Here is a 57,671-nt window from a genome sequence, read left to right on the forward strand (position 1 = left end):
AAGAGACGTTGAGATACCGAGTGTAGATACGCCGGTGAGCTTCCGAAACAGGGATGTTTCGGCAGAGCCTAAAGGGACTTATTCACGGCGCCTCACAGGCGTATCGGCACATCCCTCGCCGGGCAGGCGTTAGATGGCGATAAAGGTATGACCTTCAGGCACACACCCCAATAACAATGAACCAAAAGAGAAAATGTAACCAGCCTTTATTCGAAGGCTAACAAGTTTTGGGGCAAAAGTGAGTTACGGAACTCCTGCAATGAAGCCACATTGAATAGAAAAAACAGGTGTAGCTGGGTCTGTGACCGTCTGTGACCATCTGTGACCGTCTGTGACCATCTGTGACCATCTGTGACCCTCTGTCACCGTCTGTGACATAGACATCACGGACGAGACTATGGGGATATACTCATGTCGTGTCACTGAAATCACTGCACATACCCACCTGGAGGCAGTAAACAATAATGAAGGTATTATCTTCAAGGACACCAGTAAATACCAAACTAACTAGAGGCTAAAACAGAAAATGTAATCACCCTTGATTCGAAGGCAGCCACTCGGCTAGAGCCAAAATAACAGGTCGTACTGATTTGAGAGTAACTTGACGCTCATGGCTATCGACATAGTGACCACTAACGGCTTAATAATTTTACTGCCTTTTGTCATCACCATGCGCGAACCTAAGGTTGCACCAAGAGCTTGGCCAATCAACATGATGCCGCCAAGTAACCAAAACACTTTACCGCCGAGCGCAAAGAAGATTAGTGAGGCGATATTAGTAGAAAAGTTAAGCACCTTAGCGTGTGCCGTAGCCTTTGCTAAGCCAAATCCTGCTAGGGATACAAATGCCAACGCAAAGAAGCTCCCCGTCCCAGGGCCAAAGAACCCATCATAGAAACCAACCCCTAATGCGGCAGTAAAACCAAAAACCGTTGGCGTAAGTATCTGGTGCTTATCCTCTTCACTAATTTTTTTAGAGAACAAAAAGTAGCCACCAATCAACAGCATCAAAAATGGCAATACGGATTCAAGTACCGAGGCATCAATCAGCTGCACACTGATTGTCCCCAACGCTGAGCCTATAAAAGCGCAAGCGATGGCCAGCTTCATTTGGCCTAACTTAACCATGCCTTTACGCACAAAATAAGCGCTGGCAAAAAAACTACCGCCGCAGGCCTGTAATTTGTTGGTCGCCAGTGCTGCTGTTGGTGGCAGCCCTGCCCACATCAATGCGGGAATGGTTAACAGCCCGCCACCACCAGCGATAGCATCGATACAGCCCGCCACCATAGCCACAACAAACAAAATAGCGATAAGTTCATAGGTTAATTCAAACGACATGTTAGTGATTGGCTTTAACGAAATTAAGAGTGGCGCTATTAAACGTGGTTTACACAGATAAAGCAAAGGAGTTATTGTCTTTGTTATGTGACAATTTCTCACACTAAAACCATGACACTTAAACAGCTTCCACCACTAAATACCCTTAAATATTTTGAATCTGCAGCGCGAAATTTAAGTTTTACCAAAGCTGCAACAGAACTTTATGTCACTCACGGCGCTGTCAGCAAACAGATAAAAGCCCTTGAGTCCTATTTAGGCACGTCGCTATTTGTGCGGCAACATCGGCAGCTGGCATTAACTGAAGCGGGACAGCGTTATCTGCTGCATATCAGCACCGCTTTGCACACGATTGACCAAGCAACAGATGAGATAACCCTGCGTGCCTCTCGGCATCAAGCGTTATCAGTCAACGTGTTACCCAGCCTAACGATTAACTGGCTGATCCCAAGACTCGAAGCCTTTAAACGACGAGCACCACAGCTGTATGTCGACCTGTCTATTGGCGACTTCCAGGTCGATTTTAGTCAGCAGCATTATGATATTGCCATCCGCAGTGCAACGAGCACACCAAAAGGGTGTAATGTGATTAAACTGATGGATGAAGATCTCTGCTTAGTTTGTGCGCCTCAGCTAGCCAGCCAATTAACTCAGCCGTCAGATATTAATAACATGACACTACTCAAGCACACGACACGCCCCGAATTGTGGCCTTATTGGGCAGAAAAAGTCGGCGTAACACTCACCACATCGAAGAAATTTGGTATGGAGCATTTTTACATGCTCAGTCAGGCGGCCGTGAGCGGAATGGGCGTAGCACTCATTCCACGCTTTTTTATTGAACAAGAACTCAATAACGGCAGCTTAGTGATCCCATTTTCAGCGGGTTTTACCAGCCCTTACGCCTACTATGTATTGACACCACAAGCGACGCATCTACCTGAAAAGTCAGCGGCGTTTATTGATTGGATATTAGAGATTCTCAAGCCTTATCGTAGCAGCTCATCAAGATGAATGGGCTAAAGCAAATAAAAGCCAATACCCCTTGCTGGAGCATTGGCGCTATTTAGGCCTAGATAAGTTTGTCGGCGACGTCAAAAGCCTCAAGGTAAGATTGGCCCGCATCGGCATCAAACTCAAAGTTAAGCACCTTCAAACAGGTGTCGAAGGTTTTTTCGCCAAACCATGTTTTATCAAACGCATGCAATGCACTGATAATGCCTGCTTGTCCACCGTCGCCCTGCAGTTTAATGGGTGTCAATGTGGCAATAAAGCTCGCGACTAAACCGTATAAATCTTTTTCAGCATCTCCTTCGGCAGCCCACATCTGTGGATCCGCATACCGACTAGCATAATGGCTAGTTGCGATATCCAGTCCAATGCCAAAGTTCACTAAAATCGCTTTATGTTTGTTGCAGATGATGTTCATTGGACAGATAGCACCATGATAGATCTCCATCTGATGCATATACTGTAGCGCTGATAACAGCTGTGTGAACCACATGACTGGCTGACCTAACTGGATCTCATTTAACTCCTGTAATGACTCGCCATATTCCCAAGCTCTGGCAATAAAGAGTTCATCACTTTGTGGCAGCTGACCAAAGGCCAACACTTTTTCAATATGCGGATGATAGACTTTAGATAGGCTACGGTAGAGATTGCTGAGCAGTAACCAGTCGGTGTCCACTTTGTCATAAATTGATAGACCACACTGATAATGTCCCTGTAGATGGCGAGCGCGCCAGAATTGACTGTGCTCGGTCGCTGCGATAAAGGTTTCTAGGCGGTAGTGATGATCAACAATCGCCCCAGTTTGTATCGCTATGCGCTCTGGCAAGGTGTCACAGACACCATTATCAATTAATGCTGAAATATCACAACGCAATGCATCAAGGTCCGTCGTCGCTCCCGTTGCTGCCAATCGATACCACTGATAAACACGCGGCTGTTTGGTTTGTTCTGCCAAGGTTAAGAAGCTAGCCGCATAAGCCAGAATATCTTCGCTAGTGTTCAGATTATCTTTAATGTCAATAAACTCAACGTCACCCTGATCTGAGATAAACACGCAATTGCTAGTCCACCCACCAACGGTATAGCCACGGCGGTGGATCTGTTGCAATCCCGACACTGAGCGGCGCAATATCTCCAGTAATTGATAAGTGCTGAGGTTTTCATGTTCAAGCACATTTAGCGGCACACCAAGGGGCATACGGATAGGAAGCACTAACTGCTCACCATCTTGTATTAAAGGCGCACAATGTGGAACGCCACTGCAACCCGACAGGGCCTGCAAACGCTTAAATTCGTCCCGCAGTCGCTGCTCAAAATGGCTCGACTCATCGCTGTTTTCAAACTGAGTCGGCACGAGTATTTTAAGCAGCCAAGGTGCAGTCCAGCCTCCGGGATTGTATTCAGACTGCCACACTTCTAGCCCAGACTGAATAAACAGGCATTTTAGCTTGATGAAATCTTGAATCTTACTGTTGCGCTGCTCAACCAATGCCACTTGCCCAATGGTCTTAAGCACCATCTCTTTCTGTTCATCCGTTACCAAATGTTTGTGCGGTGCAGTGAGCCCCCACTCTTTTGTTAACGCCTGGACGATTTGAGTTGGCGTATAGATACTTAACGAGCCTTGCTGCTTTTCAAGCTCAATCTCTTCGCCTTTGCGACCCGTCACAAATACCATGCCTTGGCACCACGGTGCATAAACGCCTACAGGTACCTTATGCTTGACATTACCCGCCAAAACGCGCGCGACATAGTTAGCTTTGGCTAAACTGTTATCAACTTGACGACCGTCTAGCGACCATGCATGTAGACCCGCATCGAGACGACCGATATAACCTTTTACATCGACCACATACACGCCCCACTCACCTATCACTAAGGCATCAACTTCCATGGCCTGGCCCGATTTAGTGGGAATTTCAACATTGGTCAATAAGATGTAATTCTCGGGCAGCTCGTCGGCTAGCATTGAAAATGCCCAACGCTCAGCATCATTAACTGGGGTACCAAAACTTATCTGCTTTGCCATTCTTTTCTCCCTTAGTGGCAATTGCTATACATCTGATAAATGCTGAATTTGAAGTATAAAAAAGCCACTAATACTAGTGGCCTTTTTTATTCAATATCGCATTAGTGTTTACAATCGTCGCTGCACTCGTGCTCATCATCGGCAAATTCGTCATCGCCCTCTTGATGTTGCATTACGCCCCATCCATCTGTGGCACCGCCAAACTCGGCGGCAAAGCTATTGAGCTCAACTTCTTGTTCAACAATGGCGTTGTAGTCAGGCACCATGTTGACACACACGATGAGTTCCCATTTGCCCACATCATCGTTGAGATGCAACTCCATCTCGCCTTCAAGCTCTGATTTGGTTAACTCTTCGGCCGCAGACTCAGCGTCTCGTTGATCATCAAAGACGAGGAAGAAATCAACATCAAGCGCTTTCGTTAAATCAATACCAGCATCGGCCATTGCCGCTAGCATTTTGCCATTGTCATCATCTGGAAATTGCATTGTAAACTCCAATATTTAGAAACTAGTCTGCCGCAACAATGGTCACGCTTTCGTCATTAAAGCTCACCACTTGCCCAGCGATCACTTTTTTACGTTTACGCGTTTCAACTTCACCGTCTACGGTCACCATACCTTCACTGATAACGAATTTCGCTTCGCCACCACCACCAGTCATGGATTGTACTTTTAATACTTTATAGAGCTCAATAAACTCTTCACCTGGCAACAATGCAAGGGTTTGTGATGCTGTAGTCACACTAGTGTACCTTTTCAAAATGAGATCGACGCGATTATAACACTGATACGCTAGAGTGCACGCTCATGGGTTAATAAGCCAAAACAACAATCATCAATCCAGCGGTCATCGATTCTGTAATTGTGACGTAACACCCCTTCAAGCTGAAAACCACATTTTTCTAGCACCCGAACCGATGCTCGATTTTCCGTGGCACACAAACCAATAAACTTATGCACTTGATGAGACAAGCTAGCCCAGTCAACCACTGCCGCTAAGCTCTCAGTCGCATAACCTTGACCTTGACCCGCCTGACTAAGCATATAGCCGACCTCAGCGTGCCCTAAATCGACGTTGCAGGCGTAAAGCCCGGTAAAGCCGATGATGTTACCTGTGTCTATCTCTTCGATAGTGAGGGTTAACCAATCACCAGAGTCAAATAACCACGGCAATAACCGCGCTTCAAACTTATCACTGATAGCCTGGATACTCTCCGGCCGTCTTACAAATTGATTAAGCTCAAGATCTTGGTGGATTGACAAGAAAACCTGCCAATCCGCCCGCTGCAATGATCGGATTTTTAACCTGTCGGTATAGAGTTCAAGCATTGCAGTGTCCAACATTAACCGCGGCTGGTCACTTCAAGTAAGTGATAACCAAACTGAGTTTTTACAGGACCTTGTACTTCATTAAGTGGCGCACTAAATACCACTTCGTCAAATTCACGTACCATCATACCTGGGCCAAAAGAACCTAGGTCACCACCTTGAGCACCAGATGGGCAAGAAGAGTTTGCCTTAGCGACTTCGCCAAAATCTGCACCTTCAAGGATCTGCTGCTTCAATTGTTCACACTGCTCTTCGCTGCTAACTAATAAGTGACGTGCTGTTGCTTGTACCATTTTGCGCTCCTAAACTTCCCGAAAATAGATAAAAATAAAACCCAGCAAGTATAAAACATTTGCTGGGTTTAAAAAGCGTTAAAACAAGGTTTTATCCCTTAAGCTTTCTGCGCTGCGATCCACTGATGGATTTTTCGCTCCATCACCGCCATAGGCAATGAACCAGAGGTTAATATTTGGTCATGGAACCCTTTCAGATCAAACTTATCACCAAGGGCCGCTTCCGCTTCTGCACGCAGTGATAAGATCTTCAACTGGCCCACTTTATACGACAAAGCCTGTCCCGGAATCGCCATATAACGTTCGACTTCAGCAACAATGTCAGATTCTGCCATTGGCGAATTATCTTTCATGTATTGAATCGCTTGTTCACGACTCCACCCTTTGGCATGCAGACCGGTGTCGACCACTAGACGCATGGCACGGAGCATTTCGTCTGACAGTTTACCGAAGTATTGATACGGGTCATTAAATAGGCCCATTTCGATTCCTAGATATTCAGCGTACAGCGCCCAACCCTCTTCAAATGCCGTATATCCACCAAAGCGCTGAAATTCTGGCACGCCAGTAAGCTCTTGCTTGATAGCAATTTGGAAGTGATGACCTGGTGCAGCCTCATGCAGAGACAAGGTGGTCATGCCCCACTTAGGTTGTGCTTTAAGGTTGTAGGTGTTGATATAAAACACCCCAGGACGTGACCCATCAACCGCTGGCGACTCGTAAGACGCGCCTGCAGCAGACTGCTCTCGGAAGCTTTCTACCGGCTTAACCACGTAATCTGCTTTAGGCATCACATTGAAGTATTTAGGTAACTCGGCATTAATCTTATCTTTCAAGGTCATATAACCATCAATAAGCCCCTGACGTTCGTCAAAGAAATACTGCGGCTCTGAAGAAAGTGATGCAAAAAAGGCGCTTAAATCACCTTCGAAGCCGACTTGCTGACGAACCTTGTCCATTTCAGCCAAAATACGTGCAACTTCAGACAAGCCCACCTGATGGATCTCATCCACAGGCATTGTTGTCGTCGTGTGCGAGTTGGCTAAATGCTGATACCACACTTTACCGTTAGGGAGCCCCCACCAACCGTCACTTGCTCGCGCCACGGGTAGATAGGTTTGTTCGAAATATTGCTTTAGTTGAGTCAGTGCTGGTAACAACTGCTCTGCAATCAATTTGCTGTAGGCGTCGGTAACCGCTTGTTTATCTGCATCACTAAAATCATCGGGTAGATTATTGATTGGAGCATAGAACAAGCTTTCCTGCGGCGATGTCACTAATTGTGCCTCAAGTTGAGGAATAATACGTTCAACCAAAACGCGCGGCAGTACAACCTTGCTTGCAATCCCTTCATCCATTCGAATTTGCGCTAGCTTAGTCCACTCAATAAAACCGGTTAAACGCGACAACCAATTATTGTAGTCTTCAACGGTATTGAACGGTTGGGCGCTTTCGCCACTACCGAGCTGAACCATGCTAATGACCGTGCTGTAAAACTGATTCATTGGCATAAAGTGTTCAGGGAAGGTCTCTGAGGTCAGCGCGACGTTTCTGTCATAAGTGAACATGTCATAGCTAAGCTGTAATGCTGCTGGTAGCGCTTGACGGTCAATCGCTTTTACAGCCTTTAGGTAGCGCGTATTTAGATCATGACGCTGCTTTAAATAATCTTCGGTCAGTGAGCCGCCGAACTGATCGTTATAATCGTTGACACCTACAAACGTGGCATAAATAGGTTCTAGCTTAAGGGTATCTTGAAAGTAGCGTTCAACTAGGGCTAGGTAAGCCTGTTCAGCAGTTTGCGTAACACCTGTTTCTACTGATGTTTTCGCGCTAGTTTGCGTTTCCGTGGAGTTTTGTGGTGCTTCACTACAACCCGCTAACGCTAGGCCTGCAGCGACAGATAGCGCGATAAAGGTTTTGTTCATTATTTTATATCCTTCATATTCTGTTCAATTGCTTGTTGTTTTCTATACTTATCAATAGGTGCATGAGAGGAACTAGCCAATGATCTATTCATTTCGTAACTCGGGGTTTAGAGACCCCGAAACTGGCGTCTATAACCAAACCTATTTTATGGAGGTCTTTAATCGCGAATGGCATCGGCATATCAGAGACAACCAGAGTTTAGCCCTATTGTATCTTTGCCCACACATACATGAAACAGTTAAGCAACCTCATTTACTTGAATTGTTTATGAAACAGGTGCAAGAAGCGATACTACGCACAACCGATATGGTTGCAAGACTCAATCAAGATAACTTCGCCCTTGGACTATTTAACATTGACGAAGTCGGCACCCAAACGGTTATCGCTCGCATAGAGCAAAAAATCGAGGAGTTTAATCTTGAGTATCGACGCAAGCATGCCAGCCATATCGACTATGAACTTGCCGCTTGTGTATGCCAACCAGTCAACGAGCTCAATATTGAAAACCTGTTTGAAGATGTAAAGCTACTCAGTAGCGAATTAGAGTTGCTTAAAGATAAGCATGTGCAAGTTCGCAGCCTTACCCTGCAATAACCACTCAAAATTCGGCATAAAAAAAGCCCCTATCAAGGGGCTTTTTTAGCAATTAAATTTAAAGTGCTACGTTATAAATACGTGCCTTTTCTTTAATATATGCTAGGTAGCTATTTGCAGTACGCTTAGTTTTCTCATCCTTGGCAGCTTTCAAGCAAGCGTTATACGCTGCTTTGTATTGCTTGGTACCAAGATAAGCGAGAGCCAACTCAAACTCAACTTCACCTTTACTCACGTCACCAGCAGCAAGCGCTTTCTTAAGCACAGGAATCGCATCCTTATGCTTTTCTTGCAAAGTAAGTAGACGTGCCTGCTTTAAGTAAAGCTTACCGTCATTATTGACTGCAGCTGCTTTACCGTAATAACTCGCCGCTTCCTTTAACTCTTTAGCGTTATGATAGAAACCACCAAGAATAGAGAGCGTTTTCTCGTCTTCTTTGATTAGGCCGCTTTTCATATGCTTTTCATAGATTTTTGCTGCACGATATGACGAACCATTTTGTGCTAATAGCTGAGATAAACGAGTAATGTTACCCGCCGTCTCTAAAAATCCATTCTTATAAGCTAAATCATAAGTTGCTAACGATTTATCATAGCTTTCTGTCATCAAATAGAACTGCGCTAACTGTACCCACAGGCGACCATCTTGTTGGAACAATGGCACCATAGTCTCGAGTACTTTAACGGCATTCTTATAATCTTTCTTATTGAAATAAGCGGTTAGCTTCATCTGGTACAAACCTTTGTCAGGTTTAGTACTAACAGAAAGACCTTTATCGACAACTTGCAGAACTTTATCCCACTCTTTAAGTTCAGAATAAGCAATACCGATACGACGATACACTTGTGCATCTTCTTTACAGGTAAACTTCATCCACTCATAGTAGTAAGGAATTGATTCTTTGAACTTTTTCTCTTGAATCAACAAGTCGGCGTATAAGCGCAAGGTTGCACCGTGATCGGTACCACCAAGAATATCAGCATCTACTGCAGTCTTAAGATACTTAATTGCAGTACCCATCTGATTCTTTTCAGCGTAAAAGTTACCCAACATACGGGCAATGTACGCTTTATCAAATGCATCACGGGGATCAGCTTCAAGCAAAATGGCGATAGCACCGTCAATATTGCCTTCTTGGTATGCTTCAAAAGATTTTTGTACTTTCTTTGCAGAGCTTTGCCCAACCGCTTTTGATTGGCGCTTGTCAATTGGACACTTTTCTGCAGCAGCGTACGCCATTGGCACAGTCACTAGACTACCACCGATAGTAAGCAAAAGAGCTGCTGCAAGAGTATTAACTTTTTGCATCATTATCTGCCTCCATCTAGTTTAAAGTCGAGTTGTACTGTCATGCCTGGTTGTTTAAGGGCTTTACCGTCAACAATCTTTGGCTTGTACTTCCACTTTTTAAGCGCACGTTTCGCTTCTTTATCGAAAACACGCTTTGGTTCTGCTTTGATAACTTGAACGTCTTCAACACCACCAAGTTCGTTAATCGTAAAGCTAAGTTGTACCCAACCTTCTTTACCATCACGAGCTGCAGCAATTGGATACTGAGGCTCAATACGAACGATAGGTGTTGCGTCACCATCACGTGTCATCATGTTACCAAGCTTGAAGCCAGTACTTGCTCCGCCAGCTACCACACCACTCATGTTAAACGACATGTTAGTGTCGATGTCAGATGAGCTATCTGGTGGCGGCGTATCAGGCAAAGGTGGCTGCTCAGGCGGTGTAGGTGGCTTAGGCTTTACCCTAGGCTTGTCCTGCACTTTTGTATCCTGTTTATCCATACTGATCTCAATTACTGGAGAATCAGTTGCAGTGTCGGCGCGCTTGGCGCCGCCACTGACCAAGAAGGCCATGAAAACAAACAGGGCAAAAGTAACAGCACCACCAACTAATAATGATACTATTCCTCTCAGCATATTAGTCTTTCCCCGCTGATACCGAAATCTTATTGATACCTGCTTTCTTCACGTTGTCCATAACCTTAACTACTAGGCCATGTTCAGCTTCTTTATCTGCTTCAATCAATACAGCCGCTTCAGGTGATTCAGCTAACATACGTTCTACGTTTGCCGTTACACGCTCGATGTCAACCTGACGGTTTTCCATCTTAATTACGCCTGTCTTGCTTACACCGATAAAGATGTTTGCAGACTTCTGAGTTGTCGCTTGAGAAGCTTCTGGCTTGTTATAGTCAAGACCAGATGGCTTAATGAACGACGTTGTTACGATAAAGAAGATCAACATGATAAACACGATGTCGAGCATCGGTGTCATATCAATTTGCGCTTCTTCTTCTATACTTGAATGCTTTTTACGTGCCATGTTCAATCTCTCTCTAGTGGTGTGGCAGGCTATCTTTTAGCTTTTCCATACTGATCTTCATCTTTGCGTCTAGGCGAGTACTAAAGAATACTCCCGATAACGCAGCGACCATTCCCGCCATTGTCGGCATGGTTGCCATTGAAATACCAGCTGCCATCATACGAGCGTTACTCGTCCCATGAACTGCCATCACATCGAATACCTGTATCATACCGGTTACGGTACCTAGTAGACCTATCATAGGACAGATTGCTACTAAGGTTTTGATAATCAGCATACGAGCATTCATATCTTGTTTCGCTTGGGATACCCAAGCTTCACGGATACGGTGTGCGTGCCAAGAGGTAGAGTCCTCTCTTTCACTCCATGCAGTGATAATGCCTTGATGCTCTTTTGGCGCAATTAAATTGAGATACCAAAAACGCTCAAGCATTAACACCCACATTAGGAATAGCACTGCCGCAACCAACCAAAGGACGTCGCCTCCGGAGGCCATGAAGCCCCTGACGGAATCCCAGATGTCCATCAGGTATAGCATCATTAGGCGTTCCTCTTCTCAGCGTGCGAAGCTACAATACCAGCACTTTGCTCTTCAAGGATTTGAACAACTGACTTGCTGCGTGCAATAACGATTGCATGCATCAGCATTAACGGTAGTGCAGCAACTAGACCCTGTACAGTCGTCATAAGTGCCATAGAGATACCACCAGCCATTAGCTTAGGATCACCCGTACCGAACAACTGAATGCTTTGGAATGTTGCAATCATACCTGTAACCGTACCCAGAAGACCCATCATAGGTGCGATAGCCGCAAGAACCTTGATAATTGAGATGCGTGTTTCAAGTGCTGGTGTTTCTTTCAGAATGGCTTCGTCAAGTTTCAGCTCTAACGTTTCAACATCTACATCTTTGTTGTCTTGATAGGCTTTTAATACACGGCCAAGTGGGTTGTCACCTGGGTTCTCAATATCTTTGCGCTGTGCGTTAACTTTAGCACCAACAACATATAGCGTGATAAGACGCTCGATAGAGATAAGTGCACCAAGAGCGAGTAGTGCGATAATGATGTAACCGATGGTTCCACCCGCTTCAATACGCTCTTCGATTGTAGCTTTTTGAGTGAATACGTTTAGTAGTACACCACGCGCAGGGTCAACAAACAGCTTATGAATACCTGACGTTTGGCCTTCGAAAGCCTTAACGCTAGATACTTGCTCGCCGCCAGGCTGCTGTGAAAGCTGCTGAATCAGGCCTAAATCTGCGTTGTATACAACGTATTGACCATCAGCAAGCAGGTTGTAAGCACCAACACGAGTTACTTTAGTGTTGTTTACGTTACCGTCGATACCCGTTACTGAAGCATCGAAAGTTACAACTTTACCAGACTCAGCCATTTCAAATAGCTGCTCTTCCCAGAACTTTTCTAGCTCTTCGATCTTTGGTAGCTCTTTACGAGCACCAAGTTCAGCGATAAACGCGTCACGACCAGGGAACTGAGCACTAACGTTTGAAGACACTAGCTTGCCAGCGAAATCACCCGCTTCACCTTTAACAACACCGAACATCTCACCCAAGTCACCTTGTGCAATTTTACGGTCTTCTTCTAACTGAGCAATTTTACGCTCGTTGTCAGCGAAAGCTTGTGAAAGGTCTTTGCCACGCTGTTCTTCAGCAGCAAGAGCAGATTTTTCACGCTTAAGTAGTGCTGCTTTGTCGCCACGTTCCGCTTGGAACTCAGCTTCACGCTTCTTGTTTACTTTAGCAGCGTTAGCACGGTCAGTTTGTACTTGCTTAAGTAGCTGATCGATGTTTTTAGGTGCGTCAGCCGCACTAACCATACCAGCTGTTAATGATAAACTTGCAGCAACGATTGCTGTAGAGATTAACTTTTTCATTATTGTGCAGCCTCCGCAGCAGGGATTGGTAACGCGAACATATCTGGAGCACCTTGGCCACGAGCTTGGCGAATTGCTTTAGTAATGTTACGTAGGTAGCTATCTTCTAGCTTGTCCCATGCTTTAGTCTCTGGATTAAACATCCATGCAGACTTTTGGTCTAGGCTTTGTGCGTAGAAGCCAACGCGACCGAAGTTGATGAAGTCAACAAGGATCTCTTTGCTATCTAATTGCAGCTTACCCGTTTCAACATTCAACTTAGAGCCATATTCACGCTCGATGTTATATGCATCTAAGATAAGACGGTATTTTTCAGCCAAAGTTACGTTAGCGGTATCTAGGGTTTCACGTAGACGTTTAACACGCGCTTCACGAGCATCTAGATTAAATGGTAGATCAAGTGCAATGAATTGCTCCAGTGCATCAACCATCTTGAACATAAGTGGCACAACGCCTTGACGAAGCTTGTCAACGCCGTTGATGTCATCTTGAATAAGTTTCATTGTTGCTTCTTGGTCTGCGACCAAACCAGCAACGTAATCATTGTATGACTTAGTTGACTCACGCGTGTCAGCAACTTGACCATATTCAAACGCCATATCTTGCGCTTGGTCGTAATACTTATCGACTTTCTTTTGAGATGCTGCTGCATCTGTGTGAATCTTAGTATCCGCTTTCTGTACTTCTGAAAGTGGATCTGCAACCACTAAGTTACTGCCTGCTAAGGCCAGCGCGCCTACGAGCGCTGTAGCGATTTTAGTTCTATTGCTTACCTTGGACATAGTTCCCAACCAATTTGAAGTGAAAAATAAAAGGTTTAACTTAATAGCAACACCGGGTTTCTGCTTATCTTGCAAGAATTCCTCAGCTATAAGTGTGCATTTCTCTTGTGATTGTTAGTTATTATCTTCCCTTTTCCACACCCCTCAGGGTGTAGACCCGCTGGCATCATTTCACAAAATGTTGACCTGTGTCAACATTTGGGGAGCGCTAAAACTAGTAGAAAAAGCGATTAGGAGTCGAAAATCGTATAAGAGGTGCTTTTTCAGACAAGTTGGTAATTACTTCACAACGAACCTTGTTATCAAATTAGAACGACTAAACCACTAAACCATTAATAAACAAAGACTTTAATCATTAACACAAAACACCACAAGATTTAACAAACGCGCAACCTAATTGTCATTAAAAACTTGTAGATGTCACTAATATGTAAACCGTTAACCACTTCGTCCTGTCTAAATTAGGCAAATGCAGGCCAATCATTAGGTGTTTAACATGACGACTCAGAATGCTTAATCAAGGTTATCTTCCAAGCCAATATCTTACCTTCGTCATCACAAATAGTGTCGATGCATTCTAGCGCTGCGCCTGATAATGACGCTAATATGTCTGCTACTTTTTGTTCAGAAAGTGCCGCGTTAACGAGTTCTCCGAGGCGCTCTTTCAACGAAGCTATTTGACCTGATGCAAACTCGATGTAAGTCAGCTTTTTGTCAACCGACCAGAATAGACCTTGCTGAAACAGTGTGGCAACGTAATTGAGTAACTCACAATCTTTTAAAGCCGCTTCATTGAGTTTTGCCAAAGTATTAATTTCCGTATTTAACTCTCCTCTTAAACGCTCGGCTTCAGGATCAATTTTGACACGTTTTAGATCATCACCATTGCTCATATTCCCCATTCTTTTAACGAGTGCTGTGATGATGCTAAATACATTATCCACGGCGCTATCATTAATTAATGCCAGAATGTCTCGATTTCGATTAATGATCATTGAACGGCTGTGATGAGTAACGACGCAAAACCTGCCACCGGTTTTCAATACTCTTAGCGCTTCAGGAATAGAGCGTGAAAGATCAGAGTATTCGATACCAAATTGAGACATGACCAAATCATATTGGCCCTTCTCGAATGGCAACTCGTTACCATTAATATTCGAGATCAGTGAGACAGTGACCTCATCATTCAGCTGTTGAGTTGATAAATCTGTAGCGATCTGTGCTAAATCAACACCATCAACATGCCCGCCTATTTGTTGGTCACTAAAAAACTGATTGATTAGCAGTGGCAGTGCACCATTTCCCGTAGCAACATCTAATACCTTAAAGTTTGGCTTTAACTTAGCGAACTCTGTATTCCATAGGGTACTCAATACGCCAGAATAGTTACCCTTAAAACTATCACCAAAAGAAGTTAAATGCCCTTGCTGCCAATACTCATCCCAATGCGAACTCATCACGCCACCATTTAGTTATTGTTTTGATGCTTGATAATACACCATAAAAAAAGGCCCTATAAAGGGCCTTTTTCTTACACTATTTCTATATCAACGTTTAACTAACTCTTAGAACTTAAGAGTGTAGCTCGCACGGTATTCACGACCGTAGTTGTTGTATAGGTCAGCATTTTCATACTTACCATCTGAAGATAGTACTGGATCTTCGTCAGTTAGGTTGTTAACACCTACCATGATAGAACCATATGAACCCGCATCATACGTGTAGCTTAAGTTATGGATTAACCAATCGTCTAACTTACCTTCATCCTTATCTTCATAAGTTGATGCAGTGTAGTTCACGTTCCAAGATACACGATGGTCACCCATTGAGTAAGTAGTTGTGAAGTTAGACTTGTAGTCAGGTTGACCGTTCCAGCCTGCAGTATTGATGGCTTCAGCACCACCTTCTACTTCCACGATGTAATCCAATACGAAGCTGTTCATCCAGTTCATAGAGAAATCACCGATACCTGTTTCGATGTTACCGTTTAGGCCAACGTCGATACCAGTAATCTGCATCTTGTCACCGTTACCGTAACCAGTACCGATTTCAAGAGCTTTACCTAGCGCGCCACCAGTTCCTGGAGCACGATCTACATAGAAAGTTTCTGTAGTTGCTAGCGTACCAGCAGCGATACCTTCCATCACGTTAGTGATTGAACGACGGCTGATCACGTTGTCGATGTTTAGGTCGAAGTAGTCAACCTTGATACCGAAGTTATCAACAACATCCCATGCCACACCTAGGTTAATGTACTCTGAAGTTTCAGGTCCTAGGTCACTGTTAGCACGAATATAGGTATCGTACTGCTTGCTTGAACAATCAGCTTCAGAAACACCATTAGACTCACAGTATGGGTAATCGGTACCGGTATCGGCACTGAATGTAGTCGCAGCATATAGCTGATCTAGTGCTGGAGCGCGGAACGCTTCAGAGTAAGACGCACGAACTACGATATTTTCAAGTGCTTGCCAGCGAACAGAAACCTTAGGCGCTACGTTTGTACCAAAGTCGCTGTAATCATCGAAACGAGCCGCTACGTTAACTTCTACAGAATCGATAATTGGTAATGCTGCTTCATAGAAAGCTGCCCATACTTGACGGTCACCACCAGCAGAGTTACCTGCGCTACCACCAACTAAACCAGCTTCTGATTGCGCATCATATACTGAAGCGAAATCTTGCTCGAAGTATTCCATACCGAAGTAATGAGCAACAGTACCACCTGGTAGTTCAAATGCATCGAAACCGATACCTGCATTGTACTGGTGGAAAGTGGCTGAATCTTGAGTAAGAGTCGTTGCTTTCATGTTGTTTACACCAGCTTCAGAACCAAGATCGATTCCGTTAGCTTCGTTGTAAGCAAGACCTGAATAGCTTAAGTAGTACTCACCGATAGACTTGTTATCAGCTTTGTTGTAGTGGTAGTAGAATTCCCACGTTGCATCATTCCATGCACTGATAGAACCGCGAAGACCAGTTAGGTAATCTTGGTTATAATCATCTACGCTACCATCACGTGTTCCGATACCAACCCAACGGAAGTAACCTTTAGTTTCTTCGCCGTATGGGTTATGTGGGTTGTCAGCGGCCATGTTATTCCAAGCAGCAGCTGGCGGCGCATAACGACCAAATGAGTTGTTCTGAGTAAACATGATGCGACCAAACCACTCAACATCTTCAGCGATTTCATAGTTTGCATCAACATAAACAGTGTTACGGTCAACAGATGCCTTGTTATAAGACACATTACCGTATGCATACATACAGTAAGTTGAACCTGGACCCCAATCAGAATCCGCAGCAACAGTCTTAAATACATTGTCACCGTATTCTGCAGCTAAGTCATCACACAATGGTGAAGCTTGTGCTGTAGAGAAGTCAGGTGCTGCAACCGTTGCACCGTAGATAGACCAGCCATCAGTCTCGTTATACGCTTGAATTGTACCGTCACCGTCTAGGTCACGCATCCAAGGTGCTGTAAATGCACGGTCGCCATCAGCAATACCTTTACGGTCCTGGTGGTCAAATGCAAAGGTAATGTTACCCTTATCCATTTCGTAACCAGCAACGACTGAGAACTCTTTACTTGTTAGTCCGCCGTCACGGTCACGTGAACCGCCACCAACGTTGAATTCGATACCTTGGAAGTTCTTTTTCATGATGATGTTAACAACACCAGCAATCGCGTCAGAACCGTAGGTAGAAGATGCACCGTCAGTTAGAATTTCAATACGCTCAACAGCCGCCATTGGGATAGCGTTAAGGTTCGCTGAAGCGCCACCTAGTGTTGGTGAGCCTGGGAAACGCTTACCATCAATAAGAACTAGAGTACGGCTTGAGCCAGCACCACGTAGATCGATAGTTGCTTGAGACTGTGCTGAGCTACCTGAACGCTCAGAGAATGAACCGAATGAGTTTAAGTTACTGTTACGTAGCGCATCAGCTACAGTAAAGTTACCTTCAACTTTCATGTCGTCTGCAGTGATCGTTGTTACAGGTGAAGCACCTTCTAGATCGCTACGCTTAATACGTGAACCAGTAACTTCAATACGTTCAACTTTTTCTGCAGACTCTTCATCTGCTGCGAATACTGCTGGAGCAGTAAAAGCAGTCATAGCTGCACCACTAACTAGTGCGAAACGCACTGAATTAGCTAATAAGCTGTTCTTATACATGTTGTTTCTCCCTGGACTTTATTTTTTATTTTTGTGTGAAAGTAAACACAAATCAACATCTGTTGTTACACTTGTGCACATTCGCAAACAAATAGAACCACATGTGAAACATTTAATCAACATTCGTCTCATTATTTTCACAGATTTATGGAATGAACGGTTAATTTGTAGGCTAACCTCTCATTTATGCATAAAAAATAGATCTCTTCCCGGCAGTTCTTCTTAAATAACCCACGTGTAAAAAGCGCCCATAAGACCTTAGCGGGAGAAAGGAAAAAGTCTAAAAAACAAGAAATAAGCTTACTTTACGCCCCCAAAATAGATAACCAGATGCTAAAGTAAATGGGGTGTGGAGTGGAATGCACTGAGAGCTTGTTAGAATTAAAAGAGTTTGATAGAGGCTGATATAAAGTGGAAAGACTGTTTAAGGTCACTGTGGTGGGGCGATTGCCAAAGACGTAAAACTCTATTTTTGTAAAGAATAGATTACAAAAACGCCAACATATCAATGTTGGCGTTTTATTTATCATAAATAAACGGTTAGAACCTTACGTTGACACCTGCATAGAAGTATCGACCCGTTACATCATAAGCTTCAGATGCGGTATTAATCCCCGTCCCTCCAGAGTTAGTGCCTTGAGGAAGAATTGGCGGCTCTTTATCGAATAGGTTTCTAACACCCACTGACGCTTCAAAATTCTCGCTAAAGTTATAGCGGGCATTGATGTCATGGTAAACCACTGCATCAATCTCATTGTACGTGGTGAGTGGCTCACCTGTGGTAAAGTTGAAGTTCTCTTCGTTGACAGAGTCAACCACTGAATGCCAGTAACGCATACGCCATGCAAGGTTGAAATCATCAATCAAGTAAGAGAGGTTTAAGTTAGCACGATGTTCTGGATAGAGCACTTCACCAACATAATCAACAGCATCACCATCTTCAATACCGGTTATTACGTACTCATTGGTGTAGTTCCAAATCAATTGTGCTCGGAAGCTACCCGGACCGAGATCAACGGTGTAGTTAATTTCTGTATCAAAGCCCGAGGTGTCGATATTGTTTTCATTAGACGTACCTGAATGCACCTCAATTAATGCGCCGTTCTGATCACGAATGGCTGCACCATTACAGTTCGCAGAGAAGTCACTCGATGCCACATCAAAACAACGATTCAATACTGTTGTTCTACTTGTGGTCGAGATGGCATCTTTTACTGCAATATCATAGTAATCAAGCGTGATAGAGAGATCGTCCATCACCTGCCAAATTACGCCGGCACTCCATGTATCTGCGGTTTCGGCTTTGACATCAGCATTACCACCAGTGGTACCACCTGTTCCTTGTGCTTCTGTCTGGGTGAGTTCAAACACACCTTGATCAGTAATCCTGTCATTAATCGACTGGATAGAACGACAGTTGTCAGCCACTTGTCCAGATGTGCTCGCATCAATGCCATTACAGGGATCTGCCACCGTCGCAAATGTTTCCCCTCTACCACCATATAAATCAGAAATATTTGGCGTGCGGATAGCCGTTGCAGCCGATGCTCTAAACTTTAATGTATCTAGTGGGGTAAATTCTATACCTGCATTCCACGTGACATCACCACCAGTAATAGAGTGGTCGGCATAACGCGCTGCTAAATCTAATTCTAATGAATCTAAGATGGGAAATATGGCTTCTGCGTAGATATCTTTCGAGTCCAATTTACCATTGGTTGGTTCCGACTTATTGGTCGATGACGCTCCCGTTTGTGCTAAATCACCAGGGCTGTATGAACCGCGCTCCTCACGATATTCTAGCCCAAATGCCATACCAACATTACCACCAGAAAGCTCCCAAGGCAGCTCGCCTGTCACGGTACTTCCAATCACAAACTGCTCTGCTTGCCCCGTTGCCTTAGCGGGGGCGCGTACATAGTCAACAGCGTCTTGAGACACAGTGCCTTCACCAAACAGGTTTAGCGGCACACAACCTTGCAAACGCGCATCTTCATTAACACAAACTAAGTTGCCATTGCCATCATCCATAACATCTAGCGCTAAAGCCGCACGCTCAATATTCATCTGGCCGCCATTTTCTTGGAACTGATCGGTACGACCCCAAGTTAAATACGTTTGGTTGGCCCATTCATCATTTATCTGCCAATCCACCCCAGTCGCGATACGAACCGTATCGCGCTCTAAATCGGTAGAACGCGCGCCAAACTCAACTAATCGTCTAACAAAGGTGGTTTCATTTAAGTTTGAAATACCATCTGCAGCGAGAGCATTGCGCAACGCATCAGGTACCAAAGGCGAATTGATGCTCATCCCTCCAGTACCGTTACGGTCCTGCAGCCAAATATCATTCACCACATCAAGTGGTGTCGGTTCAATAGTAGAGTCTTTGGTTTTAGTCGTGTTCCAGTTAATCTCAGTAAAGAATGACACATCGTCATTGATCTCTTGTGTTAAACCCGCTGCCGCATACTTGCGCTCTAACGGGGTAACTAGCTGGCGATATGATGCACGATTAAATCGACCATCAGCGGTAAATGGCGTGCCATCTGCGTTATAACCATTGACGCGTCCTTGAGGCGGGTATGATGAATAGAGGGCATCGATATACTCATTTCCATCATCATCTAAATAGACCGCCAAATCTTGGCTTGAGAAATCACGATCGGTCGCTTTGATGCCATCATCATCGTCATAACCTAATGAAACCCAAGCATTACCGCCTGACCAATCTTTACCTGATGTAATACTAATTGTCTTAGTCTTTCGATCGCCCTCTCCCGCGACACCAGCCTGCGCACTAATTTCCACGCCATCAAAATCACTACGTGTAATGATGTTTACCACACCAGCAACGGCATCCGAGCCATATACAGCTGACGAAGCGCTTTTCAAGATATCGATACGTTCTATCATTGATGTCGGAATTGCGTTCAAATCCACCGCATAACCCGTGGATGGGTCGACACCCGATACAAAGCGACGCCCATTAACCAATACCAAAGTACGCGACTGTCCTAAATTACGCAGCGCAGTCGTATTAAGACCTACAGTCGTGGTAGAAAATGCACTATTTGACTGATCCGATGCGGCGATTGATACCGGCGAAGAGTTGAGAATGTCTGCGACGTTAATCGCACCCGTTTGCGCAATATCTTCTCTAGTTAGTGTAGTAATAGGAACTGTCGTTTCCATATCGGTACGTTTAATTCGAGAACCTGTAACTTCAATTCTTTCTACCGTTTCATCATCGGCCGCCATTGCTTGTGGGGCGGCCAAAGTCATGGTTGTCGCTGCACCTAATAAAGCTAACTTTATTGAGGCACCTAAAAAGCTGCGATTCTGTTGCATGTCATTCTCCTAGACTTCAATGTCTTTTATATTTATGCAAAGCCATCTGGCTTAGTTGGAACAATTGGCATCGAATTAATTGCCAACATTCGCAACAGAAATAAACACAGGCGCAACAAGCAACCAACAAAAGTAACAAGCCTAATTTGAGGTATACCCATCAAACAGCTAAAAATTATCGAAAAATGGGCGTAAACCCATCCACAAAAATCTGTAAACCACTGTATAAAAAGGAAATAAACTAACATTTACAGGGTGACACAAAATGCAACACATACCGATTCTGCTTACAAATAGCAAAAAACAGTAACAGCGTGTTGTATTTATGTTAAAGGTGATATTTGAGAGCGAAAGGCACAAAAAAAGCGCTTCATCTATGAAGCGCTTTTTAGTCTATATTTTATCGATTTAAGCCTTACAAAGTGTAACGAATACCAATTGCTATACCATCTTCTTCTGAGATAGACATTCTCGCCTCTTGCTCTTTGTCTGCACTGCTAAAGTCACTAAAGTCTTTACGGCCTTCAATATAAAGCACTGTGTTGGCATCCCAAACATAGTGCAGACCCGCTACAACAAATTGACGCTTAAACACATCATTAGGGTCTACGTTATTTGGCTGAATAACATAGTCGCTACCAGCATCAAGAAGGTTGTAGGAGATAAATGGACGTAAGCCATTTTCAAACTTGTATGAGAACAATGACTCAATTCCGTATGAATCTTTGATCAAACGACCTAAGTTATCGGTATCGTGGTTTTCATTCTTGTTGAAGTTCGCTGCACCATAGAAGCCATCAGCGTCAAAGTTACCCCAAGTCACACCAGCACCGTAAATTAAGTCCACAGCGGTGATCTGTTCACCAGTATGGAAACTGACATCGAACTCTCCGCGGTTAACACCTGCGGTTACGACTAGTTTATCAGTAGCTTGATAAGTTACAGAACCACCATATGTGTAGCCATAATCGACTTCTTGTGACTCTTCGTTATTATTCCAACGTTCCTCGCAATCAGTGCTAAGTCCGGGAAGGTTTTCACAGGTATAGAAACTATTATTTTTTAGCTGCGCTTGCACAGCAAAGCTCACATCACCAAAGCCATTACGATATTGGACGATTTTGTCACCACGACCTACACCATTGATGGCACCATCTGCTTTGTTGTAAGTGTAAACACCTGCCGCGTTACCATCCCATACAAAGCCATAGTTGGTGTTGTACACGACGTCATACCATGCACCCCACTGCTTACCAATGGTCAAACTTCCGTAGGTATCATGGCTAAGGCCAACATAACCCAAACGGTTATTAAGGAAATCACCACTTTGAGATTCAAAATTACTTTCACTGCTGTAAACAATTTCACTGTTACCAAATGGGTTAACACCCCATTCAAGCTTGGTAAAGGCTTTCCAGCCGTCGGTCATTTCCCGAGTAAAACCGAAATTAATACGCGATGCGCCGTTAACGACTTCGGTTTCGCCTTGAGTGTTAATCACACGGGCGTCGATAAATCCGCCAATTTCAACAGCATTTTTATCATCTTTGTAGATTTCAATGGCTGATGCTGCAGGTACAAATATGACAGCCGCTAATGCTGTTGCTAGTAAACTCTTTTTCATGTGATCGCCTAACCTTGTGTTATGTTCAGTTTGCTCTATATTTTTTATTGTCACATTCCGTCGTTTTATTTCGTTCCAATTTCAAATTGAGACTAGCAAAAGATTAGCAAATCCTCAAAGACGAATATCACAAAAAGTGCAGTTATTTTCACCACATTAACCACTAAAACCTCTACGCATCATGACTTACACCATCTGTTAACATTTATTCAGAATAAGCTCAACGAAGCTTCATCTAAATTAACGTCATCTGTTTAGAGATAAGGTCACTGAAAGAAACATTGAAAACTGAAAGTACAGGATCAGAAATGGGTGCGATTTGTTTATCCAAGTAATATTGGTAATCAATTTTGCCGATACAAAACTGAATGGGTTCTGCCCCCGAGAGGGTGATTAGATACTCAATCTTACTGCCCCGTTTTCCGTATGCCGGCACGCCACTTCGCTCACAATATAAGCTCGCAGCTTTAACATGGGGCGAGGCTTTTTGGGTATAGTCAGCAATATCACGCCTGAGCCGTTTACTAAAAATAAGCAACTCGTCAAGTTCACCTGCTTGCAAACGCACAATGATATCTTGCAGGTACTCTTGTACGTCTTGTTTAGCGAATAACCGATAATAGAGCTGCTCTTGCACCTGCCTAGCCAATGGACTCCAGTCGCTTCTAACCTGCTCCATCCCTTTAAACACAACGCTTAACTCCCCCTTTGGATTAGTGTAAGCCCCCACATAGCGTTTTTTAGACCCCTCTGTAGATCCCCTCAATGTGGGCATAAAAAACTGCTCAAAATGACGTTCATATTCTAACTCTAAATAACAGGGAATATTGTACAGCTCTGCTAATCGCGCTTGCCACTTACCATTAATGGTAGCGACTAAGTTTTCTGCGAACTTATCAATCGATTCTATGCCACTGAGATCGGCCAAATGCACAAAAGTCGAATCGGTGTCACCATAGATTACGCGTAACCCAAGTTCTTCAATCCATTGACGCGTCTGTTTCATTATTTGATGGCCGCGCAACGTAATAGAACTGGCTAACCTTGCATCATGGAAAACACACCCACGTGAGCCAAGCACACCATAAAGTGAATTCATGATGATCTTAATCGCTTGAGAGAGGGGGGCGTTGTTCTCTAATTTTGCTAACTCTCGCTTAGCAGATAGCTCAGCAATTAAATTGGGTAAAATGGCGCCCTGACGATTAAAAGTTGCCCCAAGAAAACCTGGTACGGTTTGCGACTCAGCTAACCTTTCGCCCTCAATCAGTGCCTTGGGGTCGATATTAAAAGTACGAATAATAGAGGGGTAGAGACTCTTAAAATCTAGTACCAAAATATGTTGGTACAGCCCCGGAACAGAGTCCATCACATATCCACCAGGGCTTTCTATCCCATCACTGGCAGGACGACTTGGGGCCACAAATCCTGCACGATGTAGATAGGGTAGGTAGAGATTATTAAAGGCTGCAACCGAGCCACCCACACGCCCTAACTCCAATCCCGTGAGACGTGAACGCTCCATGGCAAACTCGGTAAGATGTGTTTTTTTAAAAATGTCCCAAACTAAGCGGCTATCGGTTAGATTGTAATGCGCCAAGGCTAACTTATCGTGCTGAAACAACTCGGTAATTGACTCACCTCTATTTTCCACTTTATCAATAGCCTTGCCCTCCCCTAAAAGCTGACGTGACACATGCTCTAAGGAGAAACTATCAAACTGATAAAAAGCCGCCTTTAACCAATCGATGCCATCTAACACCACTCGACCAGGTAGAATTAATGTCTCAGGCCTATACTTGTCTTCAACCTTCCAATTGAGAAGCTCATCGCCTCTACCTAATGTTAAGGCAATATTATGGTACTTGGCACGGCGATAAAGCAGCGCGATATCGAACGTCACCACTGCCCAGCCAATGATAATGTCGGGGTCTGCTTGCTTAAACCAAGCAACCAGTCCATGAATCAAGCTCGCTTCATCCTCTACCCAATCAATATAATCTACCGATTGTGATTGAGGACTATCGCCCACCATGATGACCTTTGCTATCATCTCTCCTGTATCGGACTCACCATAAAGTGCGACGCTGTATAGCTGGCCATCCATAGCACATTCAAAATCCAATGATACAATCGACATCGTTATCTTAAGATCACGCTTGCGTGCTCTGCTGGCTGTAAACGTTGGCAATGCACGAGCCGATGCGGCTTGGCCAATAAACTCGGCATCTAAGGCAATAAACCGCTCAATGAGGTAACGTTGCTCTGGTCGAATATCGGCCTCAAATAACTCAACGCCTAAATCATTCGCTTGGCGTACTAGCTGCCGAAAAGCTTGCCCCGTTTGGCTATAGATAGCACTAACACTTTGGTGACTGAAGCTACTCAGCCCAAGTTCTTCAATACGAACGGACGCTATCGCGCTTAAACGAGGTGCCTCATGAGCTAAACAAAAACAAACTCGCGCGCTGTCGTTAACCACCACTTTAACCGGGCCGTCTATCGTTTTTACATAGTACAGCAGAGCGTTACCCGAATGATGACGAGTTAAAATCCGGCCTTTTACTGTCTCCTGTATGCTGTTTTTACCTATCTCACTCAATGTTTTCCCAACTCTATCAATTGCCAAACTCTGTGGTTTAAAGTGAATTACCACTTAAAATAGTCACGATAACGCTTCTTAGGCTATGTAATCACTGTTATTATGTACAGCTCTATTTATCTGCAATGTGCTTTCATGTTATCAGCCGACGTCAAAACTCAGATCCGCACTATCTATAAAGATATTGCTACAGCCCTACCTAACTTTCGTTCTCGCCGAGAACAAAACTATATCGTCGCTGAGATCTCTAAAACATTAGCGGGCGAATATGACAAGCATAGGCGCATTATTGTGGTCGAAGCAGGTACAGGCATAGGTAAATCGCTTGCCTATATTCTGGGTTCTATTCCTCTGGCATTAGCAAGTAAGAAAAAAGTCTGTATCGCCACCGCGACAGTGGCATTGCAGGAGCAGTTGTTGAACAAAGATTTGCCTTTTTTCTTACAGCAGTCAGGGTTAGATTTTACCTTCGGCTTAGTTAAAGGTCGCCAACGTTACGTCTGTTTAGCCAAGTTGGAAATGCTCATCGGTAGTGACGATGGCACGCAAATGGCGATGTGGCAAACTAAGCCCGATCACAGCCAAGTAGAGTTATTGCAAGGCTTATTAAAAGATTTCCATGAAGGCCGCTGGAATGGTGAACGCGACACCTTAACCACCCAACTGCCTGATCATTTATGGACGCAAATAGCCTGCGACAAACACAGCTGTCATCGACAACTGGCAAGCCACAGAAACTGTCCGTTCCATAAAGCCCGTGAAGATATTGATAATTGGGATGTACTGATCGCCAACCATAGCTTGCTCTTTGCTGATCTTGAGCTGGGTGGTGGTGTTATTCTTCCTGATCCAGAAGAACTGTATTACATTATCGATGAAGCTCATCATCTGCCAATAGTCGCGCGTGATTTCTCTAGTGCGCAAGCAACGCTGCGCGGGGCCATTGACTGGTTAGAGAAAATAGGTAAAACCAGCGCCAAGCTGCAAAACCAATTAAAGAGCAATCACATTATTGCCCCGGCACAAGCGATGCTCGACCATATTAGCGATCTAACCAGTTTGCTAAACCAAGTGGCACAGTATTGTGACGGACAAAGCGCCGCTTTCGATAACCCTGAAAACCGCATTCGTTTTGAGCATGGTAAGCTGCCATCAGCGCTAATCATTCAAGCTGAAAACCTTGCCAGCGCCTCTAACAGTGCGCTGAAACAGTTTAACAAGATGCTAGCGTTACTGAGTGAATCTATCAAAGACGGTGAACTCCCCAAGCACCAAGCCGAACAGCTTCTCAGTGAAACCGGCTTTATGCTGCAGCGACTGGAAAATTTACAGAAGCTATGGAAAATGATGGCCAAAACAGATAGCCCTAAAGGCGCTCCGATGGCCAGATGGGTTGAACAAATTGTCGGTAAGCAGCCCGACTATCTGTTTAATGCCTCCCCCATTGAAGTCGGCTTTATGCTTGAAACTCTGCTATGGGAAAAAGCGGCAGGGGTAGTGCTTTGCAGCGCCACACTCAGGGCGTTGAATAACTTTAACCACTTTACTCATCAAGTTGGTCTATCCATTAACGACGGCAGTCGCTACCTGGCTATGGATAGTCCTTTCGATTTTAAACAGAACGCGACCTTATATCTGCCCCAAATGCGCACCGAGCCAACGGACGATCGCTACACAGACGAGCTAGCCGAGCAAATATTACAGCTTATCGAGGGTGAAACCGCGACATTAGTGCTGTTCGCATCCTATTGGCAGATGGAAAAAGTATCGGATATTGTGCGGCCTAAAATTAAAGTACCACTGCTCATACAAGGTGAAGACTCGCGCCAACAACTACTGAGCACCCATAAACAGCGCTGTGACGCTGGTGACGTCAGCATCATCTTTGGCACTGGCAGCTTTTCTGAAGGGTTAGACTTACCGGGTGACTACCTCACCAACTTAATTATTACTAAATTGCCCTTTGCCGTCCCCACCTCGCCAGTAGAACAGGCGCACGCAGAATATGTAAAAATTAAGGGCGGAAATCCGTTCTTACAATTAACGATTCCCGATGCGTCGCGTAAACTGATTCAAAGTTGTGGTAGATTACTACGTAAAGAGGAAGACTACGGTAGAATAACCATTTTGGATCGTCGACTCGTCACTAAGCGATATGGAAAGTCACTACTCGATGCACTGCCCCCCTTTCGCCAAGTTATAGAATAGGATCACCATTGGATTTATTGTTAGAACCGAGCAGCTGGGCGATTCTTGCCGCGATCGGGTTTATCGCTGGCTTTATTGATGCGGTTGCTGGTGGTGGCGGATTACTCTCTATTCCGGCGCTATTAACCACCGGCATTCCTCCCCATGTTGCCTTAGGCACTAATAAACTCGCGGCGAGCTTTGGCTCCTCCATGTCGGCATTTACCTATTATAAGCAACAGTTTTTTACCCCAAGATTTTGGTACCAGGCCGCCATCGCGACATTTATCGGAGCAATATTTGGTACTGGTGTCGTCTATTTAATAGATAATCAATGGCTTGAAAAATGGTTACCCTTGATGATCATATTTATTGCTATCTACACGCTGGTAAAACCCAACGCAATGGGCTCACCTTCGTTTAGCGCGCCGACTCAAGCTCCCGCAAAAGTAAAACAGTGGATTCAGGGACTGTTATTAGGTTTTTATGATGGTTTTGCTGGCCCAGGTACTGGCGCATTTTGGACCATCAGTAGTGTGTCACAATATAAGTTACCCGTGCTCGAAAGCTGTGGATTAGCGAGATCGATGACTTGCATCAGCAACCTAACGTCCCTTGTGGTTTTCTTTGCTCTGGGGCAAGTCAATATCACCATAGGTTTATCGATGGGGTTATGTATGATGTTAGGTTCCTTTGTCGGCGCAAGAACGGCGATAAAATTTGGCGTATCCTTTATCAGACCGCTATTTATCACCATAGTGATTTTAATGGCAATAAACCTCGCTTGGAGTGCATGGGCATGAAAAACGCTGAACTAATCCAACGTTTACGAGTCCAACTCAAACAGTTAGAACAGGAAGTACTGCAACACGACAGCCAATTGGTCAAAGGCCAGCGCAATCTATTGCAAGATACTGAACGTTTTAACGAAGGGCTATTCAATCAAACTGGCGCACAATTAGCGCCATGTATTGGCCAACTGAGTAAAAAGATTTCCCAATTGGAAAAGCTACTAAAGGGGAATATCTCGACTGACACTATATTGTTAAGCTGTGAAGGGATCCAAGACAGATTTACAGCCGTTCGCCGAGCTCTTAACACGACAACGTTAAACGTGAAATCTGCTGAACAACAGCGCGCATCACGATTTGCCAACGCTAAAAAGCGTCGTCAACAGTCCCATGCAGAAAGCGGTTTTGGGTGGATTGCTACAGGTGTGATGCACAATAGTCATCAATTGTATGATGAACTCAATAAACATATGAACTGGGTTCAAACATTTGAACAAAAAATTGAAAATTTACAATCAAAGCTTGAAAACTGTCATAGTGCTGACAAAATTGCACTGCAAAATGAGATACTTTTAGTCCATCGTCGCTTAGGGAAGTGTCGACAAGCTATTAGCTATATAGAAGATCGCATTCAGGCGTTTGAACGCCCGTATAAGAGTCAGAATCGTTAAGGAGCAACAATGAAATCCATCATGCCAATCACCGCTTTAATCGCTCTGCTTGGTGCCTCATCGGCCATGGCTGCAAATCTAACCATCCCAATGGCATTTGAATATCTCGCAATTGACGGAAAGAAAATTGAAGGCAGTCTGTTTAACCATAAATCCGATCTGGATTTAACTCCGGGAAGCCATAAAATAGCTATCCGTTATCATGACATGGTTCAAGATGATTTCAGTGACAGTGAAAGCTTTGTTAAATCATCACCTTTTATCGTCACGCTAAACGTAGATGGTGAGCATGACTACACATTGCAACCTGCAGAAGGTGAAGTCGTTAAACGTCCAAAGTCTTTTGCAAAATCACCGCAAGTAATCATCACCCGCAATGATGGTGGCAGCGTCAACTATAAAGTCACTCAAACTAATTTCACCGAGGAAACCTTTGTAGGAAAATTGTTTGGTGGCGACAATGGCCAAGATATCGAAGTAGCTGCGGCGGCAGCAACGGGAGCAGCCGTCACAGCGTCTGCGGTTACAACACCGCCACCGGTAGCAGCTAAAACCCAAGTAGAGGCGGCAACGCTTCCTACGGCTGTGCCTACTACACTGCCAGCAAACGACGCTGCATCAGCTGAACATGCGCAGCAAATGCTACAATACTGGTGGTTGCATGCTGATGATAAAACACGTAAAGAGTTTATGAGCTGGGCTATTCAACAGCTTTAATACCACCCTAATGCCCCCGCTTATCTATCACGCCAGCTATTCCCAGCTGGCGTTACCTTCTCAGCACCGCTTTCCAACGAGTAAATACCAACGGCTTTATCAATTTCTGCTTGAGCATAAATTGGCTGATAAAGACGATTTTCACACACCATCTTCGGTCGACATTGAGTTTTTAAAACAGATTCATTGTCCCGATTATGTGGCACAGTTCTTAACAAAAAAGCTCTCACCTCAAGCGATTCGACGCTTAGGTTTTCCGCTAAGCGACGGACTCCTGACACGCAGTTTTCATTCGGTAAGCGGAACCATGCTTGCTTGTGATCTCGCAATGTCTCAAGGCATTGCACTTCAGTTAAGTGGCGGCTACCACCATGCTCATTATCATTTTGGTAGTGGCTACTGTGTCTTTAATGACTTAATTGCCGGGGCTGTACATTCACTCGCCCGCAGTGATATTGAAAAAGTGCTGATCTTCGATTGCGATGTACATCAAGGGGATGGGACCGCGACAATGGCCCAAGCCTACCCTGATATCATTAGCTGTTCAGTCCATTGCCAAGAGAACTTCCCAGCTAGAAAACAGCGGTCAGATCATGATATTGAACTCGAACGAGGTAGCGGTGACGCGCTTTATCTTGAAACGATAACCCAGACTTTGGCCCTTGTTATACGTCTCCACCAGCCTGATCTTATCATCTATGATGCAGGCGTTGATGTGCATCAACAGGATGACTTGGGACATTTAGCGCTTTCAACTCAGGGGATTTTTGAGCGGGACCTATTGGTATTAAGTATGGCAAAAGCTTTAAATATACCAATAGCTTGTGTAATAGGAGGCGGATACAGCAAACAGCCACTAGAATTATCTAAAAGACATGCCCAAGTTTTTATTGCCGCCAATAAATTATGGTAGCAAACTAGATTGTGCTTTAATGATCTGACACCGACCGATTGGAGACAAGCTTATGCAATTAGAAATTCGAAATTATTATGAAGTCTTACTCATGGAAATGTTATCGGACGAAGGTTTAATGGATGAACTGCCAGAAGATTATTTAGCGGATCTCTGTTGCGTAACCCTCAATCAACTCCCCGTTCGTTACATCCGGCACTTGGTCGACACCTACTTTTTTGAAGACTATAACGAACTCAAGCGGATGAAAGAAGAGATACAAACTGCACTGGAAAAATCCAGAGCATTTTTAAAAGCAAACTTACAGAAAGAAGAAAATGCGTAAGGGATCACCTCTAGCATGAAAAATCTATTAGCATTACAGCCAAATAAAAACCGAGATTGAAACTAATATGGGGGAGTTTTAGATAAACTATTTCTCATCGAGTGTACCACCAAGTGTATCACCTGAGGTATTTATGAGATAAGCCTTTGATTAGAATTTAGTTTGGAGGTTACCCTAGAACCACACATTGACTATATAAGCCACATGAGTAACTTGCTGCGGTTGTTCCCTTATAAGCCAATACGTCATATTTTCTGATGAGGTGGTACACAGGAATTGTAAAACTAGGCCGATTTATAGGTTACAGCTGAAAAGGTCAGTTATTTTGTAAAATCAGAGAGCGACTTTGGATTCATAAATAAGAAAGGGGAGTTTTGGAGGTTTCCCTAGAGCCACACCCCGGCACATGAGTCGCCTGCTGCGGTTGCTCCCTTCCGGGCCTGGCCGAGTTCACAGGTTATCATTGCGGGGGGACCCTAGGGTCACCATAGATTCTTAAAGATGTTCTCTTTAAGACGGCGAGCATTATCTACTATGGTGGCTCAGCAATCAAGTGAATATCGTGATGTTACTGATGCTTTGTTGTTAACTGCTGATTCTCTATACAAATGCCCGCTGACGCGGGCATTTAACGATACCTTCAACCACCATTTTTACAACTTTAAACTGGCTCTATTTTGCTCAAGTAGTTTGGGGCCGATCCCCTTAACCTGCGTTAATTCATCCAGGTTTTTAAAGCCACCATGCGCTTTACGATATTCAATAATAGCCTGCGCCTTGCTTTCGCCAACACCTTTAAGTTGAGTTAGCTGTTCAGCGCTAGCAGTATTAATGTTTACCGCCTCCATTTGGGTGAGGGTTTTGGATACTTCAGACTGTGGCGTAACTTTTTCTGCGGCAAGTGCTGGGGCTACCATTAGCGCTGCTGCAACGAGCACGCCAAGAAATGACATTTTCATAATCGTCTCCTTTTAATCCATATTAATAAACATACAGCCAGCAATCCTTTTCCTTGGCCGCATTAAAAACATAGAACAAGTTCAAAAGTTACGCCAATACGTGACCCTCAGCACCGAGCGCCCCGCCACGCAGTGACCAGGATCACGGTAATTGTTTTTCTATTTCTTTCAGAAGATTAGCAATATGAATGATTTTTACGCGCCATGAAAAAAAATATGATCTTTCGCAGTCTGAATTCAGTGATCAACGGCTAAATTCAGCCCTTTTGTTGCATCTAGCACACATTTATAACCGTTCAATTTGGAAAATTTATGACGAAATAAATCATTTTGCAGTGAGTAATTACTGAGCTAGTGTGTCGTGTCAACGAGTATATGGCACTGCTAGCCTCTGCATTAGACTGTCGGAAACCTAACAACGAATTACGCAAAGAAACTGCAAGCGGTAAACCACGTTTAGTCCATATTGCAGTACAGATTATATCTTTGAAACGCAATCAATTAGTCCTGCATGCTCACCCGCTCATTCCGTTGACCCTCTATATAATAACGACAATAAGGACCCTACATGACCTTAGAAAATACTTCGGCTATGCCAGTGAGTGAAACTAACGCATCAACGCAAAACAAGTTACTCATTTTGTTTGCTAATATCGGCTTATTTTTTCTGCTGTATAATTTTTTACCATTTGAATCTGGCGTAAATACTGGACTCTCTATTCTTATCTTTGCCGCAATCCTTTGGTTAACCGAAGCGATCCACATTAGTGTCACGGCAATACTGATCCCTATCATGGGGGTGTTACTCGGGGTTTTTGAAACTAAAACCGCTATGAGTAACTTTGCTAATCCAATCATCTACTTGTTTTTCGGTGGCTTTGTGCTCGCCGCGGCGTTAAATCATCAAGGAATAGATAGACGCATTGCCCATAAAGTTCTCACCGCATCTAAAGGCAAACTCAGCATCGCCTGCATGATGCTATTTGGTATAACGGCGCTGTTATCTATGTGGATCAGCAACACAGCAACGGCCGCCATGATGCTGCCTCTGGCATTAGGCATCTTGCAGCAGTTGGACATTAAGGAGCATCGAAACACCTACCTGTTCATGCTGCTTGGTATTGCATATTCTGCCAACATTGGTGGTATTGGCACCTTGGTCGGGAGTCCACCCAACGCCATTGCTGCCGCGCAGGTTGGTCTAAGCTTTGCCGACTGGCTGGAGTTTGGCTTGATAACGGTTGCACTGATGCTCCCAGCGATGCTCATAGCACTATACCTTTACCTTAAACCAAACCTAAACGTGGTATGCACAATTCCTCAAAGCAAAGAGCAGTTGGGGATGACAGGAAAACTAACCTTAGTGATTTTTATCGCCACAGTAGGCTGTTGGATATTCAGTAAACCGATTTCGGCGGCACTTGGAGGCATAGCACAATTTGATACCATCGTTGCACTAGGCGCTGTCGTGTTGCTTGCTGGCCTTGGGCTAGTGCAGTGGAAAAAGATAGAAAAAACCACAGATTGGGGCGTACTGATTCTTTTCGGTGGTGGCTTAACCCTAAGTGCTATTTTAAAAACAACGGGAACCAGTGTGTTTTTGGCCCATTGGGTTACGGATATTTTTGGCAATACTCATATGGCATTGTTCACCTTTGCGGTGATCTTTTTTGTGGTGATGCTCACCGAATTTGCCAGTAATACAGCTAGCGCAGCCTTACTTGTTCCCGTGTTTGCGGCAATCGCTGAAGCCTTAGGGTTATCACCTATAATGCTATCAGTTTTAATCGGTATCGCTGCCTCTTGTGCGTTTATGCTCCCGGTTGCCACGCCACCAAATGCCATCGTCTATGGTTCTGGCTTTATTAAGCAGTCGGAGATGATGCGGGCGGGGGTGATCATTAACTTCATCAGTATGTTAGTCCTCTACATTATCGCCCATCTATTCTGGACCATCTAAACGTTAAGCGGTCGGTTAACCTCACAACCGACCGCCTTATAACGCTAACTAAATGCCTGCTCTAAATCAGCAATAATATCTTCAACGTCTTCTAAACCCACAGAGATCCGCAGGAGGTTATCACTAATACCGGCAGCATGGCGCTCCTCTGGCGAATAGGGAGAATGGGTCATCGAGGCGGGATGCTGTATCAGAGATTCGGCATCGCCTAAACTCACGGCAATAGTAAACATTTTAAGTCGATTAACAAACCCAACCGCAGCGGCTAAATCGCCATCAAGCTCGAAGGCGATAACCCCGCCAGCACGTCGCATCTGGGTGCCAAGTAGCTTACGCCCAGGATGGTTAGGCAAACCAGGATAATAGACTCGGGAGACCTGACTGTGTGACGCTAAATACTCAGCAATCCGCTCCGCACTATCACAATGGCGCGTTAACCTCACATCCAATGTTTTAAGTCCACGTAAAATTAGCCACGCATCATGAGGTGATAAAACACCGCCAATGTCTTTCAACACTTCATACTTAACCTTATGGATCATCTCATCGCTGCCGCACACGACACCTGCTATCACATCACCATGACCGTTGAGGTATTTGGTTGCACTGTGGATCACCATGTCGATACCAAACTCAAGTGGTCGCTGCAGTAGCGGCGTCATAAAAGTGTTATCGACAATACTCACCAACTGATGTTGTTGCGCTATCTTGGCGATAGCACGGAGATCATAAACGTCCAGATGAGGATTAACCGGTGTTTCACAGAACAAGGCTTTACTGTTGGGTTGAATTGCTTTTTTGATGGCGTCAAGATCGCAAAAATCCACTAACGTGACTTCAATACCAAATTTTTTAAATTGTTCGGTCATTAAGGCGTAAGTGCAGCCGTAGACCGCTTTTGATGCAACCAGGTGGTCACCACAACTCAGGTTAACCAGTAATGCTGCCGAGACGGCGGCCATGCCTGATGCAGTTGCCGCAGCCGATTCACTCCCTTCCAACGCGGCTATTTTGCGCTCAAACTCTGCGGTGGTTGGGTTACCGAGGCGAGTATAGATATACCCCTCTTGTTCTCCAGCGAAGCGCTCTCCCCCTTGCTCTGCACTATCAAACACAAAAGTTGCTGACTGATACAGCGGTGACACTAACGCGCCCTTGTCATTTTTTTGGTGCCCAGCATGAATTACCTTAGTGGCAAGCTTCCATTTTTCTTGCATAACAATCTCCGAGGTCACCGCTCACTGTTATTGTTAGGGTTGAATGAGAGCGGTCTGCTACCTTGAACCGTTTATGACGTTAAGGTAAACCTATTGGCAATAATTAAGCACTAACGAGATGTAAAATCTTTGTTACGGCTGGTGGTTTTACTTAAGGCAGACAAGGAGAAGTCTTTCAGTTCACCGAGCAATGCAGTGTGGATTTTTGTCAACTTCGGCCGAGACTCTGCGTTAAATGCTACGGGTCGGCATAGGGCCATGGTCTGATATCCCAGACGCGCTGTGAGTAAGCCACCACCTAAACCTTGGGCCATTCTTGCCGAAACCTTACCAGACAACTCGAGCGACAAGAGTTGGGTGCCTATATCGGTTACAACCTCACTGGTACCCGCATAAATAATGTTGGTGATCACTGATTTAATTAGCTTAATACGACTCCAATAACCAAGCTCGATACCATAGCAGCGGGCTAACTCACGGATCATCTTTTGGTTACGCCACAAGATGATGGCCATATCCAATACCGCGAGCGGACTTGCCGCTAACAATAATGCTGACTCAGTGGCATAACGGTGGACTAATTTTTTAGCTTTAACATCGATACTGTTTAGCACTGTGGATTCAAATAACAGCACTCTCTCGGCGTCGTTGTGCTCTTCTCTGACATGATGTGCATATTTGCTGGTATCGATATCAGACGGCAATTTGGCTAAAATATTATCAATAAATGGAGTCGCTTCACCGATTTGCATACTCAGTGCTAAGCGCTCACTAACCTGCTGTGCTTCTTCAACGCCTCTAAGACGTTTCAACTGACGCCATTCGCCGTAAACGATATTGCTGACCCACAGCAGAATAATCGAGGTAACACTGGCATACAGACCAAACAGCCACGGACTCTGCTGCCATGCTTGCATCAAAGACAATACGGTCTCACTGATGACCAATGCTATCAGACCGAATAACGTGCCCTTAGCTAGCCAAGACCAGCGGCGCTTCTTGTGCGTTCGCAAACCTTGGACGCCCATATCCGCTCGCTCAGATAACAGCTCTATGTCGCTCTCTGAAATCTCTGCGACGGGTTCAGGCAATAGCTCGTTGCCGTCAAAATGCTCTGCTTCACGCAAAGGTGTAACTTCGGTAACCGTTACATGATCAAAAACTTGTTTCTTCGCTATAGACTGGGTGTGTTTAGTCATTATCTGTCCTAGGCTCCACACTTAGTGGCTTAGTTAAGCTTATCGCCGACAAGGTATTGCAATAGGTGATCAAGTCTAATGTGTTCAAAATGAACATCACCTTGCGTTGACGGTAATTGTGGCGGCGCAAAATTAACAAATTCAAAGCCTTGATCCGTCCAAAATCCGCCTTGAGGTAGTTGCTTTGGTACCTCACCAGGAAACAGTGTGACCGCTTGATTTGTGACCAAATCCCCCCCCTTTACCACCTCAACTTGCTTAGTGCCACTTTGCACCATGCCGTGGGCGGTTGCTTTTATCGCACTGATCGCCATCACTTCTACGTTACAGCCTTCAAATTGCGCATGTTGTTGACTCTGCTTAACAAGCTGTGTCAATAACGACAGAACATTGCCCTGCTGATCTCGGGTGATATGATCAACCTTACTCGCTGCAAACAGTAATTTATCGATGCGTGGTGAAAACAGTCGTTTAAGAATATTTGATTGACCAAAATTAAAGCTTTCCATAATGCCATCAAGTGCACTTTTCATATCTTCAAATTGGGCCTTGCCACGATTAAGTGGCGTAAAACAGTCCACCAATACCACTTGACGATCGAACTTGGCAAAATAATCGCGATAGAAGGGTTTCACCACCTCTGCAACGTAACTTTGATAGCGGCTTTTCAACACATGATAGTAAGACGCCTTGGGGCTTTTTTCTAACTCATCAACCTGCGCATCAATTGTGCCTAACAAGGGGAAAAAAGCCAGAATCGGTGTATCAACAAGCTCACCTGGCAATAACATTCGTCCTGGTTGGGCATTATAGAAACCATGGGTTTCGACACTGTCGACCAACAGCGTTTGATACAGCTTGGCAATATCTTTAAGCGTTTGCTCTTCTGCATTTTCACTCAACGCAATCGACTTACACGCATTAATAAAAGGCTGATAATGCTCACTCAGCGCCAGCATTGATTGTCGCTTAAGCTGCTGTTGCGACCATTGCAGATAAGATAGCTTGAGCATAGGTAAATCAAGCAGCCACTCGCCAGGATAGTCGACAATATCTAAAAACAGTGTGGCACTGTCGGTAAATTTAGCGCGCAACCCTTTGAGAGGTTGATACCGAATAGCTAACCTCAGTTCACTAATGCTGCGGGTCGATGCTGGCCAATGGGGCGTGATATCACCAAGTGCACTCATCGCCGCCTCATAGTCAAAACTGGCTATAGTCATATCGGGTTGCATGGCGCGCTTAACGCCATAGAGTCGTTCGTCACGAGCGACCTGCCACAATGGTAAGGCATTAAGCGAGCCCCCTGCACCACTATGTAATAATTGATTCACTAACCCGGTAATGAATGCGGTTTTGCCGGCACCTGATAAACCTGTTACAGCTAAACGGATATGATTATCGGTAGTGCGTTTAATCAGGGACTGAGAGTGCTGAGAAAGCTGTTTCAATGAGCGGTTAAATGAATTCATAACCTATATCTTAGACGCGTTAAAGGGCGGAATAGACCGCCCATTGAAAGGATTAAAGATTATTGATCTCTCGTTTGAGATCGAAGCTATCAGATGTTACGTGACGCTCAAGGTTTTGCAGTCTCATTTCCAAATGCCTAAATTGACTACTTACATCCCTTAACGCTGCTTTGGCAGGCTCTCCTGCTTGCCAAACCTTTTTCTTAACTTCTATCTCTTTGTGCTGTTGCTTGTTCTTTGCGCTGCCAGGTTTAATATCTAATATCATCCAAAGTAGCACATAGATGATGAAGATAATTCCCGATCCCCCAAGCAAAAATATCGATGCGGCGACCACTCTCACTAACCAGGTTTCAAAGTTGAAGTAGTCTGCTATCCCTGCACATACTCCGGCTATCTTTCCTGACTCGGGGATTCGATATAAGGGTCGTCCGTTAGATTCGCTCATCTCGATTTCTCCATTGTGGGGCCTCGCTATCTAAAATCGCTTCCAATGTTTCAATGCGTAGGGCCATTTTATCTGCTTTGCCGATTAACTCATTGAGCTGAGTAAACTCTTCTTCAGTGAGTCCCTGGCTCACTTGGCGCTTACTACGGTAATGTAGAATTAGCCAGATGGGCGCCACCACTATCATAAAGATAATAATCGGGGCTATTAATAAGTCCATATCCATAACTCACCTCAGAATCGTTGTTATTTAGTTTGCTTTTTTGTTTTGCTTGCGTTGACTTTAGCTTTCAATGCTTCAAGCTCAGCGTTCACTGAATCTTCAGCTTCTAATGCAGCAAACTCATCATTTAGTGTCTTTTGGTTGCCCAAGTCATAAGATTCGACTTGTGACTCTAGCCCTTCAACTCGACGCTCATATTGCTCAAACTTGCTCATAGCATTATCAATTTTACTTGAATCTAGCTGACGCTTAACTTCTAAGCGTGAAGAGGCTGTCTGCTTGCGCATGATAATCGTCTTTTGACGTGCTTTAGCATCGGCTAACTTTTCTTGAAGTAGATTAACTTCCTCTTTCAAGCGATTAATCTGCTCTTCAACAACAACTAGCTCTTGTTCTAGCGTAGCAGCCAATTCACTGGCTTTCTGCTTTTCAAGCAATGCAGCTTTAGCTAAGTCTTCACGATCTTTCGATAAAGCCAATTCCGCTTTATCCTGCCAATCTTGCACTTGCTCTTGCACTTTAGCGATACGACGAAGAATCTCTTTCTTCTCGGCAAGCACTTTGGCTGACGTTGAACGTACTTCAACTAAGGTGTCTTCCATTTCTTGGATGATAAGGCGAACCATTTTTTCTGGATCTTCGGCTTTATCAAGTAATGCGCTGATATTCGAGTTGATGATATCTGCGAAGCGAGAGAAAATTCCCATAATACTGTCCTCTAAATTAACGTTGGTGTCGCAAAGAATAATACATTTAGCGTGCCAACTTTTACTAACCCTTAATATACAGCAACTTAAACAATATTTTAACTTTTACTTTATTTTAATTCCTCAGGAACATATTATTAATTTCACCAATAATTAGCGTGAAAGACTAAAATTTACTGTGGCTACTCAATTTCAGCAAGACAATCTTATTGGTTCATCGAATGCGCTACTTGAAGTGTTAGAACACGTTTCAAAAATTGCGCCTCTCTCTAAACCTGTGCTCATTATCGGTGAGCGCGGTACAGGTAAAGAATTGATCGCCGAGCGTTTACATTACCTTTCTCAGCGGTGGGATCAAAGTTTCATTAAACTAAATTGCTCATCATTAAGCGAAAATTTACTTGAAAGTGAATTATTTGGCCATGATGCTGGCGCATTTACTGGCGCAAGCAAGAAGCATGAAGGCCGTTTTGAGCGTGCCGATGGCGGCACTCTGTTTCTTGATGAACTCGCCAATACCTCAGGGCTTATTCAGGAAAAATTATTACGAGTCATAGAATATGGTGAGTTTGAACGGGTTGGCGGGAGCAAAACGGTACAAACTGACGTTCGACTGGTGTGTGCAGCGAATGAAGATCTGCCCTCTTTAGCTGATGCGGGCGAATTTCGAGCCGATCTACTCGACCGTTTGGCCTTTGATGTGATCACCTTACCGCCACTAAGGCATCGAAAAGAAGATATTATGCCGCTGGCTGAATACTTTGCGATTGGCATGGCAAGGCAACTTAAACATGAACTGTTTGATGGGTTTACCTCAAATGCCGTTGAGCAGCTTATGGAATATAGCTGGCCAGGTAATATTCGTGAGTTGAAAAACGTCGTAGAACGCAGCGTGTACCGTAATACAGACCTTCACGCAGCCATTGATAGCATTGTTATCGACCCATTTTCGTCACCCTATCGCCCCACACAACGCGTAAAAACCAAATCGAGACAGCAACCGCAAGTTGAACATAGCGACACGCCAACATCTCAACCTGACCCAGAATCACAAGCCATCACAGTTCCCAAAGTTGATTTTCCGCTCGACTTCAAAACCCACTGTGAAAGCCAAGAAACCAATTTGCTAAAGCAAGCCTTGGAAGTTGGACAATATAATCAGAAAAAAACCGCTGAATTACTTGGTCTTAGCTATCATCAACTGCGTGGAATTTTGAAAAAGTACAATTTATTGGATAAATAAAGCTGGCTAGGAGTAGATGGTGTTTGCTCCTAGCTCTATAGCACTGTTAAAATGAAACTCTTCATTCAAAAAAATATTACATCTATTGATGAAAGACCTGATAAAGCGTCTCACGTTTGGTTCAACACTTGGATGCACCATAGTGTTGCTGTTATCGGCTTGTGGCCCAACTCGAGTTCCATCCGGTTTAGTCTATTGTTCCGAGGGTAATCCCGAATCCTTTAACCCGCAGCTTGTCACCTCAGGTACAACAGTGGATGCTACGTCGCAGCAACTTTACGATGGCTTACTCGATTATGATGCTAAATTTGGCGAATTGATCCCCTCTCTGGCCACATCTTGGGATATTAGCGACGATGAAAAGGTTTACACGTTTCATTTAAGACAAGGCGTTCAGTTTCATCATTCAGACAGTTTTTCTCCCACCCGTAATTTCAATGCCGACGACGTACTGTTCTCATTTAATCGAATCATAGATAGTACTCATCCCTATCATGACGTGTCTAAGACGGGTTATCCTTTTTTCCAAAGTATCGGTTTTACCGATCTCATCGGAAAAATTGAAAAGGTTTCTGACTACCAAGTGGCTTTTCACTTAAATCGTAAAGATGCTTCTTTCTTGTCAAATTTGGCAACCGGCTTCGCCGTTATCTTATCAAAAGAGTATGCCGATCAACTGACTAAAATGAATGAACAAGCTCAGATAGATAGGCTCGCGATTGGCACAGGTCCATTTAGACTGATTCAATATGTGAAAAACGACTATATTCGCTATTACCGCAATAAAAATTACTGGCGCCTTACCCCAGAGGTTGAGCAAGTCGTTTTTGATATCACGCCTAAAAGCACCACACGTTTAGCAAAATTGATCACCGGGGATTGCAATATTTCGGCCCTCCCTAAAGCGGGTGAGTTACCTGTTGTGATTGATAAAGAAACCTTAGAAGTAGATTCTATTCCCGGTTTTAATGTGGCGTTCTGGGCACTTAATACCGAGCGGATCCCGCTGAATGACGTCAGAGTACGTAGAGCCCTTGCGCACGCAATAGACAAAGAGAATATCCTGCGCGCTGTGTATCAAAAAACTGCAGTAGAGGCTGTGGGAATGCTGCCTCCATTGTCTTGGGCATACTCATCAAACACCAGCATTACTCAATACGACCCTGCTAAAGCTCGGCGTTTACTGGCAGAAGCTGGCGTTACGGATCTGACCATAGATATTTGGGCGATACCCGTCGCCCGAATATATAACCCCAATGCCCATAAGACGGCGGAACTGATCCAAGCGGATTTGGCCAATATTGGCGTAAAAGTTAATATCATCACTTATGACTGGAGTGTGTTTAATCAAAAATTGAGTAAACACAGTTATGACTCGGTATTGATAGGCTGGAACGCCGACAACAGTGATCCTGATAACTTCTTTACCCCAATATTGAGTTGTGCCTCTGTCGAATCAAATAGTAACCGTTCTCGCTGGTGCGACCCTGCATTCGACGCCATTTTAGAATCGGCAAAATCCACGACCGACAAGCTCAAACGTTCCGCCTTTTACCAGCAAGCCGAGCAGCAGATTGCTCAGCAAGTTCCACTCATCCCGTTTGCTCATGCGACACGCTTAGTCGTAAAAAATAAAAATGTGACTCAATCAAAACTAACGCCGTTTGGGGGGATTTCCTTTACCAACACGACCCAAGCAGCAACGACAGCTATAGATGAACGAGGTATACAATAGATGATTCGCTACCTTATTCGACGCTTAAATCTTTTTTTGGCTACCTCACTGATCCTCTTTATTGTGATGTTTATCGCTGTAAGCAAGTTCCCAGTAGATCGCATCGCTGCATTGACTGGCGTTCAACAACCGACAGCACAACAAATAACAAGGATCACTCAAGATTACCGACTCAATGATGGTCAAATCAGTCAGTTTATTGCCTATCTACAACAAAGACTCGATGGCGACCTTGGACTATCGTCAACATCTCAAAATTTGATATTGGATGAATTAACGGCAGTCCTACCAGCGAGTTTTGAATTGGGTTTCTTCGCTGGGCTCATTGCGGTGCTATTTGGTATTCCTCTGGGCGTATTAGCCTCATTAAGTACCAATAAAATCACTCAGCACAGTATTATGGCCATCACGTTGACAGGGTATTCTATTCCGGTTTTCTGGCTAGGATTAACACTTTCACTGTGGTTTGGCGTACAGCTAGGCTGGCTGCCTATCTCAGGCCAAATCAATTTACTTTACGAAATTGATTCCGTTACCGGCTTTTTGCTTATTGATACCTTACTCTCTGATTCTAAGTACGCGTTATCAGCGTTTCTTGATGCATTACAGCACATTATTTTGCCCGCGGTCACCCTTGCCGTGCTGCCATTTACCGTAGTTGTGCGCATTACCCGTAGCGCCATGATGACAATCATGGAAGAAACCTATATCAAGGCAGCAGAAGCTAGGGGGTTACATACATCAACCATAGTAATGCGCCACGCACTGCCCAACGCCTTCATTCCTGTGTTAAAAAACCTTGGCCTGATGCTCGGCGCATTTGCCAGTTATGCCATGGTCGTCGAGGTGATATTTAGCTGGCCAGGTGTTGGCGCCTGGCTGGTATCGGGTATCTACCAGCGCGACTACACTGTGATACAGGGGGGCATTTTATCGGTCGCGCTGCTCATTATCTTTTTAAGTATCTTGATAGAGATTATGCACACCGCCCTAAATCCCATAAGCAGGAAAGAGCTCTATGCCGCAAATTAAGATCTATCAAGAAGATCATATTCCTTCGCCGGCATCCAGAATATGGTCAGCGTTCACCGATAATCCATTTGCCTTTGCAGGGCTTTGGGCTGTGGTGTCGCTGCTGTTGTTAGCCTTGTTTGGGCCGTTTATTGCCCCTTACTCACCAGAACATCAAGATCCCCATGCGCTGCTATTGGCTCCATCATGGGATCCTGCTGGGACAGTCGAACACTTTCTAGGCACGGACGATCTGGGGCGTGATATCTTTAGCCGCCTTTTGCATGGTGCGCACCTCACCTTCGGTATGGCGCTCGGTATCGTCATAACAGCATTATTCTTAGGATTTATCATCGGCTCAATTTCCGGCATGATGAAGGGATTAAAATCCAGCATATTAAGTCACCTACTGGACGCGCTGTTATCAATCCCATCACTATTGATGGCCATTTTGGTGGTAGCGATAACCGGACCTGGGCTGAGTAATGTGTTTTGGGCCGTGGGTATCGCATTGACACCACAGTTTGTTAGGGCAATCCACCAAGCCGTGCATGAAGAGTTACAAAAAGAGTATGTAACCGCTGCGCGTCTGGATGGCGCCAATCCATTGCAGATTTTTTGGTACGTGATATTACCTAACATCTCAGACACCATGATTATTCAAACCACTTTAGGGATCTCAGCGGCGATTTTGGATATTGCCGCATTGGGCTTCCTTAACCTAGGCGCTCAGGCACCGAGTCCTGAATGGGGCGCTATGGTATCCCAAGGCATGGACAACCTATTAACCGCCCCATGGACGGTGACAATTCCTGGAGTGGCAATTCTATGCAGTGTATTAGCGATTAACTTAGTGGGTGATGGGTTGCGCTCAGCCCTATCACCCATTCGAAATTAGTGAGCAAAGCAAATGCCATTATTGGATATTAGAAATCTCACCATCGAACTCGATACGCCGCATGGGCGAGTCAAAGCCCTTGAGCGCGTAAGTTTGACCCTAAATCCTGGAGAGATCCACGGTTTAGTGGGTGAATCGGGCTCTGGACGCACTCTGCTAGCGAAAGCAATTTTGGGCATTCCTGGGCACAACTGGACCGTACAAGCGGATCGCATGATGTGGGATGGACAGAACCTCATGGAGATGAGCGCTAGGCAGCGACGGGCCTTAATGGGATGCGAAATGGCAATGATATTTCAAGATCCCATGAGCAGTTTAGATCCCGCGATATCTGTTGGTGCACAATTAATAGAAGCCATGCCAGAAAACAAAACCATCTCTTGGTGGAAGCGTGCAGCTGATAAGCGAATCAATGCGCAACAGTGGCTACACAAAGTAGGGATAAAAAACACCCAAAAAGTGATGTCTAGCTATGCTTGGGAGTTATCCGACGGTGAATGCCAAAAGGTGATGATAGCGATTGCCGTGGCAAATAAACCAAGGCTACTCATCGCCGATGAGCCGACCAACTCGATGGAGCTGCGTACTCAAGCGCAGATCTTCCGTTTATTAAGTAAGCTCAACCAATTGCAAAACGTGTCAATTTTGCTTATCAGTCATGAACTGGAAACACTCTCTCAATGGTGCGATCGGTTATCAGTGATGTATAGCGGCCAGATAATGGAGTCTGGCCCCACTGCAGATGTTATCGCACAGCCTTATCACCCTTATACTAAGGCTCTGCTGGATAATATCCCAGACTACTCAAATGCCGAACACCATAAAACCATGATGCACACGCTACCAGGCTCAGCACCCGCTTTGCAGCATCTGCCTATTGGTTGCCGGCTGGGGCCGCGTTGCCCACAGGCACAAAAGCACTGCGTTAATCAGCCCAGTTTATGCCACCAAAAAGACCGTTATTTCGCTTGCCACTTCCCTTACCATAATGAGCCATGCCATGACGAGCCCCTTACTAAAAGTTAATCAACTAAGTAAAACCTTCTTCTCGGGCTATAAGGGGTTTAAGCGCCAATATAACCAAGCACTTGAGCCCATATCCTTCGAGTTAAATCGCGGTGAAACCTTAGCGATCGTGGGTGAAACTGGCTCAGGAAAAAGCACCCTAGCAAGAATATTAGTGGGGGCAGAAGAACGCTCTAGCGGTGAAATACTGTTTGAAGGCGAAGTGTTAGAGTCTCGCAATCTAAAGCAACGTTGTAAACTGATTAGAATGATATTCCAAGACCCCAACACCTCATTAAACCCAAGGCTAACCGTGGGTGAATTACTGGATGAACCGCTGCGATTCAATACCAATTTAGATAAACACGCCAGACGAAATCAGGTGGTTGACCGGTTGAAAAAAGTAGGGTTGTTGCCTGAACACGCTGATTTTTATCCCCATATGATCTCAGAAGGGATGAAGCAGCGCGTAGCCGTAGCGCGCGCATTAATGCTAGATCCAAAAATTATTATTGCTGATGAAGCACTGACAGCTTTAGATCTATCCGTACGTTCACAGATCCTGAACCTGCTGCTTAAGCTGCAGCAAGAGATGGGCTTATCCTATATCTTTGTCTCCCATAACATGAACATCATTCGCCACTTTAGCGATAAGATAATGGTGCTTCACCAGGGGAAAATGGTCGAGAAAGCCACCACAGAAAAACTGTTTAATGCACCACAACATGAGTACACCCAGCGGCTCATTCAGGAGCAGACAATGTTTTCATACAAACGCTAAACTGCTCCAACCACTCACGTTAACAACACGAATTGTCAAAAAACATGTGCCATTTCATGCTTGTTTAATTATCCTTATGGCACTTTTTCAAGAGAAGCAGAAACATGATAATCAAACCCAAAACACGTGGCTTTATTTGTACCACCACTCATCCGGTTGGCTGTGAAGCAAATGTACTAGAGCAAATCAACATCACCAAAGCAAATGGTCCAGTCAAAAATGGTCCTAAAAAAGTGTTAGTGATCGGCTCTTCCAGTGGCTATGGTCTATCTTCGCGCATTGCCGCTGCCTTCGGTAGCAATGCTGCAACCCTCGGCGTCTTTTTTGAAAAACCTGGAACAGAGACAAAACCAGGTACAGCGGGTTGGTATAATTCAGCCGCTTTCGATAAGTTCGCTAAACAAGAAGGTTTGTATTCTAAAAGCCTTAACGGCGACGCCTTCAGCCATGAAGCGAAACAAAAAGCGATTGAGTTAATCAAACAAGACCTAGGCCAAGTCGACATGGTGGTTTACTCTTTGGCCTCTCCGGTAAGAAAGCTCCCTGACAGCGGCGAATTAATCCGTTCATCGTTAAAGCCTATCGGTGAAACCTATACCGCAACGGCTGTAGACACCAATAAAGATCTCATTATCGAAACGAGTGTTGAGCCAGCAACAGAGCAAGAGATCCAAGATACAGTCACCGTCATGGGCGGTGAAGATTGGGAGCTTTGGATCAATGCTCTAGCCGATGCAGGCGTATTGGCCCCTAACTGTAAAACTGTTGCCTACAGCTATATTGGTACCGAACTTACTTGGCCTATCTACTGGCATGGTGCGTTAGGTAAAGCCAAGATGGACCTTGATCGCGCAGCTCATGCGCTAAATGACCAGCTTTCGACCACTGGCGGCAGTGCAAACGTTGCCGTACTAAAAAGTGTGGTAACCCAAGCAAGTTCAGCAATTCCAGTTATGCCACTTTACATTGCAATGGTATTTAAGAAAATGCGTGAAGCCGGCCTTCACGAAGGTTGCCAAGAGCAAATCAACCGTATGTTCAATGAACGTCTATTCCGTGCAGACGGCAACGCACCATCGGTCGATGACGCTAACCGTCTTCGTCTAGATGACTGGGAACTTAAAGAAGAGATCCAGCAGCACTGCCGTGATTTATGGCCATCTGTGACCACTGAAAACTTAAGTGAGCTTACTGACTATCGTGAGTATAAAGAAGAATTTCTTAAACTATTTGGCTTTGGCGTCGCATCTGTTGATTATGAAGCAGACGTAAACCCAGCAATTGAGTTTGATGTAGAACAGATTTAACACGCTATCCTATAAAAAAGCCACGATTATTATCGTGGCTTTTTTTATACCCTTGGTATCGCGGCTGTCGCGCGCTCTAACGTGACAAACATGTTTGGCCACCTCATTTTACATCAATCTCAAATGAACAACGTAAGCAGCTGCTTAGCGCTTTGTATGACTCCATGTAGCCGTCACACTAGTAAATAAAACCTTTTAATGCCAATTACCCCATAAAAAAAGCCAGCGAGTTAACCCGCTGGCTTTTTTAACATTAAGCAGTTGAAGTCGCTTATCGATTACTCATCGGCTGGGGTATAAACCACTTCGCCTTTAGATTTCAATAATGCGATTAACGAGCGATAATCGTTCTCGCTATATTGCGAGCTTAAACGCTGCTTCAATGCGTTAACTAAATTCTCGTCAACGCTTTCAGCAGCGTTAACTTTATCAAGCACTATTACCGCATAACCATTGGCTAGCGCAGCGGTGTCGACAACTAAATCGACATCTGGATGCGCCATCTGGAAAGCTTTGTTAACGATAGAGGTATCAATAGCTTGATCAAAGCGTGTTAGCTTGGTCTGCTCAGTAAGTGCAACTGACGTATCGCCCGCTTTTAATGCAGTCATCATAGTCTGTGCATTATCACGAGCAATTTCGTTAGCCTTATCTTGCTTAAGACGTTGAACAATGGAAGCCTTAACATCATCAAATGCCAGTGTACCAGCAGCCGTATGTTTATTCATACGAACAACGATAACGTGGTTAGGACCAAGCTCAATCACATCACTGTTCATACCATCGAGTAGTACGGTATTTGAAAACGCAGCCTTGATCACCTCAGGTGAATCTAATGGCGCAGGAGCACTATCACGAGAAAACTCTGGGCTAGTCTTAACCTGCACACCCACTTCTTGTGCCGCTTCAGCTAGTGTGTCAGGTACCTCATAACTAACATCAGCTAAACGCTGCTGCAAACTATAGAACTGATCAACCGCTTTGTTCTGCATCAGTTGAGCAATAATTTTATCTTTGACGTCAGCAAACGGTGCCGTTGAACCAGCTTGTACATCCAGCAGTTTCACTATGTGATAACCAAAGTTAGTTTTCACAACCGCTGAATATTGGCCTTTATCTAGCGAGAAAAGAGCAGCATCAAATGCTTCGTCCATCACACCTTGTTCAAACCAATCGAGTTGCCCGCCCTGCTCACCACTAAAGGTATCGTCAGAGTCTGACTTGGCTAATGCCGCAAAATCTTCACCTGCCGCTAACTTAGCGTAGATAGCATCAGCTTTAGCTTTGGCCACATCTTCATCATCGCCAAAGTTAACCAGAATATGGCCGGCTAAACGTTTTTCCGGCTGTAAATATTGGGTTTTATTTTCATCGTAATAAGTTTGTGCTTCTTCATCTGATACGACGATAGCACTGGCCATATCCGCAGAATTGAGTTCGACATAGTCAAGCGAGACCGTTTCAGGGCGCACAAACTGAATTTGATTAGCTTGGTAGTAGGTATTGGCTTCTTCATCAGAAACCGTCACTTGCTCAAGCAGCGGAGTCGCATCAACGATGTGGTAACGAATATCACGAGTTTGTCCCTGAATATCGGCTAAATAGTTAGCTTCACCAGGTAATACAAACTCAGAACCAACCAATGAAACAACTAGCTGACGTCGTGTCATATCAGCACGCATCATGTCGCGGAAACTGTTTGCCTGGTAGCCTAATTGGCGAATAAGCGCTAAATAGCGATCATTGTCGAAACGGCCATCGGTTTGGAAAGCAGGCTCGTTCATGATGGCATTTTTTATCTGCTCATCAGAAACCGTTAGCCCTAGGTTTGCGGCACTTTGATCAACCAGCTTGTCAGCAATCAAACGCTCTAAAACACTTTGTTTAACGCTAGCTAAATAAGTGTCGTTACCCGCCAAAGCATCGTACATTTCACCGAGTTGCTGCTCTAATCGAGCACGCTCGCTTTGATAGGCTTGCTCTAACGCTGCTTTACTGATCTCTTCACCATTAACCGTGGCGGCAGTTGGCTCAGAAGATGAACCTAAATAGCTACTTACACCAGTAAATGCAAAGGATAGTATTACAAGAACAAGAATGCTTTTTGCAATCACGCCTTGTGAGCCTTCGCGAATCTTTTCTAACATCAGACTTCTCGCTCGTTGCATTAAAAAATAAAAAGGCGCATCACCATAGAGGATGCGCCATTTTTGTAAATTGTCAGACCTAGTTACACAGTGCGTAAGTTAGGCCAACGGCATGATAATACTCTTAATTATCAAAACACTTACTGGTAAAAAGCACTGTTTAAACAGTGCTTAACGTCTACCAATAAGGTTTACAAAGGCCACCTTGACTAAGTTTTCTTAGTTTACAGCGTCTTTAAGTGCTTTACCCGCTTTGAAAGCTGGGATGTTAGCAGCAGCAATCTTGATCTCTTTACCCGTTTGTGGGTTACGGCCAGTGCGCTCTGCACGCTGACGTACTTCGAAAGTACCAAAACCAACTAGAGAAATTTTATCGCCATCTTTTAGGCCATCAGTCACAGCAGAAATAAAAGAATCTAGAGCACGGCCAGCAGCCGCTTTAGAAATGTCAGCACCAGAAGCGATTTTCTCGATTAGTTCAGATTTGTTCATGTCATCCCCTTGAATTTAATTTTTGCGCCGCAACCAAATCCTTGTCTAGAGCGGTCTGCGGAGGCTTTTTATAACAAGCTTGAAACCAAAGTTCAAGCCAAATAGGAAAACCTAATAAATAAAATTGGAACAAGCTCAAAACCAGCAGTGCCAAGGCCTGTAGCTAAAGAGCTATCCACCGACCTAGGCTACCACAGGTTTCGATTTTAAAAAGCCCCTTTTTGCATTTTTTTTGGTGCAAATGGGTATTTTCTTGCGTTACACCTAACTTTTAACGACTTCGAAGCCTTTGATTGGTCGTTCTAACGCCAATTCAAGTACTTCCTCAACCCAACGCACGGGTCTAATCTCAAGATCAGCAATAACATTTGCAGGGATCTCTTCCAAGTCGCGCTCATTTTCTTTAGGAATTAACACCAACTTAGTGCCACCTCGGTGAGCGGCGAGTAGTTTCTCTTTAAGTCCACCAATCGGCAAGACTTCACCACGAAGAGTTATCTCTCCGGTCATTGCAACATCGGCTCTTACCGGATTTCCCGTCAAGCTAGACACTAAAGCCGTGCACATCGCCGCACCTGCCGATGGACCGTCCTTAGGAGTCGCCCCTTCAGGTACGTGAACGTGAATATCACGTTTCTCATAAAAGTCAGGATTAATGCCGAGTTGTTCTGCTCGCGCTCTAACTACGGTCATCGCAGCTTGAATAGACTCTTGCATCACATCGCCCAGCGAACCTGTATAGGTGAGCTTGCCCTTACCTGCCACAGACGTTGCCTCGATGGTTAACAGATCACCACCGACTTGTGTCCAGGCTAGACCAGTCACTTGACCAATTTGGTTGTTTGATTCCGCTTTACCATAGTCAAATCGCTGTACCCCCAGAAAAGACTTCAAGTTTTCTTGATTCACTTCCACATGCTTTTGTGACTTGTCTAAGAGTATCTGTTTAACCACTTTACGGCAGATTTTCGACAACTCGCGCTCTAGAGCACGTACACCGGCTTCTCGTGTGTAGTATCGAATAATGCCAATAACCGCACTATCATCAACAGTCACTTCGCTGGCTTTTAGTCCATTACGTTCAATCTGCTTTGGCAACAAGTGTTGCTTGGCAATGTTGAGCTTTTCATCTTCGGTATAGCCCGATAAGCGAATCACTTCCATACGATCAAGAAGTGGGCCCGGAATATCCATCGAGTTTGATGTTGCAACAAACATCACATCAGATAGGTCGTAATCCACCTCAAGGTAGTGATCACTAAAGGTTGAGTTCTGCTCTGGATCTAACACTTCAAGCAATGCTGAAGCTGGGTCGCCGCGCATATCCGAGCTCATCTTATCGATCTCATCAAGCAGGAACAGTGGATTCTTCACGCCAACTTTCGACATTTTTTGAATCACTTTCCCCGGCATTGAACCGATATAGGTACGGCGATGACCACGGATTTCCGCTTCATCACGTACACCGCCTAATGCAACACGTACATACTTACGCCCAGTCGCCTTAGCAATAGACTGACCCAATGAGGTCTTACCCACACCTGGTGGCCCTACGAGACAAAGTATTGGACCTTTGAGCTGTTTTACACGACTTTGCACCGCAAGATACTCTAAAATACGCTCCTTGACCTTCTCAAGACCGAAATGGTCGGTGTCGAGCACATCTTGAGCTTTGGCTAAGTCACGCTTAATCTTGGAGCGCTGTTTCCATGGCACTGAAACCATCCAATCGACATAGCTGCGAACAACCGTCGCTTCAGCAGACATCGGTGACATCATCTTTAACTTGTTTAGTTCTGCAGTGGCTTTATCTTTGGCCTCAGCAGGCATGCCCGCTTCTTCAATTTTACGGCCTAAGGTTTCAAATTCGTCATGAGTCTCGTCGATATCGCCAAGCTCTTTTTGAATCGCCTTCATCTGCTCATTGAGATAATACTCACGCTGGCTTTTTTCCATCTGTTTTTTCACGCGAGAGCGAATCCGCTTCTCAACCTGTAACAGATCGATTTCTGACTCCATCATCGCCATCAAATACTCAAGGCGCTCTGAGACGTTAACCATCTCCAGCACTGTTTGCTTATCTTCAAGCTTGAGAGGCATGTGCGCCGCCATAGTATCGGCAAGACGTGCAGCTTCATCTATTCCAGACAAAGAGGTTAGGACCTCTGGAGGGATCTTCTTATTTAGCTTGATATAGCCTTCAAACTGGCCAACAGCAGAGCGAACAAGTACCTCTTCCTCTTTCTCCGCTATGTCGGCAGACTCAAGGTATTCAGCCGTTGCAACAAAGTACTCAGTTTCTTGAGTGTATTTATTAATACGGGCCCGTTGGCCGCCCTCAACCAAGACCTTGACGGTACCATCAGGGAGTTTTAGTAACTGTAAAATCGATGCAACAGTTCCAACTTCGAAAATATCATCACTGGTGGGTTCATCAAGTTCAGCATCGCGCTGCGCCACCAATATAATTTGCTTATCTTGCTCCATCGCCGCTTCTAAACAGCGGATAGATTTTTCCCGGCCAACAAATAGGGGAATAACCATATGGGGATATACCACGACATCTCTCAGTGGTAATACGGGGAGTTCGATTCGCGCGTCACGCTCTAAGGTCATAGCTCGATTCCGTTTGATAACAATATTAATGAGTATATTGGGGTAGATTAACCGGTTTCAATGGCAAAAATAAAAAAAGGAGCCCAATGGGCTCCTTAATCATAGTTTAGCTTTCTGTTAGCTGAATTATTACTCAGCAACAGCCGCTTGAGATTCACTGTTTTCGTAAATCAAAATAGGCGCGGATTCACCTTTAACAACCGACTCATCGATAACCACTTTGGCTACATTTTCTGATGAAGGTAGGTCATACATGATATCGAGCAAGATACCTTCAACAATTGAACGCAATCCGCGAGCACCGGTTTTGCGGGTCTTCGCTTTTAGCGCAATCGCTTTTAACGCATCTTCTCTAAACTCTAAATCAACACCTTCCATTTCGAACAGTGCTGCGAACTGCTTAGTTAACGCATTTTTGGGCTCAGACAAAATTTGGATAAGCGCAGCATCATCAAGCTCTGTTAATGTTGCAAGGACAGGGAGACGACCGATAAACTCAGGAATCAAACCATACTTAACCAGATCTTCTGGCTCAACTTGCAACAATACATCTGATATGGTCGCTTTATCCGCATCACCTTTAACTTCAGCACCGAAACCGATACCCGTACCCACGTGTGAGCGTTGCTCAATCACCTTCTCAAGCCCTGCAAACGCACCACCACAAATAAACAAGATCTTAGAGGTATCTACCTGCAAAAACTCTTGTTGAGGGTGCTTACGACCGCCTTGAGGTGGGACTGCAGCAACAGTCCCCTCAATCAGCTTAAGTAAGGCTTGTTGCACACCTTCACCAGACACATCACGCGTGATAGATGGATTGTCAGACTTACGGCTGATTTTATCAATCTCATCGATATAGACGATACCGCGCTGGGCTTTCTCCACATCATAATCACATTTTTGCAGTAACTTCTGGATGATGTTTTCAACATCCTCACCCACATAACCCGCTTCGGTCAATGTGGTGGCATCAGCCATGGTAAAAGGTACATTCAAAAAGCGTGCTAACGTTTCCGCTAGTAGCGTCTTACCGCTACCGGTAGGACCGATAAGCAAGATATTACTCTTACCTAATTCAACGCCATCAATGGGCGATGCATTTTTAAGACGCTTATAGTGGTTATACACCGCAACCGACAATACTTTTTTCGCTTTTTCTTGACCGATAACATAATCATCAAGATGTGCTCTGAGCTCATGTGGTGTAGGTAGTTTATCCTGATCTTGCTTCGGCGAGATCTCTCTGATCTCTTCACGAATAATATCGTTACACAGCTCTACACATTCATCGCACACATACACAGAAGGACCGGCTATGAGCTTACGCACCTCATGCTGACTCTTTCCACAAAAAGAGCAGTACAGCAGCTTACCGCTATCACCGTTGCTTTTGTTGTCGCCCATTAGTTTACCTCTTTTGCAGTGTCTCTCACTGCACAATTCATCTGAATGTCTTTAACTGATCATAGCTCAGCAGCAGACAAATATCAGCCTCGTTTATCTAATACAGAATCAACTAGGCCATAGGCTTCAGCTTCTGCCGCACTCATAAAGTTATCACGGTCGGTATCACGTTCAATAACCTCTAAAGGCTGGCCTGTATGATCGGCCAACATTTGATTCAATTTATTCTTAATACCCAAGATCTCTTGCGCATGAATAGCGATATCAGACGCCTGACCTTGGAAACCGCCTAATGGTTGATGGATCATAACGCGAGAGTTAGGCAGACAATGACGCTTACCTTTGGCACCACCGGCTAACAAAAATGCGCCCATACTCGCCGCCTGACCAATACAAACAGTGCTGACATTTGGCTTAATAAACTGCATGGTATCATAAATCGCCATGCCCGCAGTGACCGAACCGCCTGGAGAGTTGATATACAAGTAGATATCTTTATCTGGGCTTTCTGACTCTAAAAAGAGTAACTGAGCAACAATGAGATTCGCCATATGCTCTTCGACTTGGCCAACCAAGAAGATGACACGCTCTTTTAAGAGACGAGAATAGATATCATATGAGCGTTCACCTTTGGCTGTTTGTTCAACAACCATTGGGACGAGTGCATTCAGTACTGATTCTGGCGCATTTTGCATTATAAACTTCCCTAAATAAAAATGGCTCGCATGAGGAGCCTCATACGAGCCATTATAAATGGCTAACAGCCATTTAAGTCAAGCATAGGTTACGCGCGACCTGTAGCCTTGTTCATAAATTCTTCGAAATTGACGTCTTTCTCAGTCACTTTCGCAGAATTTAGCAATGCTTCAACCGCTTGCTCTTCTAGCGCAACGTTACGCATGTTCTGCATCATCTCTTGGTTGCTGTTGTAATATTCAACAACTTCACTTGGATCTTCATAAGCAGAAGCCATAGAAGCGATCAACGCTTGTACGCGCTCATCTTCAGCTTTAAGTTCGTTTGTTTTGATCACTTCACCAAGAAGTAGACCCACTTTCACACGACGCTCAGCTTGTTCAGTGAATAAATCAGCTGGAAGCTCAGGCATGTTAGCGGCTTGATCACCAAAACGTTGCATAGCTTGTTGACGAAGAACATTCACTTCACCGTCGATAAGTGCTTTTGGTAGCTCAATTTCATTTTGTGCTAACAGACCATTTAACACTTGCTCTTTAACATTCGCTTTAAGCGCTTGTTCAAGCTCGCGAGTCATGTTTTTAGTGATTTCAGTCTTAAGGGCTTCTAAGCCACCGTCAACAACACCAAACAACTTAGCAAATTCGTCGTTAACTTCTGGAAGGTTAGCCGCTTGAACTTCTTTAAGGGTGATTGCAAACTTAGCAACTTTACCTTTAAGGTTTTCAGCGTGGTAATCTTCAGGGAAAGTTACGTCTATCTCAAACTCTTCGCCCGCTTTGTGGCCTTCAACACCAGATTCAAAACCAGGGATCATACGACCACTACCGAGTTGAAGTTCGAAATCTTCAGCTTTGCCGCCTTCGAACTCTTCACCGTCGATAGAACCAACGAAATCAATTTTCGCTTTATCGCCATCTGCAGCAGCACGTTCTACGGCTTCAAATGTCGCATGTTGCTTACGCAATGTATCAATCATTGCATCAACGTCAGCATCAGTCACTTCAGCCTTAGGCTGTTCAACTTCAATTGCTTCTAGACCTTTTAATTCGACTTCTGGGTAGATCTCAAAAGTTGCTACAAACTGGAAGTTTTCAGCATCAGTTTCGCCTGGAACGAAAGTTGGTGCACCAGCTGGGTTCAACTTTTCAGCAATAATCGCTTCAACGAAGTTACGCTGCATCACTTCACCAGTGATGTCTTGACGAATAGCGTTACCGTAGCGCTTGTTGATCACGCTTACTGGTACTTTTCCTGGACGGAAACCAGGAATACGAGCACGTTTAGCTTCGCTCTTTAATGCTTCTTTAACAGTGTTTTCGATCTGCTCAGCAGGAACAGAAATTGTTAGGCGGCGCTCTAAACCTTGTGTTGTTTCTACAGAAACTTGCATTGTTTTACCTCGAAATATGTCAAACGTCTTTTGTAACAGCCGAATATTCAGCCATTAAAGTATTCGTTTCTTGATCCTAAAAAACGACTAAAATGCCGTGGTAACTGAGTTTGGCAGTCGTTGCACATAGTTGAAATTTATCAAGACGCGACATTATAGCCACGGTTTTCTGCATAGTCGAGCCTCAAGACTCGAATTACAGGCGTAAAAAAAGCGACCTAGGGTCGCTTTCTCTATTTTCTTCTTAAAAAAGAAGTGGGGTGACTGATGGGGCTCGAACCCACGACAACCGGAATCACAATCCGGGGCTCTACCAACTGAGCTACAATCACCACTGTTTGGTACGCCCGGCAGGATTCGAACCTGCGGCCATCCGCTTAGAAGGCGGATGCTCTATCCAACTGAGCTACGGGCGCTTCGTTATGAACTAGGTTCATATCCTAACTGGGCAAAACAGCGTATACACGCCATTTAAAAATTTGGTCGGTGATAGAGGATTCGAACCTCTGACCCTCTGGTCCCAAACCAGATGCGCTACCGGGCTGCGCTAATCACCGAGCATTCAAAGCGAAACAATCAGTCTCGTTGAGAACGGAGCGCATCTTATCCCCTCACATATAAACCGTCAACGATTTTTTTGAAAAGCCTTCGCGCTTGCTTAATTTAACATCTATCAGCTAATAAAGTAGTCGATTTGGGGAGATTAGGGAAAGGTTAAGCAGTACAACATCTCAATATTTACCCTAACTAAGCGCTATTTACCACTGTATAAAATAGGCAAAATTGCGCTGCTGATTATCTTTTTTATAAAACGGTCTGTTATCAAGCTAAATCAATGACACCACCATGCGCCCCTGTTAAAATGTCGCCGATTTTATCTTCGCGCCACATAAAGGAAATCCTAGCCCCATGACAGCCCAAATTATCGATGGTAAAGCGATAGCTCAATCCATTCGAAAACAGTTGGCCGCAAAAGTTACCGCCCGTAAAGAGGCTGGACAACGCGTACCAGGACTTGCAGTAATACTTGTAGGAGCAGATCCAGCCTCTCAAGTCTATGTAGGCAGTAAACGCCGAGCCTGTGAGGAGGTTGGCTTCCTCTCACAATCATTCGACCTGCCTAGTGATACCGCAGAAGAAGCATTGCTGACGCTAATAGACGAGTGTAATGATGACCCGAGTATTGATGGTATCTTAGTGCAATTGCCACTGCCTAAGCATATTGAAGAGTCCAAAGTGATTGAGCGCATCCGTCCAGATAAAGATGTTGATGGCTTTCATCCTTACAATGTTGGTCGTCTAGCACAGCGTATTCCGGTTCTGCGCTCTTGCACGCCAATGGGGATTATGACATTAATTAAATCAACCGGTATCGATACCTATGGGTTAGATGCTGTCGTGGTTGGTGCATCAAACATCGTTGGTCGCCCAATGACACTTGAGCTTCTGCTTGCTGGCTGCACGACCACCACTTGTCATCGCTTTACTCGCGATCTTGAAGATAAAGTCCGTCGCGCTGATTTGGTGATCGTTGCTGTTGGTAAGCCAAACTTCATTCCTGGTGATTGGATTAAACCCGGTGCCATTGTTATCGATGTAGGCATAAATCGCCTTGAAAACGGTACCTTAGTTGGTGATGTGCAATATGATGTTGCAGCAAACGTTGCAAGCCACATTACCCCCGTTCCTGGTGGTGTTGGCCCGATGACCATTGCCAGTTTATTGGAAAATACTCTGTACGCAGCGGAAAATTATCACGATTAAGCTAGGTTCTAGGTTCTAGGTTCTAGGTTCTAGGTTCTAGGTTCTAGGTTCTAGGTTCTAGGTTCTAGGTTCTAGGTTCTAGGTTCTA

48 protein-coding genes, 3 tRNA genes and 1 other RNA gene are annotated in these 57,671 nt (G+C 44.6%); 17 read left to right on the forward strand and 35 right to left on the reverse strand.

Annotated elements, in window-relative coordinates:
• Positions 1 to 561: 561 nt before the first annotated feature.
• The gene (locus tag BEL05_RS06350) at positions 562 to 1,341 is read right to left on the reverse strand and encodes a TSUP family transporter (RefSeq protein ID WP_028765549.1); all 780 of its coding nucleotides are present in this window, start codon (positions 1,339 to 1,341) and stop codon (positions 562 to 564) included.
• A 111-nt stretch (positions 1,342 to 1,452) separates the two neighbouring features.
• On the opposite strand from BEL05_RS06350, the gene gcvA reads away from it, so the two are divergent.
• Positions 1,453 to 2,355 carry a transcriptional regulator GcvA gene (gcvA, locus tag BEL05_RS06355; RefSeq protein ID WP_069670676.1) on the forward strand — a complete coding sequence of 301 codons (903 nt, stop codon included), beginning with the start codon at positions 1,453 to 1,455 and terminating at the stop codon, positions 2,353 to 2,355.
• Between the two features lie 58 nt (positions 2,356 to 2,413).
• Here gcvA and BEL05_RS06360 read toward each other — a convergent pair whose 3' ends face one another.
• The 6 genes from BEL05_RS06360 to BEL05_RS06385 form a co-directional block, all read right to left on the reverse strand.
• Entirely contained in the window at positions 2,414 to 4,384 is a 1,971-nt protein-coding gene (locus BEL05_RS06360; protein WP_069670643.1) for an NERD domain-containing protein kinase family protein, read from the reverse strand.
• A 101-nt stretch (positions 4,385 to 4,485) separates the two neighbouring features.
• Positions 4,486 to 4,872 (reverse strand): ribonuclease E inhibitor RraB, encoded by a 387-nt coding sequence (locus BEL05_RS06365; RefSeq protein ID WP_028765547.1) that lies wholly within the window; start codon positions 4,870 to 4,872, stop codon positions 4,486 to 4,488.
• Between the two features lie 22 nt (positions 4,873 to 4,894).
• A complete protein-coding gene (locus BEL05_RS06370; RefSeq protein WP_028765546.1) occupies positions 4,895 to 5,128 on the reverse strand; it encodes an RNA-binding S4 domain-containing protein in 234 nt (77 codons plus the stop codon).
• 50 nt (positions 5,129 to 5,178) lie between these two features.
• Entirely contained in the window at positions 5,179 to 5,715 is a 537-nt protein-coding gene (locus BEL05_RS06375) for a GNAT family N-acetyltransferase (protein ID WP_069670644.1), read from the reverse strand.
• Positions 5,716 to 5,729: 14 nt separating this feature from the next.
• Positions 5,730 to 6,008 (reverse strand): peptidylprolyl isomerase, encoded by a 279-nt coding sequence (locus BEL05_RS06380; protein WP_028765544.1) that lies wholly within the window; start codon positions 6,006 to 6,008, stop codon positions 5,730 to 5,732.
• A 98-nt stretch (positions 6,009 to 6,106) separates the two neighbouring features.
• The gene (locus tag BEL05_RS06385) at positions 6,107 to 7,936 is read right to left on the reverse strand and encodes a DUF885 domain-containing protein (protein ID WP_069670645.1); all 1,830 of its coding nucleotides are present in this window, start codon (positions 7,934 to 7,936) and stop codon (positions 6,107 to 6,109) included.
• 79 nt (positions 7,937 to 8,015) lie between these two features.
• Here BEL05_RS06385 and BEL05_RS06390 point away from each other — a divergent pair, with 79 nt between their 5' ends.
• Positions 8,016 to 8,531 carry a GGDEF domain-containing protein gene (locus BEL05_RS06390; RefSeq protein WP_028765542.1) on the forward strand — a complete coding sequence of 172 codons (516 nt, stop codon included), beginning with the start codon at positions 8,016 to 8,018 and terminating at the stop codon, positions 8,529 to 8,531.
• Positions 8,532 to 8,589: 58 nt separating this feature from the next.
• On the opposite strand, the gene BEL05_RS06395 is transcribed toward BEL05_RS06390, so the two are convergent.
• From BEL05_RS06395 to BEL05_RS06445, 11 genes are all read right to left on the reverse strand, one after another.
• A complete protein-coding gene (locus BEL05_RS06395; RefSeq protein ID WP_069670677.1) occupies positions 8,590 to 9,840 on the reverse strand; it encodes a tetratricopeptide repeat protein in 1,251 nt (416 codons plus the stop codon).
• 2 nt (positions 9,841 to 9,842) lie between these two features.
• Complete coding sequence (locus BEL05_RS06400; protein ID WP_069670646.1) at positions 9,843 to 10,460, reverse strand: energy transducer TonB; 618 nt, start codon at positions 10,458 to 10,460, stop codon at positions 9,843 to 9,845.
• A gap of 1 nt (position 10,461) precedes the next feature.
• Positions 10,462 to 10,866, reverse strand: a complete 405-nt coding sequence (locus tag BEL05_RS06405; protein WP_028765539.1) for an ExbD/TolR family protein — start codon at positions 10,864 to 10,866, stop codon at positions 10,462 to 10,464.
• Positions 10,867 to 10,879: 13 nt separating this feature from the next.
• Positions 10,880 to 11,407 carry a MotA/TolQ/ExbB proton channel family protein gene (locus BEL05_RS06410; protein WP_081730758.1) on the reverse strand — a complete coding sequence of 176 codons (528 nt, stop codon included), beginning with the start codon at positions 11,405 to 11,407 and terminating at the stop codon, positions 10,880 to 10,882.
• A complete protein-coding gene (locus BEL05_RS06415) occupies positions 11,407 to 12,762 on the reverse strand; it encodes a MotA/TolQ/ExbB proton channel family protein (RefSeq protein ID WP_028765537.1) in 1,356 nt (451 codons plus the stop codon). Before BEL05_RS06415 ends, BEL05_RS06410 begins: the two co-directional genes overlap by 1 nt.
• Complete coding sequence (locus BEL05_RS06420) at positions 12,762 to 13,544, reverse strand: DUF3450 domain-containing protein (protein WP_028765536.1); 783 nt, start codon at positions 13,542 to 13,544, stop codon at positions 12,762 to 12,764. Before BEL05_RS06420 ends, BEL05_RS06415 begins: the two co-directional genes overlap by 1 nt.
• Before the next feature lie 491 nt (positions 13,545 to 14,035).
• Positions 14,036 to 15,001: a class I SAM-dependent methyltransferase gene (locus BEL05_RS06425; RefSeq protein ID WP_069670647.1), complete on the reverse strand. Its 966-nt coding sequence runs from the start codon at positions 14,999 to 15,001 to the stop codon at positions 14,036 to 14,038.
• Between the two features lie 108 nt (positions 15,002 to 15,109).
• A complete protein-coding gene (locus BEL05_RS06430; RefSeq protein WP_069670648.1) occupies positions 15,110 to 17,722 on the reverse strand; it encodes a TonB-dependent receptor in 2,613 nt (870 codons plus the stop codon).
• Between the two features lie 540 nt (positions 17,723 to 18,262).
• Entirely contained in the window at positions 18,263 to 21,073 is a 2,811-nt protein-coding gene (locus BEL05_RS06435) for a TonB-dependent receptor (RefSeq protein ID WP_069670649.1), read from the reverse strand.
• Between the two features lie 415 nt (positions 21,074 to 21,488).
• Complete coding sequence (locus tag BEL05_RS06440; RefSeq protein ID WP_069670650.1) at positions 21,489 to 22,697, reverse strand: porin; 1,209 nt, start codon at positions 22,695 to 22,697, stop codon at positions 21,489 to 21,491.
• Positions 22,698 to 22,932: 235 nt separating this feature from the next.
• Positions 22,933 to 25,299, reverse strand: coding sequence for a DNA polymerase II (locus BEL05_RS06445; protein WP_069670651.1), 2,367 nt, complete (start codon positions 25,297 to 25,299; stop codon positions 22,933 to 22,935).
• Between the two features lie 135 nt (positions 25,300 to 25,434).
• Between BEL05_RS06445 and dinG the strand changes: the two genes are divergently transcribed.
• From dinG to BEL05_RS06475, 6 genes are read left to right on the forward strand one after another with little or no spacing between them, the layout of a single operon-like run.
• Entirely contained in the window at positions 25,435 to 27,507 is a 2,073-nt protein-coding gene (dinG, locus tag BEL05_RS06450; RefSeq protein ID WP_069670652.1) for an ATP-dependent DNA helicase DinG, read from the forward strand.
• A gap of 8 nt (positions 27,508 to 27,515) precedes the next feature.
• Complete coding sequence (locus BEL05_RS06455) at positions 27,516 to 28,289, forward strand: sulfite exporter TauE/SafE family protein (protein ID WP_069670653.1); 774 nt, start codon at positions 27,516 to 27,518, stop codon at positions 28,287 to 28,289.
• Positions 28,286 to 28,948, forward strand: coding sequence for a primosomal replication protein (locus BEL05_RS06460; RefSeq protein ID WP_028765529.1), 663 nt, complete (start codon positions 28,286 to 28,288; stop codon positions 28,946 to 28,948). The genes BEL05_RS06455 and BEL05_RS06460 overlap by 4 nt, the downstream gene beginning before the upstream one ends.
• A 9-nt stretch (positions 28,949 to 28,957) precedes the next feature.
• Positions 28,958 to 29,665: a DUF2057 domain-containing protein gene (locus BEL05_RS06465; protein WP_069670654.1), complete on the forward strand. Its 708-nt coding sequence runs from the start codon at positions 28,958 to 28,960 to the stop codon at positions 29,663 to 29,665.
• 10 nt (positions 29,666 to 29,675) lie between these two features.
• The gene (locus BEL05_RS06470; RefSeq protein WP_069670655.1) at positions 29,676 to 30,578 is read left to right on the forward strand and encodes a histone deacetylase family protein; all 903 of its coding nucleotides are present in this window, start codon (positions 29,676 to 29,678) and stop codon (positions 30,576 to 30,578) included.
• 52 nt (positions 30,579 to 30,630) lie between these two features.
• Positions 30,631 to 30,903: a late competence development ComFB family protein gene (locus BEL05_RS06475; protein WP_028765527.1), complete on the forward strand. Its 273-nt coding sequence runs from the start codon at positions 30,631 to 30,633 to the stop codon at positions 30,901 to 30,903.
• Positions 30,904 to 31,286: 383 nt separating this feature from the next.
• Here the strand turns inward: BEL05_RS06475 and ffs are convergent.
• Together ffs and BEL05_RS06485 are read right to left on the reverse strand one after the other, a co-directional pair.
• Positions 31,287 to 31,383: signal recognition particle sRNA small type (gene ffs, locus BEL05_RS06480), an RNA gene on the reverse strand.
• Positions 31,384 to 31,556: 173 nt separating this feature from the next.
• Positions 31,557 to 31,862 carry a ComEA family DNA-binding protein gene (locus BEL05_RS06485; RefSeq protein WP_028765526.1) on the reverse strand — a complete coding sequence of 102 codons (306 nt, stop codon included), beginning with the start codon at positions 31,860 to 31,862 and terminating at the stop codon, positions 31,557 to 31,559.
• A gap of 568 nt (positions 31,863 to 32,430) precedes the next feature.
• On the opposite strand from BEL05_RS06485, the gene BEL05_RS06490 reads away from it, so the two are divergent.
• Positions 32,431 to 33,822 (forward strand): SLC13 family permease, encoded by a 1,392-nt coding sequence (locus BEL05_RS06490; RefSeq protein WP_069670656.1) that lies wholly within the window; start codon positions 32,431 to 32,433, stop codon positions 33,820 to 33,822.
• 44 nt (positions 33,823 to 33,866) lie between these two features.
• On the opposite strand, the gene megL is transcribed toward BEL05_RS06490, so the two are convergent.
• The 6 genes from megL to pspA all read right to left on the reverse strand — a co-directional run bounded on the left by megL (position 33,867) and on the right by pspA (position 39,088).
• Positions 33,867 to 35,039, reverse strand: a complete 1,173-nt coding sequence (gene megL, locus BEL05_RS06495) for a methionine gamma-lyase (protein WP_069670657.1) — start codon at positions 35,037 to 35,039, stop codon at positions 33,867 to 33,869.
• Positions 35,040 to 35,149: 110 nt separating this feature from the next.
• On the reverse strand, positions 35,150 to 36,238 hold the full coding sequence (locus tag BEL05_RS06500) for a YcjF family protein (RefSeq protein ID WP_069670658.1): 1,089 nt from the start codon (positions 36,236 to 36,238) through the stop codon (positions 35,150 to 35,152).
• A gap of 29 nt (positions 36,239 to 36,267) precedes the next feature.
• A complete protein-coding gene (locus tag BEL05_RS06505) occupies positions 36,268 to 37,710 on the reverse strand; it encodes a YcjX family GTP-binding protein (RefSeq protein ID WP_069670659.1) in 1,443 nt (480 codons plus the stop codon).
• Positions 37,711 to 37,762: 52 nt separating this feature from the next.
• The gene (pspC, locus tag BEL05_RS06510) at positions 37,763 to 38,158 is read right to left on the reverse strand and encodes an envelope stress response membrane protein PspC (RefSeq protein ID WP_028765521.1); all 396 of its coding nucleotides are present in this window, start codon (positions 38,156 to 38,158) and stop codon (positions 37,763 to 37,765) included.
• Positions 38,145 to 38,384 carry an envelope stress response membrane protein PspB gene (pspB, locus tag BEL05_RS06515; protein WP_028765520.1) on the reverse strand — a complete coding sequence of 80 codons (240 nt, stop codon included), beginning with the start codon at positions 38,382 to 38,384 and terminating at the stop codon, positions 38,145 to 38,147. The genes pspC and pspB overlap by 14 nt, the downstream gene beginning before the upstream one ends.
• Before the next feature lie 20 nt (positions 38,385 to 38,404).
• The gene (pspA, locus tag BEL05_RS06520; protein ID WP_028765519.1) at positions 38,405 to 39,088 is read right to left on the reverse strand and encodes a phage shock protein PspA; all 684 of its coding nucleotides are present in this window, start codon (positions 39,086 to 39,088) and stop codon (positions 38,405 to 38,407) included.
• Positions 39,089 to 39,266: 178 nt separating this feature from the next.
• Between pspA and pspF the strand changes: the two genes are divergently transcribed.
• The 7 genes from pspF (at position 39,267) to fabV (ending at position 47,068) form a co-directional block, all read left to right on the forward strand.
• Positions 39,267 to 40,331, forward strand: a complete 1,065-nt coding sequence (gene pspF, locus BEL05_RS06525; protein WP_028765518.1) for a phage shock protein operon transcriptional activator — start codon at positions 39,267 to 39,269, stop codon at positions 40,329 to 40,331.
• Between the two features lie 88 nt (positions 40,332 to 40,419).
• Positions 40,420 to 42,066 (forward strand): ABC transporter substrate-binding protein, encoded by a 1,647-nt coding sequence (locus BEL05_RS06530; protein WP_051413220.1) that lies wholly within the window; start codon positions 40,420 to 40,422, stop codon positions 42,064 to 42,066.
• Complete coding sequence (locus BEL05_RS06535) at positions 42,067 to 43,098, forward strand: ABC transporter permease (protein ID WP_028765517.1); 1,032 nt, start codon at positions 42,067 to 42,069, stop codon at positions 43,096 to 43,098.
• Positions 43,085 to 43,975, forward strand: a complete 891-nt coding sequence (locus tag BEL05_RS06540; RefSeq protein ID WP_028765516.1) for an ABC transporter permease subunit — start codon at positions 43,085 to 43,087, stop codon at positions 43,973 to 43,975. Before BEL05_RS06535 ends, BEL05_RS06540 begins: the two co-directional genes overlap by 14 nt.
• Before the next feature lie 12 nt (positions 43,976 to 43,987).
• On the forward strand, positions 43,988 to 45,001 hold the full coding sequence (locus tag BEL05_RS06545; protein WP_028765515.1) for a peptide ABC transporter ATP-binding protein: 1,014 nt from the start codon (positions 43,988 to 43,990) through the stop codon (positions 44,999 to 45,001).
• Entirely contained in the window at positions 44,976 to 45,761 is a 786-nt protein-coding gene (locus BEL05_RS06550; RefSeq protein WP_069670660.1) for a peptide ABC transporter ATP-binding protein, read from the forward strand. The genes BEL05_RS06545 and BEL05_RS06550 overlap by 26 nt, the downstream gene beginning before the upstream one ends.
• A gap of 104 nt (positions 45,762 to 45,865) precedes the next feature.
• The gene (gene fabV, locus BEL05_RS06555; RefSeq protein ID WP_069670661.1) at positions 45,866 to 47,068 is read left to right on the forward strand and encodes an enoyl-ACP reductase FabV; all 1,203 of its coding nucleotides are present in this window, start codon (positions 45,866 to 45,868) and stop codon (positions 47,066 to 47,068) included.
• A 278-nt stretch (positions 47,069 to 47,346) separates the two neighbouring features.
• On the opposite strand, the gene BEL05_RS06560 is transcribed toward fabV, so the two are convergent.
• The 9 genes from BEL05_RS06560 to BEL05_RS06600 all read right to left on the reverse strand — a co-directional run bounded on the left by BEL05_RS06560 (position 47,347) and on the right by BEL05_RS06600 (position 56,376).
• Positions 47,347 to 49,215: a SurA N-terminal domain-containing protein gene (locus tag BEL05_RS06560; protein WP_028765513.1), complete on the reverse strand. Its 1,869-nt coding sequence runs from the start codon at positions 49,213 to 49,215 to the stop codon at positions 47,347 to 47,349.
• Between the two features lie 219 nt (positions 49,216 to 49,434).
• Entirely contained in the window at positions 49,435 to 49,707 is a 273-nt protein-coding gene (hbs, locus tag BEL05_RS06565; RefSeq protein ID WP_011866302.1) for a non-specific DNA-binding protein Hbs, read from the reverse strand.
• A 264-nt stretch (positions 49,708 to 49,971) separates the two neighbouring features.
• Positions 49,972 to 52,323, reverse strand: a complete 2,352-nt coding sequence (gene lon, locus BEL05_RS06570) for an endopeptidase La (protein WP_028765512.1) — start codon at positions 52,321 to 52,323, stop codon at positions 49,972 to 49,974.
• Between the two features lie 129 nt (positions 52,324 to 52,452).
• Positions 52,453 to 53,730, reverse strand: coding sequence for an ATP-dependent protease ATP-binding subunit ClpX (clpX, locus tag BEL05_RS06575; RefSeq protein ID WP_028765511.1), 1,278 nt, complete (start codon positions 53,728 to 53,730; stop codon positions 52,453 to 52,455).
• Positions 53,731 to 53,813: 83 nt separating this feature from the next.
• Positions 53,814 to 54,425: an ATP-dependent Clp endopeptidase proteolytic subunit ClpP gene (clpP, locus tag BEL05_RS06580; protein WP_028765510.1), complete on the reverse strand. Its 612-nt coding sequence runs from the start codon at positions 54,423 to 54,425 to the stop codon at positions 53,814 to 53,816.
• 89 nt (positions 54,426 to 54,514) lie between these two features.
• Positions 54,515 to 55,819, reverse strand: a complete 1,305-nt coding sequence (gene tig / locus BEL05_RS06585; RefSeq protein WP_028765509.1) for a trigger factor — start codon at positions 55,817 to 55,819, stop codon at positions 54,515 to 54,517.
• 256 nt (positions 55,820 to 56,075) lie between these two features.
• A tRNA-His gene (locus tag BEL05_RS06590) sits at positions 56,076 to 56,151 on the reverse strand.
• Positions 56,152 to 56,158: 7 nt separating this feature from the next.
• Positions 56,159 to 56,235 (reverse strand) — tRNA-Arg (locus BEL05_RS06595).
• A 64-nt stretch (positions 56,236 to 56,299) separates the two neighbouring features.
• Positions 56,300 to 56,376, reverse strand: a tRNA-Pro gene (locus BEL05_RS06600).
• A 352-nt stretch (positions 56,377 to 56,728) separates the two neighbouring features.
• Between BEL05_RS06600 and folD the strand changes: the two genes are divergently transcribed.
• Positions 56,729 to 57,583, forward strand: coding sequence for a bifunctional methylenetetrahydrofolate dehydrogenase/methenyltetrahydrofolate cyclohydrolase FolD (gene folD, locus BEL05_RS06605; RefSeq protein ID WP_069670662.1), 855 nt, complete (start codon positions 56,729 to 56,731; stop codon positions 57,581 to 57,583).
• Positions 57,584 to 57,671 lie beyond the last annotated feature (88 nt).

The organism is Shewanella colwelliana (assembly GCF_001735525.1).
GTDB classification, from domain to species: domain Bacteria; phylum Pseudomonadota; class Gammaproteobacteria; order Enterobacterales; family Shewanellaceae; genus Shewanella; species Shewanella colwelliana.

What these genes read in the sequence shown, in the direction of transcription:
- BEL05_RS06350 (WP_028765549.1), bottom strand. Translation starts at nt 1,341, where the DNA reads ATGTCGTTTGAATTAACCTATGAACTTATCGCTATTTTGTTTGTTGTG.
- gcvA (WP_069670676.1), top strand. Translation starts at nt 1,453, where the DNA reads ATGACACTTAAACAGCTTCCACCACTAAATACCCTTAAATATTTTGAA.
- BEL05_RS06360 (WP_069670643.1), bottom strand. Translation starts at nt 4,384, where the DNA reads ATGGCAAAGCAGATAAGTTTTGGTACCCCAGTTAATGATGCTGAGCGT.
- BEL05_RS06365 (WP_028765547.1), bottom strand. Translation starts at nt 4,872, where the DNA reads ATGCAATTTCCAGATGATGACAATGGCAAAATGCTAGCGGCAATGGCC.
- BEL05_RS06375 (WP_069670644.1), bottom strand. Translation starts at nt 5,715, where the DNA reads ATGCTTGAACTCTATACCGACAGGTTAAAAATCCGATCATTGCAGCGG.
- BEL05_RS06380 (WP_028765544.1), bottom strand. Translation starts at nt 6,008, where the DNA reads ATGGTACAAGCAACAGCACGTCACTTATTAGTTAGCAGCGAAGAGCAG.
- BEL05_RS06385 (WP_069670645.1), bottom strand. Translation starts at nt 7,936, where the DNA reads ATGAACAAAACCTTTATCGCGCTATCTGTCGCTGCAGGCCTAGCGTTA.
- BEL05_RS06390 (WP_028765542.1), top strand. Translation starts at nt 8,016, where the DNA reads ATGATCTATTCATTTCGTAACTCGGGGTTTAGAGACCCCGAAACTGGC.
- BEL05_RS06395 (WP_069670677.1), bottom strand. Translation starts at nt 9,840, where the DNA reads ATGCAAAAAGTTAATACTCTTGCAGCAGCTCTTTTGCTTACTATCGGT.
- BEL05_RS06400 (WP_069670646.1), bottom strand. Translation starts at nt 10,460, where the DNA reads ATGCTGAGAGGAATAGTATCATTATTAGTTGGTGGTGCTGTTACTTTT.
- BEL05_RS06405 (WP_028765539.1), bottom strand. Translation starts at nt 10,866, where the DNA reads ATGGCACGTAAAAAGCATTCAAGTATAGAAGAAGAAGCGCAAATTGAT.
- BEL05_RS06410 (WP_081730758.1), bottom strand. Translation starts at nt 11,407, where the DNA reads ATGATGCTATACCTGATGGACATCTGGGATTCCGTCAGGGGCTTCATG.
- BEL05_RS06415 (WP_028765537.1), bottom strand. Translation starts at nt 12,762, where the DNA reads ATGAAAAAGTTAATCTCTACAGCAATCGTTGCTGCAAGTTTATCATTA.
- BEL05_RS06420 (WP_028765536.1), bottom strand. Translation starts at nt 13,544, where the DNA reads ATGTCCAAGGTAAGCAATAGAACTAAAATCGCTACAGCGCTCGTAGGC.
- BEL05_RS06425 (WP_069670647.1), bottom strand. Translation starts at nt 15,001, where the DNA reads ATGAGTTCGCATTGGGATGAGTATTGGCAGCAAGGGCATTTAACTTCT.
- BEL05_RS06430 (WP_069670648.1), bottom strand. Translation starts at nt 17,722, where the DNA reads ATGTATAAGAACAGCTTATTAGCTAATTCAGTGCGTTTCGCACTAGTT.
- BEL05_RS06435 (WP_069670649.1), bottom strand. Translation starts at nt 21,073, where the DNA reads ATGCAACAGAATCGCAGCTTTTTAGGTGCCTCAATAAAGTTAGCTTTA.
- BEL05_RS06440 (WP_069670650.1), bottom strand. Translation starts at nt 22,697, where the DNA reads ATGAAAAAGAGTTTACTAGCAACAGCATTAGCGGCTGTCATATTTGTA.
- dinG (WP_069670652.1), top strand. Translation starts at nt 25,435, where the DNA reads ATGTTATCAGCCGACGTCAAAACTCAGATCCGCACTATCTATAAAGAT.
- BEL05_RS06460 (WP_028765529.1), top strand. Translation starts at nt 28,286, where the DNA reads ATGAAAAACGCTGAACTAATCCAACGTTTACGAGTCCAACTCAAACAG.
- BEL05_RS06465 (WP_069670654.1), top strand. Translation starts at nt 28,958, where the DNA reads ATGAAATCCATCATGCCAATCACCGCTTTAATCGCTCTGCTTGGTGCC.
- BEL05_RS06470 (WP_069670655.1), top strand. Translation starts at nt 29,676, where the DNA reads ATGCCCCCGCTTATCTATCACGCCAGCTATTCCCAGCTGGCGTTACCT.
- BEL05_RS06475 (WP_028765527.1), top strand. Translation starts at nt 30,631, where the DNA reads ATGCAATTAGAAATTCGAAATTATTATGAAGTCTTACTCATGGAAATG.
- BEL05_RS06485 (WP_028765526.1), bottom strand. Translation starts at nt 31,862, where the DNA reads ATGAAAATGTCATTTCTTGGCGTGCTCGTTGCAGCAGCGCTAATGGTA.
- BEL05_RS06490 (WP_069670656.1), top strand. Translation starts at nt 32,431, where the DNA reads ATGACCTTAGAAAATACTTCGGCTATGCCAGTGAGTGAAACTAACGCA.
- megL (WP_069670657.1), bottom strand. Translation starts at nt 35,039, where the DNA reads ATGCAAGAAAAATGGAAGCTTGCCACTAAGGTAATTCATGCTGGGCAC.
- BEL05_RS06500 (WP_069670658.1), bottom strand. Translation starts at nt 36,238, where the DNA reads ATGACTAAACACACCCAGTCTATAGCGAAGAAACAAGTTTTTGATCAT.
- BEL05_RS06505 (WP_069670659.1), bottom strand. Translation starts at nt 37,710, where the DNA reads ATGAATTCATTTAACCGCTCATTGAAACAGCTTTCTCAGCACTCTCAG.
- pspC (WP_028765521.1), bottom strand. Translation starts at nt 38,158, where the DNA reads ATGAGCGAATCTAACGGACGACCCTTATATCGAATCCCCGAGTCAGGA.
- pspB (WP_028765520.1), bottom strand. Translation starts at nt 38,384, where the DNA reads ATGGATATGGACTTATTAATAGCCCCGATTATTATCTTTATGATAGTG.
- pspA (WP_028765519.1), bottom strand. Translation starts at nt 39,088, where the DNA reads ATGGGAATTTTCTCTCGCTTCGCAGATATCATCAACTCGAATATCAGC.
- BEL05_RS06530 (WP_051413220.1), top strand. Translation starts at nt 40,420, where the DNA reads ATGAAAGACCTGATAAAGCGTCTCACGTTTGGTTCAACACTTGGATGC.
- BEL05_RS06535 (WP_028765517.1), top strand. Translation starts at nt 42,067, where the DNA reads ATGATTCGCTACCTTATTCGACGCTTAAATCTTTTTTTGGCTACCTCA.
- BEL05_RS06540 (WP_028765516.1), top strand. Translation starts at nt 43,085, where the DNA reads ATGCCGCAAATTAAGATCTATCAAGAAGATCATATTCCTTCGCCGGCA.
- BEL05_RS06545 (WP_028765515.1), top strand. Translation starts at nt 43,988, where the DNA reads ATGCCATTATTGGATATTAGAAATCTCACCATCGAACTCGATACGCCG.
- BEL05_RS06550 (WP_069670660.1), top strand. Translation starts at nt 44,976, where the DNA reads ATGACGAGCCCCTTACTAAAAGTTAATCAACTAAGTAAAACCTTCTTC.
- fabV (WP_069670661.1), top strand. Translation starts at nt 45,866, where the DNA reads ATGATAATCAAACCCAAAACACGTGGCTTTATTTGTACCACCACTCAT.
- BEL05_RS06560 (WP_028765513.1), bottom strand. Translation starts at nt 49,215, where the DNA reads ATGTTAGAAAAGATTCGCGAAGGCTCACAAGGCGTGATTGCAAAAAGC.
- hbs (WP_011866302.1), bottom strand. Translation starts at nt 49,707, where the DNA reads ATGAACAAATCTGAACTAATCGAGAAAATCGCTTCTGGTGCTGACATT.
- lon (WP_028765512.1), bottom strand. Translation starts at nt 52,323, where the DNA reads ATGACCTTAGAGCGTGACGCGCGAATCGAACTCCCCGTATTACCACTG.
- clpX (WP_028765511.1), bottom strand. Translation starts at nt 53,730, where the DNA reads ATGGGCGACAACAAAAGCAACGGTGATAGCGGTAAGCTGCTGTACTGC.
- clpP (WP_028765510.1), bottom strand. Translation starts at nt 54,425, where the DNA reads ATGCAAAATGCGCCAGAATCAGTACTGAATGCACTCGTCCCAATGGTT.
- tig (WP_028765509.1), bottom strand. Translation starts at nt 55,819, where the DNA reads ATGCAAGTTTCTGTAGAAACAACACAAGGTTTAGAGCGCCGCCTAACA.
- folD (WP_069670662.1), top strand. Translation starts at nt 56,729, where the DNA reads ATGACAGCCCAAATTATCGATGGTAAAGCGATAGCTCAATCCATTCGA.